The organism is Enterococcus sp. DIV1758, assembly GCF_051711985.1.
Lineage (GTDB): Bacteria > Bacillota > Bacilli > Lactobacillales > Enterococcaceae > Enterococcus > Enterococcus faecalis.
On the sequence record NZ_JBIOOA010000003.1, the window covers coordinates 1 to 53,632 of the forward strand.

At 34.5% G+C, this 53,632-nt stretch carries 59 protein-coding genes and 2 pseudogenes; 5 read left to right on the top strand and 56 right to left on the bottom strand.

The annotated features are described in order from the left end of the window. The 22 genes and pseudogenes from IGJ52_RS13975 to IGJ52_RS14080 form a co-directional block, all read right to left on the bottom strand. Positions 1 to 219 (bottom strand): annotated as a pseudogene (locus tag IGJ52_RS13975) (ArdC-like ssDNA-binding domain-containing protein); the annotation flags it as partial. Positions 220 to 269: 50 nt separating this feature from the next. Beyond that, entirely contained in the window at positions 270 to 2,099 is a 1,830-nt protein-coding gene (locus IGJ52_RS13980) for a VirD4-like conjugal transfer protein, CD1115 family (RefSeq protein WP_438792244.1), read from the bottom strand. Then, positions 2,099 to 2,584: a PcfB family protein gene (locus tag IGJ52_RS13985; protein ID WP_010784824.1), complete on the bottom strand. Its 486-nt coding sequence runs from the start codon at positions 2,582 to 2,584 to the stop codon at positions 2,099 to 2,101. The genes IGJ52_RS13980 and IGJ52_RS13985 overlap by 1 nt, the downstream gene beginning before the upstream one ends. Positions 2,585 to 2,742: 158 nt before the next feature. Then, complete coding sequence (locus tag IGJ52_RS13990; protein WP_438792245.1) at positions 2,743 to 3,351, bottom strand: PcfA protein; 609 nt, start codon at positions 3,349 to 3,351, stop codon at positions 2,743 to 2,745. Beyond that, a complete protein-coding gene (locus tag IGJ52_RS13995; protein WP_002370356.1) occupies positions 3,335 to 3,580 on the bottom strand; it encodes a hypothetical protein in 246 nt (81 codons plus the stop codon). The genes IGJ52_RS13990 and IGJ52_RS13995 overlap by 17 nt, the downstream gene beginning before the upstream one ends. Beyond that, positions 3,567 to 4,193 (bottom strand): hypothetical protein, encoded by a 627-nt coding sequence (locus IGJ52_RS14000; protein WP_010831027.1) that lies wholly within the window; start codon positions 4,191 to 4,193, stop codon positions 3,567 to 3,569. Before IGJ52_RS14000 ends, IGJ52_RS13995 begins: the two co-directional genes overlap by 14 nt. Positions 4,194 to 4,216: 23 nt before the next feature. Continuing rightward, the gene (locus IGJ52_RS14005; RefSeq protein WP_075582947.1) at positions 4,217 to 6,832 is read right to left on the bottom strand and encodes a phage tail tip lysozyme; all 2,616 of its coding nucleotides are present in this window, start codon (positions 6,830 to 6,832) and stop codon (positions 4,217 to 4,219) included. 11 nt (positions 6,833 to 6,843) lie between these two features. Then, positions 6,844 to 9,234, bottom strand: coding sequence for a VirB4-like conjugal transfer ATPase, CD1110 family (locus IGJ52_RS14010; RefSeq protein ID WP_002365863.1), 2,391 nt, complete (start codon positions 9,232 to 9,234; stop codon positions 6,844 to 6,846). After that, a complete protein-coding gene (locus tag IGJ52_RS14015) occupies positions 9,188 to 9,541 on the bottom strand; it encodes a PrgI family mobile element protein (RefSeq protein ID WP_002365862.1) in 354 nt (117 codons plus the stop codon). Before IGJ52_RS14015 ends, IGJ52_RS14010 begins: the two co-directional genes overlap by 47 nt. A 1-nt stretch (position 9,542) precedes the next feature. Next, positions 9,543 to 10,343, bottom strand: coding sequence for a type IV secretion system protein (locus IGJ52_RS14020; protein ID WP_002382799.1), 801 nt, complete (start codon positions 10,341 to 10,343; stop codon positions 9,543 to 9,545). 14 nt (positions 10,344 to 10,357) lie between these two features. After that, positions 10,358 to 10,654 carry a hypothetical protein gene (locus tag IGJ52_RS14025; RefSeq protein ID WP_002365860.1) on the bottom strand — a complete coding sequence of 99 codons (297 nt, stop codon included), beginning with the start codon at positions 10,652 to 10,654 and terminating at the stop codon, positions 10,358 to 10,360. A gap of 13 nt (positions 10,655 to 10,667) precedes the next feature. Beyond that, on the bottom strand, positions 10,668 to 10,895 hold the full coding sequence (locus IGJ52_RS14030; RefSeq protein WP_002365858.1) for a hypothetical protein: 228 nt from the start codon (positions 10,893 to 10,895) through the stop codon (positions 10,668 to 10,670). A 46-nt stretch (positions 10,896 to 10,941) separates the two neighbouring features. After that, positions 10,942 to 11,376: a hypothetical protein gene (locus IGJ52_RS14035; RefSeq protein ID WP_002365857.1), complete on the bottom strand. Its 435-nt coding sequence runs from the start codon at positions 11,374 to 11,376 to the stop codon at positions 10,942 to 10,944. Between the two features lie 19 nt (positions 11,377 to 11,395). Continuing rightward, positions 11,396 to 12,295: a hypothetical protein gene (locus IGJ52_RS14040; protein ID WP_025188321.1), complete on the bottom strand. Its 900-nt coding sequence runs from the start codon at positions 12,293 to 12,295 to the stop codon at positions 11,396 to 11,398. 41 nt (positions 12,296 to 12,336) lie between these two features. Further along, positions 12,337 to 13,194, bottom strand: a complete 858-nt coding sequence (prgC, locus tag IGJ52_RS14045) for a pheromone response LPXTG-anchored adhesin PrgC (RefSeq protein WP_002367673.1) — start codon at positions 13,192 to 13,194, stop codon at positions 12,337 to 12,339. A gap of 27 nt (positions 13,195 to 13,221) precedes the next feature. Further along, positions 13,222 to 13,578 carry a pheromone response system RNA-binding regulator PrgU gene (prgU, locus tag IGJ52_RS14050; protein ID WP_115252314.1) on the bottom strand — a complete coding sequence of 119 codons (357 nt, stop codon included), beginning with the start codon at positions 13,576 to 13,578 and terminating at the stop codon, positions 13,222 to 13,224. A gap of 61 nt (positions 13,579 to 13,639) precedes the next feature. Further along, positions 13,640 to 17,557: an LPXTG-anchored aggregation substance gene (locus IGJ52_RS14055; protein ID WP_438792246.1), complete on the bottom strand. Its 3,918-nt coding sequence runs from the start codon at positions 17,555 to 17,557 to the stop codon at positions 13,640 to 13,642. A gap of 182 nt (positions 17,558 to 17,739) precedes the next feature. Next, positions 17,740 to 17,973 carry a hypothetical protein gene (locus tag IGJ52_RS14060; RefSeq protein ID WP_228088417.1) on the bottom strand — a complete coding sequence of 78 codons (234 nt, stop codon included), beginning with the start codon at positions 17,971 to 17,973 and terminating at the stop codon, positions 17,740 to 17,742. 38 nt (positions 17,974 to 18,011) lie between these two features. Then, complete coding sequence (gene sea1, locus IGJ52_RS14065) at positions 18,012 to 20,690, bottom strand: surface exclusion protein SEA1/PrgA (protein ID WP_202254645.1); 2,679 nt, start codon at positions 20,688 to 20,690, stop codon at positions 18,012 to 18,014. A 10-nt stretch (positions 20,691 to 20,700) separates the two neighbouring features. Beyond that, positions 20,701 to 21,006, bottom strand: a complete 306-nt coding sequence (locus IGJ52_RS14070) for a hypothetical protein (RefSeq protein WP_115252313.1) — start codon at positions 21,004 to 21,006, stop codon at positions 20,701 to 20,703. Positions 21,007 to 21,307: 301 nt separating this feature from the next. Further along, entirely contained in the window at positions 21,308 to 21,529 is a 222-nt protein-coding gene (locus tag IGJ52_RS14075) for a hypothetical protein (RefSeq protein ID WP_016616022.1), read from the bottom strand. Between the two features lie 50 nt (positions 21,530 to 21,579). After that, positions 21,580 to 21,960, bottom strand: a complete 381-nt coding sequence (locus tag IGJ52_RS14080) for a PrgR (protein WP_002365885.1) — start codon at positions 21,958 to 21,960, stop codon at positions 21,580 to 21,582. Between the two features lie 754 nt (positions 21,961 to 22,714). On the opposite strand from IGJ52_RS14080, the gene IGJ52_RS14085 reads away from it, so the two are divergent. Beyond that, positions 22,715 to 23,635: a helix-turn-helix domain-containing protein gene (locus IGJ52_RS14085; RefSeq protein WP_002365886.1), complete on the top strand. Its 921-nt coding sequence runs from the start codon at positions 22,715 to 22,717 to the stop codon at positions 23,633 to 23,635. A 54-nt stretch (positions 23,636 to 23,689) separates the two neighbouring features. Here the strand turns inward: IGJ52_RS14085 and IGJ52_RS14090 are convergent, their stop codons facing one another. From IGJ52_RS14090 to IGJ52_RS14100, 3 genes are all read right to left on the bottom strand, one after another. Further along, positions 23,690 to 24,850: a TraB/GumN family protein gene (locus IGJ52_RS14090; RefSeq protein ID WP_002365888.1), complete on the bottom strand. Its 1,161-nt coding sequence runs from the start codon at positions 24,848 to 24,850 to the stop codon at positions 23,690 to 23,692. 1 nt (position 24,851) lies between these two features. Continuing rightward, positions 24,852 to 26,486 (bottom strand): peptide pheromone-binding protein TraC, encoded by a 1,635-nt coding sequence (traC, locus tag IGJ52_RS14095; protein ID WP_016616021.1) that lies wholly within the window; start codon positions 26,484 to 26,486, stop codon positions 24,852 to 24,854. Between the two features lie 151 nt (positions 26,487 to 26,637). Then, entirely contained in the window at positions 26,638 to 28,143 is a 1,506-nt protein-coding gene (locus IGJ52_RS14100) for a primase C-terminal domain-containing protein (RefSeq protein WP_115252312.1), read from the bottom strand. 736 nt (positions 28,144 to 28,879) lie between these two features. Here IGJ52_RS14100 and IGJ52_RS14105 point away from each other — a divergent pair. Both IGJ52_RS14105 and IGJ52_RS14110 read left to right on the top strand, forming a co-directional pair. Next, positions 28,880 to 29,701, top strand: coding sequence for a ParA family protein (locus tag IGJ52_RS14105; protein ID WP_002365892.1), 822 nt, complete (start codon positions 28,880 to 28,882; stop codon positions 29,699 to 29,701). A 3-nt stretch (positions 29,702 to 29,704) separates the two neighbouring features. Further along, on the top strand, positions 29,705 to 30,118 hold the full coding sequence (locus IGJ52_RS14110) for a hypothetical protein (RefSeq protein WP_002367734.1): 414 nt from the start codon (positions 29,705 to 29,707) through the stop codon (positions 30,116 to 30,118). A 75-nt stretch (positions 30,119 to 30,193) separates the two neighbouring features. Here IGJ52_RS14110 and IGJ52_RS14115 read toward each other — a convergent pair whose 3' ends face one another. The 4 genes from IGJ52_RS14115 to IGJ52_RS14130 form a co-directional block, all read right to left on the bottom strand. Further along, positions 30,194 to 30,424 (bottom strand): excinuclease ABC subunit C, encoded by a 231-nt coding sequence (locus IGJ52_RS14115; protein WP_115252311.1) that lies wholly within the window; start codon positions 30,422 to 30,424, stop codon positions 30,194 to 30,196. After that, complete coding sequence (locus IGJ52_RS14120) at positions 30,372 to 30,878, bottom strand: hypothetical protein (protein ID WP_002401773.1); 507 nt, start codon at positions 30,876 to 30,878, stop codon at positions 30,372 to 30,374. The genes IGJ52_RS14115 and IGJ52_RS14120 overlap by 53 nt, the downstream gene beginning before the upstream one ends. Before the next feature lie 3 nt (positions 30,879 to 30,881). Continuing rightward, complete coding sequence (locus IGJ52_RS14125) at positions 30,882 to 32,198, bottom strand: Y-family DNA polymerase (RefSeq protein ID WP_002401774.1); 1,317 nt, start codon at positions 32,196 to 32,198, stop codon at positions 30,882 to 30,884. A 115-nt stretch (positions 32,199 to 32,313) separates the two neighbouring features. After that, positions 32,314 to 32,565, bottom strand: coding sequence for a hypothetical protein (locus tag IGJ52_RS14130; protein ID WP_115252310.1), 252 nt, complete (start codon positions 32,563 to 32,565; stop codon positions 32,314 to 32,316). A 92-nt stretch (positions 32,566 to 32,657) separates the two neighbouring features. Here IGJ52_RS14130 and IGJ52_RS14135 point away from each other — a divergent pair, with 92 nt between their 5' ends. Further along, on the top strand, positions 32,658 to 32,786 hold the full coding sequence (locus IGJ52_RS14135) for a hypothetical protein (RefSeq protein WP_002409262.1): 129 nt from the start codon (positions 32,658 to 32,660) through the stop codon (positions 32,784 to 32,786). Between the two features lie 114 nt (positions 32,787 to 32,900). Here IGJ52_RS14135 and IGJ52_RS14140 read toward each other — a convergent pair whose 3' ends face one another. From IGJ52_RS14140 to IGJ52_RS14240, 21 genes and pseudogenes are all read right to left on the bottom strand, one after another. Continuing rightward, positions 32,901 to 33,251 carry an SH3 domain-containing protein gene (locus tag IGJ52_RS14140; protein WP_010715726.1) on the bottom strand — a complete coding sequence of 117 codons (351 nt, stop codon included), beginning with the start codon at positions 33,249 to 33,251 and terminating at the stop codon, positions 32,901 to 32,903. A gap of 67 nt (positions 33,252 to 33,318) precedes the next feature. Beyond that, the gene (locus tag IGJ52_RS14145) at positions 33,319 to 33,528 is read right to left on the bottom strand and encodes a DNA helicase UvrB (RefSeq protein ID WP_115252309.1); all 210 of its coding nucleotides are present in this window, start codon (positions 33,526 to 33,528) and stop codon (positions 33,319 to 33,321) included. A gap of 324 nt (positions 33,529 to 33,852) precedes the next feature. After that, positions 33,853 to 33,987 carry a hypothetical protein gene (locus IGJ52_RS14150; protein WP_256213937.1) on the bottom strand — a complete coding sequence of 45 codons (135 nt, stop codon included), beginning with the start codon at positions 33,985 to 33,987 and terminating at the stop codon, positions 33,853 to 33,855. Between the two features lie 407 nt (positions 33,988 to 34,394). Continuing rightward, complete coding sequence (locus tag IGJ52_RS14155) at positions 34,395 to 35,207, bottom strand: DUF5677 domain-containing protein (protein ID WP_115252307.1); 813 nt, start codon at positions 35,205 to 35,207, stop codon at positions 34,395 to 34,397. A gap of 865 nt (positions 35,208 to 36,072) precedes the next feature. After that, positions 36,073 to 36,171: pseudogene (locus IGJ52_RS14160) on the bottom strand (recombinase family protein); the annotation flags it as partial. Between the two features lie 8 nt (positions 36,172 to 36,179). Beyond that, positions 36,180 to 36,974 carry a DUF5677 domain-containing protein gene (locus tag IGJ52_RS14165; protein ID WP_115252306.1) on the bottom strand — a complete coding sequence of 265 codons (795 nt, stop codon included), beginning with the start codon at positions 36,972 to 36,974 and terminating at the stop codon, positions 36,180 to 36,182. A gap of 65 nt (positions 36,975 to 37,039) precedes the next feature. Further along, positions 37,040 to 37,642, bottom strand: coding sequence for a recombinase family protein (locus tag IGJ52_RS14170; RefSeq protein ID WP_002401708.1), 603 nt, complete (start codon positions 37,640 to 37,642; stop codon positions 37,040 to 37,042). Positions 37,643 to 37,790: 148 nt separating this feature from the next. Next, a complete protein-coding gene (locus IGJ52_RS14175; protein ID WP_016632773.1) occupies positions 37,791 to 38,366 on the bottom strand; it encodes a YcxB family protein in 576 nt (191 codons plus the stop codon). A 147-nt stretch (positions 38,367 to 38,513) separates the two neighbouring features. Further along, positions 38,514 to 40,715 (bottom strand): glycoside hydrolase domain-containing protein, encoded by a 2,202-nt coding sequence (locus IGJ52_RS14180; protein WP_016632774.1) that lies wholly within the window; start codon positions 40,713 to 40,715, stop codon positions 38,514 to 38,516. 41 nt (positions 40,716 to 40,756) lie between these two features. After that, a complete protein-coding gene (locus IGJ52_RS14185; protein ID WP_010825770.1) occupies positions 40,757 to 41,284 on the bottom strand; it encodes a hypothetical protein in 528 nt (175 codons plus the stop codon). A 2-nt stretch (positions 41,285 to 41,286) separates the two neighbouring features. Then, complete coding sequence (locus IGJ52_RS14190; RefSeq protein ID WP_002390339.1) at positions 41,287 to 41,754, bottom strand: phage holin family protein; 468 nt, start codon at positions 41,752 to 41,754, stop codon at positions 41,287 to 41,289. Continuing rightward, on the bottom strand, positions 41,741 to 42,376 hold the full coding sequence (gene bacL2, locus IGJ52_RS14195) for a BacL2 family protein (protein ID WP_002360860.1): 636 nt from the start codon (positions 42,374 to 42,376) through the stop codon (positions 41,741 to 41,743). The genes IGJ52_RS14190 and bacL2 overlap by 14 nt, the downstream gene beginning before the upstream one ends. Before the next feature lie 185 nt (positions 42,377 to 42,561). Further along, positions 42,562 to 44,349 carry a peptidoglycan amidohydrolase family protein gene (locus IGJ52_RS14200; protein WP_010716504.1) on the bottom strand — a complete coding sequence of 596 codons (1,788 nt, stop codon included), beginning with the start codon at positions 44,347 to 44,349 and terminating at the stop codon, positions 42,562 to 42,564. 137 nt (positions 44,350 to 44,486) lie between these two features. Beyond that, on the bottom strand, positions 44,487 to 45,191 hold the full coding sequence (locus IGJ52_RS14205) for a hypothetical protein (protein WP_010716503.1): 705 nt from the start codon (positions 45,189 to 45,191) through the stop codon (positions 44,487 to 44,489). A 206-nt stretch (positions 45,192 to 45,397) separates the two neighbouring features. Continuing rightward, positions 45,398 to 45,580, bottom strand: a complete 183-nt coding sequence (locus tag IGJ52_RS14210; RefSeq protein WP_002360857.1) for a hypothetical protein — start codon at positions 45,578 to 45,580, stop codon at positions 45,398 to 45,400. A gap of 37 nt (positions 45,581 to 45,617) precedes the next feature. Beyond that, on the bottom strand, positions 45,618 to 45,716 hold the full coding sequence (locus IGJ52_RS14215) for a DUF3850 domain-containing protein (RefSeq protein WP_010717415.1): 99 nt from the start codon (positions 45,714 to 45,716) through the stop codon (positions 45,618 to 45,620). Between the two features lie 20 nt (positions 45,717 to 45,736). Beyond that, positions 45,737 to 46,057, bottom strand: coding sequence for a hypothetical protein (locus tag IGJ52_RS14220; RefSeq protein WP_002365879.1), 321 nt, complete (start codon positions 46,055 to 46,057; stop codon positions 45,737 to 45,739). 5 nt (positions 46,058 to 46,062) lie between these two features. Continuing rightward, on the bottom strand, positions 46,063 to 46,653 hold the full coding sequence (locus IGJ52_RS14225; RefSeq protein ID WP_002365878.1) for a thermonuclease family protein: 591 nt from the start codon (positions 46,651 to 46,653) through the stop codon (positions 46,063 to 46,065). Positions 46,654 to 46,664: 11 nt separating this feature from the next. Further along, on the bottom strand, positions 46,665 to 46,817 hold the full coding sequence (locus IGJ52_RS14230; protein ID WP_002365877.1) for a hypothetical protein: 153 nt from the start codon (positions 46,815 to 46,817) through the stop codon (positions 46,665 to 46,667). Between the two features lie 13 nt (positions 46,818 to 46,830). Beyond that, positions 46,831 to 47,283: a single-stranded DNA-binding protein gene (gene ssb / locus IGJ52_RS14235; protein ID WP_010709223.1), complete on the bottom strand. Its 453-nt coding sequence runs from the start codon at positions 47,281 to 47,283 to the stop codon at positions 46,831 to 46,833. Positions 47,284 to 47,348: 65 nt separating this feature from the next. Further along, positions 47,349 to 47,843 carry a hypothetical protein gene (locus IGJ52_RS14240; protein WP_016632820.1) on the bottom strand — a complete coding sequence of 165 codons (495 nt, stop codon included), beginning with the start codon at positions 47,841 to 47,843 and terminating at the stop codon, positions 47,349 to 47,351. A 54-nt stretch (positions 47,844 to 47,897) separates the two neighbouring features. On the opposite strand from IGJ52_RS14240, the gene IGJ52_RS14245 reads away from it, so the two are divergent. Continuing rightward, entirely contained in the window at positions 47,898 to 48,128 is a 231-nt protein-coding gene (locus IGJ52_RS14245; protein WP_002360849.1) for a hypothetical protein, read from the top strand. A gap of 327 nt (positions 48,129 to 48,455) precedes the next feature. Here IGJ52_RS14245 and pepG1 read toward each other — a convergent pair whose 3' ends face one another. The 6 genes from pepG1 to IGJ52_RS14275 all read right to left on the bottom strand — a co-directional run. Continuing rightward, positions 48,456 to 48,599, bottom strand: a complete 144-nt coding sequence (gene pepG1 / locus IGJ52_RS14250; RefSeq protein ID WP_073438140.1) for a type I toxin-antitoxin system toxin PepG1 — start codon at positions 48,597 to 48,599, stop codon at positions 48,456 to 48,458. A gap of 116 nt (positions 48,600 to 48,715) precedes the next feature. Further along, positions 48,716 to 49,066, bottom strand: a complete 351-nt coding sequence (locus IGJ52_RS14255) for a hypothetical protein (protein WP_002365874.1) — start codon at positions 49,064 to 49,066, stop codon at positions 48,716 to 48,718. Positions 49,067 to 49,098: 32 nt separating this feature from the next. Then, a complete protein-coding gene (locus tag IGJ52_RS14260; protein WP_438792247.1) occupies positions 49,099 to 50,784 on the bottom strand; it encodes a relaxase/mobilization nuclease domain-containing protein in 1,686 nt (561 codons plus the stop codon). Continuing rightward, a complete protein-coding gene (gene mobC / locus IGJ52_RS14265; protein ID WP_002365872.1) occupies positions 50,785 to 51,141 on the bottom strand; it encodes a plasmid mobilization relaxosome protein MobC in 357 nt (118 codons plus the stop codon). Positions 51,142 to 51,386: 245 nt separating this feature from the next. Next, complete coding sequence (locus tag IGJ52_RS14270; protein ID WP_016633404.1) at positions 51,387 to 51,659, bottom strand: hypothetical protein; 273 nt, start codon at positions 51,657 to 51,659, stop codon at positions 51,387 to 51,389. 32 nt (positions 51,660 to 51,691) lie between these two features. Continuing rightward, positions 51,692 to 53,632 (bottom strand): ArdC-like ssDNA-binding domain-containing protein (locus tag IGJ52_RS14275; protein WP_438792248.1); only part of this gene is annotated, 1,941 nt, incomplete at its 5' end.

The following is a 53,632-nucleotide window of genomic DNA, read 5'->3' on the forward strand; positions in this document are numbered from 1 at the left end:
TATCACTTGAACAAGCTTGATACTCCCACCACCAACTTGGCGAGAGTTCCAATAAAAAGCATTCTTTTTAGGAGTTAAAACAAAACTATCGTGCTCTGACCAGGTATAACTTTGTCCCTGTCGTACAAGTGTTATTCCTAAACTTTCTGCGACATCCACAATACTTTTTTGTTCAATTTCTTCTAACACTTTTTGTCGTTGTGCATGTGTCATTGGCATTTTCTGTTCCTCCTTTTTCTATTTTCTAAAAGAAAAAAACGCACGTCTTTTTAAACGTGTGTTTCTTCTTTCAGTTCACTTGTAATTTCTCCATGGTCAATAATATCTGTTGCCGAGATTTTATCCAAAATAGCTTCTTCATCAGTCATATGTCGGCGCCACGTATACCACTTATCATCAGTCGGTCCTGTTGCTAGTTCATCTGCTCGGTCATGCTGAAAAGCATAGAATTTTTTATCTTTAAAAACATGCTCTTTTGATATAAAAACCAGACACTCGTCTCCTCCAATAAGCGCAACTTCACTCCTGTCAATCAAATCGCGCCCGTATTTATCGCGATTTTCGGATCCTCCACCTTGATTTCCTTTATTCATGCTATGTTTCCGAATAGATAACGTTTGTTTCCCTGCACGCGCAGACAGATACTTGGTGGTTTCTTCTTCGTCTCCACCAAGGTATAGTAAACACGCACAGCCATTTAAAATGTTTTGCCACCCTTTTGGATACAAGGTTTGGAGTTGATTTAAGGATTGTAAAACAATGGTAAACGACATTTCTCGCTTACGAAACGTGGTCAACATTTTCTCAAAGTGAGGAATTCGGCCAATATTGGCAAATTCGTCAATTAAGAAACGGACATGTAGGAGTTCTTTTCCTTCTTCTAGTACTCGTTTTCCTAAACGTACTTGGTCTGATTTATTTCGTAACACTTCTCCGACTGTCGCAAACATCAACGCTGCAATAAAATTAAACGACGTATTAGTTTCAGGTATCGCAATAAACACCGCTGTTTTTTCTTCATTCCAGGAGTCAATATCCATCGTGTCTGTACGAATCATATTGACCACTTCTTCATGGTCAAAAACAGAGTAACGTGCAGCAGCTATCCCTAGAACGCTGGCTCTCGTTTCACTCTCATACAAATTGTTAAACAAGGTCCATTGTCGGTAAGCGTAGTTGTCAGGAATGGCCTCGTTTAACTCCTCAAACCATTCTTCCGCTGGGCTAGGTACATTTTTATCTTTTCGTTTTAGGTGGCGTAACATGTCCGCAATCATTCCTAAATGTGGCGTATAATCATTTCTGCGACCGTCAAACCATAAATACGCAATAAGAGAGCGAACCAATAAGCCTTCGGCTTTTATCCAAAAATCGTCCCCGGTCGTTTTTTCCACTTCTTTTGTTGCTTCGGTGACAGCTTCTAAAACTCGGTCCACGTCTAATTCGGAGTGCATATACTCAAAAACATTAAACGTATCACTATTTGACAACGTGTTTAAGTCTAAGACCTTAATCTTGTACTTTCCTTTTTTCAATAAAAGTCCAATCTCTGGCAATATCCCACCGTCTGGGTCTGTTGTGATAAAGCTGGCATGTCGTTGCATAAGATTGGTTTTGATAAAAGCTAACGTTTTGGCTGCTCCAGAGTCACCTAGAATGGCGATATTCTTATTTTTTTGTAGCTTGATTGGTAAACGTTTATTAAAAAGAGAAATTTTTACATGCTTACTAACAATAATATTGTTTTCAGGAATTGGATCTTCATATTTTTTCATTTCAGCAGGTGTAGCAAAACGAGCCGAACCGTATTCTTCTCCATGACGGTAGATTCCACGATCATTATCTCGCACATACATTAATAGCCCTAAAAGAAAACCAAGTACTCCTACACTAAATCCTAATAGACTTGGTGTTATAAAAAAACGATAAAAAGTTTGTTCGATATACGTCAGAATGTCTTTTGTAAAGAGATAATTCGTTTTTGAAAAATAGTCTGTCCCTGGTAACAGCCAAAAGAAATTTCCTATTCCAAAGCCAATCACAAATAGAAAAACACCAAGGTAGAGATACGGTTTCAGTTCTTTTTTGTACGTCTGCATTACAGTTTCCTTCCTTTTGTGATTGTTTTTGTTTGATCGATTTTACCCATGTATTTTTTATTGGCTGCAGTGTAGGCTAACCGTTCATCAAAAGTCATGGTATTTGGCTTACGCAAAATCATTTGTGGGTTCTTCTTAATATCCGTTAATACGCGTTCTAAGGCTTTCTTTGCAAGTTCCGTATCTTTTACTCGAAAATAGAAGTTAGTCCCTTCTTTGGTTTCTTTAAACGCAAAAGGAAGCCCTTGGGCTTCCAACTGTTCTTTTAACTTATTTAAATTTACTTTTTCATGAAGTTGCGCCGAAGTCAGTGGATCCTCACGATTCATTAGCTTATACAAATTATTTTCCCCTTTTAAAGGAAGAAACTTGTCTTTTAACGCCAATACACCATCACTGGATAAATTAAGCAGCACTTTTAATACTTTATCTAAAGTACTAGTACCTAAAACATAATAGCGGTGTACAATTTCTCTTTGTTCCACCAAAAATCTCCTCCTTTACAAAAAAAGACCAGCAATTTTTGCTAGTCTTTTTTTATGGTTCTACTTTTTTTATATGCCATAAACAATTGTAAGGGAAAGTGATAATCCTTATTTCTTAGCTAAAAGAGGCTTTTTACTAGCTAAGAAAAAGCTCTTTTTTATAAATAAAGTCCCTCTAGTTTCTTTGAAAATGTACTTAATTTTTGTTCTAAGTCATTGATTTCTTCCTGCTTAGTCGCAATCTCCTCGGTCAATGTGGCTAACTCGTCTTTTTTAAACTGAATCTTTTGTTCCAGAATTTTCTTCTGTGTTTCTTTATCGGCCGTTTCATCTGGTTGCTCTTTTAATTCAGTTGTTTCCTTTTCTTCAGTAGTAATAGTGGTTTTGTTGTTTTTCTCTAACTCTACAATATCCTGTGTTTCTTTATTTTTTTCTTCTGGCTTTACCTGATTTTCTACAGCTGAAGGCAATAGTTCTACAAAAGGAATCACTTTTTTTGTATCAAACGGATCTAAAAGATCATGAAAATAAGGATTATCTTCTAAAATTGGTAAATCTATACGCTTGCCATAAAGGATTTGGTCCTCTTGTTTTCCTTCTTTTATTTTTTCGACATAAAGCCACCCTTCTTCTTCCTTCTTAATAAGATCGTTGTTTACGCCAATCACATAACGAACAAGTGTAGCGGTAGAGTCGATCACCTCGCCTTTAATATTTTTTGAATGAAGAAGTTCATAGCGATAGGTTGTTTTATTCCCTATAAACACTTGCTTCACCACCTGCTTCTTTTTCACTCAACAACGTAGTCAATTCACTAAAAGATAAATTATTTTCTGTTAATAGAGCACTGACAATTTCCGCTTCTATTTGTTTCAATTCATTCTCTTTTTTAGCAATCGACTGTTTCAATGTATCGAGACGTTCATTGGCTTTATTAAGCTCTTTCTCCACTCGATCTTTCTTTTTTTCTAATTCACTCACTTTACTTTTCCCCACTGTTTGCACTCTCCTTTGCTGATTCTTCTGTCGTTACTACATGTGTATTATATGAATTTGGCTCCTCTTGTAATTCATTGGTAAGTGTTACTGGTGCCATTTTATCCACTAAAAAATTAGCGCCTTGTTTTACAAAGGTTAATTTCAGCGCTTCTTGATTGCTCTGATTTTTCAACGCTCCTTCATCATTATTTCGTTTGGTTCGTTGTGTATTCTTATACGTGACGTCCACAATGACTTCGTTGTTTTCAGTATCAATATAGATTTTATACGTATCAAGTACTTGATTGACTACATAGCCTTTATACGCTTGATTAACAGGCTGTTTTTCTACATTCACTAATTCGTTATACATGGCGCTTGTCACCAAAGGTTCATAGCGATTTCTATTTTCACCAAGATCTTTTTTTGTATAATACGCAATCAAAAATTTTTTTACCGTACTTGTTGTTAATTCCTCTTTTTTCTCAACTTTTACTTGTTTTTCATTGGTGTTTACTTGTTTTCTTTGCCCAACACTAAGCCCAATCAAAAAAATAAGCACAATAAGCAGTAAGCTGCCACCAACAAAGGCAATTTTCTTGTATCTACTTAATTTTTCCATATTATACATTGTTCTTATTGGTTCCTTTCTTTTTAGTTTAGGCGCATAAAGTATTCGCCTGCTTCTTTTTTTAAGACACGCCAATTCATAGAATACTCACCACTGACATTCATTTCAGAAATGACAAAACTACCATCAGAGTTTACATGCTCCACATAAGCCACGTGTCCATATTGCGTACTAGAACCAGCTACACCATTTGTAAAAATAACAGCATCCCCTTTTTTAGGAGTTGATTCAAGTGTCGCTCCTGGTGTTTGACTGTAGTTATGCACCCATTGATTGGCGTTTCCCATAGTAGGGTGAATGCTTTTTCCTAACTGTGCAAAACGATTAAATACATACCAAGTACAATTCCCTGGCGCATACGCATTGCCTGGCCAGCCTTGTCCTGCTTTTGTTTCTCTGTCTGTGGGTAATGGTTGCATTTTTTCTTTATACTGCGCAAAGACCTCACTCCCAGAACCACCGATTGGTGTACCCGATCGAGAAAAGAATGTAAACCAATTTTGTGCAGCTTGAATTCGTTCTCCTAACTTGTCTCCGGGATTTCCTTCCCAAACAGTTAGAAAATAAGTAGTAAGTTCTGGAATAGTTGCAGCCACCTTACTTCTTACTACATTGTCTGCTGCTGTTCGTGAACCTGGTGCATCGCCGTCAAAAATAAAGTCCAGCTGCAATTGCAGATCGTACCATTTTTTATTTTTACCTTTGGCATAGTCTAATAACAACGTATGCCTACGACCACCATCAGCTGTATCCGTCCACTGGCCTAAACCTAGTCCTCGATGGAGAATATTTGGAAAACGTCCCCCATAAATTTGCGGACCTCCCATAGAAAGCCAACTCGGTTCGTCCCACGAATTCCCATGCGCACCTACAGGCGGGTTCAAATAATCCCCTTCTGCACGTTTTGGATTAATGCCACTTTCTACCGAAAAATTCCCTAAAATCGCGCTAATTCCTTCTTTGGTGTATCCCTTTTTTGATAAATAATCATAAACAGCTTGCGCTCTTTTTTCGACACTTGCTCCAGGAGAAAAATCTGCACTTCCTAAAAGAGTCGTTTGCGTGTAGGTTACACGTGGAAAATAAAAGGCTGGATTTACAAAAAACCAGTCTTTCGTTTCTTTTTTATATTTTTCATACTGGAATGTAACTGTTGAATTCTTTGTATTCCCAAGAAATGTTCCTTCTTCAACATCCATACCTTTTGTTAGTCGAAGGGTATTCACACCACGAATCGTTAACCTAGCTACTTTCTCTTTTTCGATAACCAGTGTTTCTGTATCAGGCACCGAAACGATTTGGCCGTTCATTGGTGAATGAAACGGCTGATTAGCTTCAATCAATACATCAATGCCTTGATACAAGGTGAGCTTCTCTTTTGATTTGTCATAGCCATAGCGCTTATTGACAATTAAAGCGTCAGTTTTTACTGGAAAAGAAAGGAGATCATCCAATGTTTGGTAGCCTAACTCTTTTTTTATCTCTTGATAATGCTTTGCTTGTTCCTCTTCGATAAAATAACTTGATTTCTTATCTGTTTCTAAACTTTGCATTGTTTTCAACTGATAATCAGGTTTCTTTCCGTTTAATGCCGTCCATAAGTCAGATAGAATCGTTTCAAAATTCTTTGTACCAGTCGAATCCATATCTAATAATTTAAAATCATCGTACCGATAATTCATGTAGAAAAGAACATCATCGATATTGCTATAAAACTGGTTGTTATCGTCTGTATGTTGCGCATCTAATTTAGTAAAATACGTCCATGAAGCGGTTAAATCTTCCTCTTCTTGAACAATCGCTGGTTTTTGTGTACTACTTGCAACGCCACTCAATAAAAAAACAAGAAAAAGAACCAATAAAACAACCCAAGAAATTGGATTTTTTAGAATCAATGCAGCGACTTTCCCTAATGTCTTCTGACCATTAAAAAAAGAACGAATCAAGCCAATACCTTGTTCGGCTTTCTTCGCTTCTTTTGCTGCTTTAAAGCGCATAGCGCGATTCCGTAGTTGTTTCATAAGTTGTTTTTTTAACGTAAAGTCTTTTGGTGTACGCTGAAACCCACGTCCTCTTGAAAAGTTAAATAAGCGATTCCCCAATCCGTACGTATCTTTTGCAGTTTTCACCGAAAGATTCTTAACCGTTTTTCCTGTTTTCAAAGCTGTACGCATGTTAAATTTAGCTTGTTGTGTTTTTTCATAAAGGGTCATTGCTTCATTCAGTGTATCTTCCTGCGTTAACGTGGTTCGTACTTTTTGCGTCGCTTCTCTTTTCAACCCTTCCTTGGTTTCCCTTTTTACTTGGTTAACGACACGCGTTTCATCTACTTTTTTCGTTCGTTTGTAAGCAATTTTCTGTGCTTTTTTGCGTTTCTTTTGCTCTACAAATTTCTTTTTATCCAGTAAATGGTTAATACTTAATGGTTCCTTCCCTGTTTTCAAGGTGAGTTTATGTTTTTTTAGTGATTGCTTGTAATTTTTCTTAGAAAGTTTAAACTCCTTTTTAGTCGTCTTTAATGCTTTTTTTTGCAACTTCGTCGCTTCTCTTGATTTTAAGGTCAAATTTTTTCTAAGACGCTCTTCTACTTGAGTTTCAACATGTACTTTTTCTTTCCAAGTACGCTTATTTTCTACCATGTCCTCACATCCTAAGCGTCGGTATTCATAATTTCAAATAGATGTGTTTCTTTTGGAATAGGATTTTCAAACGGAACAACTACCCCACCTGCAGAAATTAGCCCCGTTCCTTGTGGGGCTCGATCATTGATATACTTCTTCAATGCAGGTGTCAGACTTAAAATTTCTACTAATCGTTGTGAATCAATTGGTTTTTGCCGTAATAAAATCAAAAATTCACTATTGGCAATCATTTTTTGCCCCGCTTTACTGTCTAATAACGTCGTAGGGTTTTGCGTGATACCTGTTGTCACGGCGCCATACTTACGAATACGCGCCCATAAATTTAAGAACCATTCTGCTTCTTCTTCCGTTGTGAAATTGACTTGTAATTCATCAAAATACAAACGTGACGTTACTTTTCCTTGTCCGGATACTACTTGTTTCCACAACTGATCTAAAATCACTTTCATGGCAAACTTTTTCAAGCGATCATCTAATTTTTTTGTATTAAAGACAATAAAGGGTGCCGTTAAGTCGATATTCGTTTGGTGCGCAAAGATATCTTGTGAACCCACACAATAGGTTTCCACTTTATTCGCTAATTCTTTGGCACCTTCATCCGTTTGTTCTTTTAAGATTCTAAACCAATCGACTAATGTTGGCTCTGTCTCTTTGTTTTCAAAGCGTTCATACGTCAACAACGTCACACGATCAACAAGTCCCGCATCCACGTCCGTATAGCTTTTTAGTAGCGATTCAAACATAGTGGATAACAAATTAGATTTTTCTTTAACTAAATCAAGTTCCTGGTCCTCTTCATCCAATAACTGCTTGTCTACCATTCCTAAAATATTCAAGTGGTTTTTTGTACCAGTTGAGATATCGAGTATTTCTGCATCCAATTCTTTCCCAATCGGTAAGTATTCACTTTCTGGATCAACAATTAAAAAGCGATCCTTCGGAAATTTTAAACGCGTTGAAAGAATTTCCCATTTGGTCGCCATTCCTTTACCAGAACCAGACGTTCCGAAAATAAGCCCACTTGGTGTAATTAAATCTTTTTTTCGGTCAATAGTAATCATGTTCTTCGTCAACTGATTCCGGCCATAAAACTGACCTGTTGGGCTTTGTAATTCCACATTGGTAAAAGGTACTTGTGTAGCAATATTTGTTGTTGTTAGATCACGCATATAACTCATTTCAACGTCTAAGTAAGGTTTTCCAATCGGTAAGATAGTATTGAGTGCTTCTTCTTTGTAATTGTCTACCGTATCAAACACAACTTGCCAGGTTGCTCCTACGTTTTTCACCGATTCAACAGCTTCTAAAAGTTCCTTTTCTGTTTCTGCAATTAGGAAAACTGAAAATAGGCCATTAAATAACTTTTGGCCATTATTTTTTATTTCATCCATTAACGCATTCGTTGTTTCTTGGATTTCCTTTGCTTCTCCTGAAATCGCATCCTCTGAAACACCACTTCTGAAGTTTTGCTTCTGTTGCTTTTGAATGGCAACATCATTTAATGTCTTGGTTCCCTGTATTGCCTTTCTGGCTTCCATCATGTCATAGGGTCTGGCATGAATGCTAATCGCTAACTCTCTTCCTGTAGCGCATAATTCTTTGATTAACTTATCTTCTAGGTATTTTGGGTATTGTTGAATGGTTAAAACAGCTGCGTAGTTTTCTCCTAACCGAAAATAAGCTTTATTGTTTGGAAACTTGATTTTACTTGGAACAATAAACGCTTTAGACGTTAGCCCTGATACGGCAATATCTTGGTAGCTTGTGCCAAAATATTGTCCGTGGCGCAAAAAATAGCTGAACAAAGACAATCGCTCTAAGCCAGTCATTGGGGTTACCTCTAATTTAATTTGGTTAGCTTCAAAACGATTGGCAAAGTTCTGCATGATTCCTTCTAACTCTTTGTTAGCTTGTTTCATGGACGAACTTTTTGTGGTGAAAATAGCATATTTTTCAATCTTAAAGTTTCGCTCGTCTTGTTCATACTGCTTCGTAATAATTTCATTGATTTCTTGACGGTAGTTATCTAAGTGATCTCCCTGATACGCCAATAAAACGTCTTCCATCAACGACTCTTCTTCTCTTTTATTAACAACCAGCAGCTGATACCGAGAGTTTTTGTCTAGTGTATTTAACCCTTCTGCATACCCCATTACCGTGTTTAATTGATCTTCTTCTACAGCAATTTCGTAGTCCACTTCTCCAAGTTTATAGCATTTAGAAAACTCATCCTCTACAATGTGCATGAGCCCTTCTTCAAACTGACTCGTATAAAAAATACTCTCCTGTACGGTAGGATTTGCTTGTTGCTGTACACGTTTTTTTACTTTTTTATCTACTTTTTCAACGTTACTAGATAACGTCTGTTTCTTTGATTGTTTCTTTTTGAACAAATTCATTCTTTTGATACCTCCTTATTTTCCCAGCCTGAAAGGTTCGTTCCTCATAATAAAAGCGTAAGTAAAAAGCTCTTTTTACTTCTTTCCACTTATTCATCATTAATAAAACGGGATACCACCCTAACGCAAACGAGGTGACTAACGCACAAACCATAAATAAAAGATCAGGCAAAAAAAATACTTCTAACAGAAGAAGTATCCCTATAAAAACAAAGCAAACATATGCTTTAAATTCTCTGACTGTAATTCCCCAGATTTTTTTCTCTACTTTTGATAGATCTTTATAAAATTCTGAACTAATCGCCATTTTACATCGCTCCTACTAATCGTTTGGCAAATCCTTGTGAACCAACTAGAAGAATAATCACTGCCACATATTTTAAAATTAACGCACAATACGTCATGATATTAAGTACAAATGCACTAGCATTCGCCCATATACCTCCATCAAATGAAGCAAACGAAAGGTAATCATTCGCCGTTAAAATTGGAATAAGCCCCATTAATAGAACCAGTAAAGCACCTTGTAAAGCATACGCCATAATTTGTTTCATGTAGCCCATGGCAATCGAACGTAATTCATCATGAACAAAAAACGCCACAAACAATGGCGCAAGGGCTTTAATCATATACAATTGTACCCCTCGTAAGAAAATAAGGATTTTCGTTATCACACTCGATAACCATAGTGCTAGGTAAGCAAATACCTCAAATAGACCTACAATCGGTTTTGCCCACCAGGAGACTTTCCCCACTTGTGGGATCGCTTCACTGGTTCCTGTTGCTGTTACAATGGAATTAATCCATTTGGCTGCTTGAATTGTAAACCAGACAATGCCATCAATAATGTAGCCAGAGCCCATAATACAGACATACGCGATCACATATTTCAATGCAATGTTAGTTAATAACTCGATTGTCAAACCACCGTCTTCTGATTGAAATTTCTTTTGGGTATTCGATAATTCAATCATAAAAAGAATGCCTAAAATAGCGATTCCTAAAGGGACTAGGACTTTCGCTATTTTAGACATGGCTTCATTCGTTGCTGGATTGTATTCAGCTAGACTTTTAAATAGCTGATCGGTCGTTCCTTTTGGAATGTTCATTGCTTCCCCTCCGCTCAGTTAGCTATTTCTTGCGAGTTTTCAAACGTTAGAGGATCTATCCCTAGCTTTTCTAATTTTTTGTGATAAAATCTATGGATTTCTGCTTCCTTAACAGTGAAATCCAATAAGTTAGTCTCGCAAACCTCAAACACGCCTGTATAACTTATTTCATCATCATTGACAATGAGCTCTCCATTCTCATCAAATGAAAAGCATCCTCGACTCTGAATAATTGCCTGTGGCGCATTTTCTTCTTCTACAACTTCCCATTCAGTTTGACCGTTGACTATCATTTCTACTAATAGCTTCATTTTTTTCCTCCTTTTAAAAACGAATAGCTCCTACCTGTGTAATAACATAGGCGACTACCCCACCAATTGCTAAAATAACAGCCCCACCAACAACTACTTTTTCTATTCCTTTATCAAGCGTACGTGGATCATCATTCGACATACCTGAACGAATTTCTTTCACGCCAAACATAATACTAACTGCTGAAACAAGTCCAATGATTCCTCCAATTAGTGTAATAATTTTTGTGACTATATCCATAGTTTTGTCTCTCCTTCAGTTTTTATATTCTAAGAAATGGCTTATTTTACCAATCTTCTTCAGTATTGCTTTCTGAAAACTCCATTTCTTCGCTTTCTTCAAATTCATCCTGAGTTAAAAAATTTGTTACCGCATGTTTAACTTTCCCTTTATACTCTTGTTCTTCAACCTGAATATAGACATCTTTACCTTTCAGAAATTCAAAAGTTTCTCGATTATAGCCAAAATCAACGTCTGGAATCTCTACACCGTTGTCTTGGATACTGGCTAAAATATAGCGTAAATTATCTTCAGTATAATCATTCCCGAAGGTAAGAAAATAAACCCCTTTTTCGTTACTTTTTCCCAAAAGAGAGAGTAAAAACATATCATTCCCTTTTTGAGACCGTTTCTTTTGAACTTTTTCAATTACTGCCGCGTGCGTGCCTAACTCAAACTCCTTGATTTGTGACTCTCTTTTTAATGGACGTTCATATTTCATAGAATTGCCTCCTTAATTATTATTCATTAATAGTAAATTCTTTTTCTTCTGGAAGTTCTGTTACTTGATAATTATTGTTTTTCTTTTCCATAGCCACTTTCATTTGACGAATTTCAGTTTCTTCTTTAGCCACTTTCAAGGTAACGACGTACGTAAGGAGCCATTGGTTTCCTTCTTTTTTTGATTCCCAAAGAAATAGCGTTCTTATTTGTTCTTTAGACCCCTTAATCTCTTTGAGTACTCCTTCAGAAACATACTTTTTAACTTGCTTTTGCGTGGCTTTGTCACTCTCTTCACCAGAGTACAGACTAGATAAGAAAAACCGAGCAACAACATCAACTTGTGGTTGTTCATGTACTTGTTCTTGTAAATGTATTAATCGTTCCTCTAACTTAGAATCATTTTGGCTCGTTGGTTTACTTTGAGAACCAAATGACGCACCTGTAAAAACACCTACTGCTAAAAATATAAGTAAAGCCACTGAGAAATAGCTATAGCGAGAAATTGTTGTAAAAACAGTTGATTTTTGTTGCTTTTCTGCTTTCTTTTTTAAAGAACCTGTTGAACGGCCTACTCTCTTCGGCTTATTACTCACATTTCTTTTGAACAGGTGAAGAAACGCTTCTAAATCTTCTTGTCTTACTTCTTCATTGGTTTCTACAGTCTGTACCATGTTTTGGAGGACAGTTTCCTCAACTACCGGCAAAGTCATTGTTTCTCTTACAAAAGCTTTCTCGTCTGTCACGTTGTAATAAATCTCATACGTAATTAGAATTCGATCCGTCGATTTTTTTAAAGCCGCATTGATTTTTGTTAACTGTTCAATACCTTGTACCAGGTCAATTTTTCTATTAAACCCTAATTCATTTAGTAATACATGACTTTGCTTTGTAGTAAATAAAATAAACAAGCAAAGCACCTCCTTTCCTCACAGAAATTTATCGAAATTACTCTTTCTGATTAAGCTTTTTTCTTATTCTTTTTAAAGAAAAAGAAGCCTGAAATTAATACAAAAAAGCTTCCCAATACAGAGAAAAGGAGTGTGAATTTCTCTCCTGTATGTGGCAATACTTTCATTTTTCCATCACTTGCTTTTACCTCAACGTTTCCGCTAGGTAAAACCTTATACGAGCTGCTAATTGGTTTTAATCCTTCTGGTGTTTTGGTTAACGGAACACCTTTATCTACTGCTACAATTTCTTCCCCAGCTTCTGTTGTAATTGGAGTAGTTTCACTTGGTACATGTGTTACCTCCGCTAAGTTGCTTGTTTCAATAGGAATACTTGGTTGTGTTCCTGCCGATTGATTCGTTTTATCAATTTCTCCACTAGGTGTAACGACTACGTCTATTGGTTTAGTGGGCTGTTCAGGAGTTTTTGGTGTTTCTGGTTCTGCTGGTTTTTCTGGAATCACTGGTTGAGTTGGTTCTTTCGGTTGTTCTGGAGTAACAGGTTTTTCTGGTTCGCTTGGTGTTGTAGGCTCGGTTGGTTGACTAGGTTCTGTTGGCTCGCTTGGTTCAGTCGGTTCAACCGGCGTTCCAGGATCAATTGGCGTTGTTGGTTCTGTTGGCTTTTCTGGCTCACTCGGTGTTGTAGGCTCGGTTGGCTTGCTAGGTTCTGTTGGATCAGTTGGTATTACTGGCGGTTCTGCAGGATCCACCGGCTCAGTAGGATTCGTAGGTTCACTAGAATCAGTTGGTTCGGTAATTGGTGGAGTTGCTGGATCTGTTGGTCCTAAATCGTCAGCGAATGCTGTTATACTTCCGCCACCGAATACTAGTACTGCACTAAACAAGCTTGATAAAATAATTTTTTTCATTGTAATTTCCTCCAAATAATTTTTTATTTATGATTTTAAAGTTTCGCCGAAGATCTCTTCAAAAACCCCTCTATTAATGGGCGTTTTGATAAAAAAGACAGGCACATTGATTCTGCCTAAATTTGGTTTCACATAGATACTTTTTTCTGGATATACTTCTAATGCCAGAGATTTTCCGTTTTTAATGATATTCAACGTGGTGATCTCCTGAATGCTTTCTTCGGTAATTTGTTTGTTGTACCACATTTCCATTGCTCGTGTATTCTTTAATCGAACTTTAACTAACTTACCTGTGTTTCCTCTCCACTGTAAGGTCAAATCTTTTTCTTGGATGGCAATTTCTTTCATCCCCTTTGCCTCTCTTTCTGCGACTACTGCTTCCAATTTTTCCCCTCCATAACTAAAAAAAGAAGGACAATCAGTTCGTCCTTCTTTTCGTCTTCAATTATTTTGTTTCTTTTTTACGTTTAAATCCTAAGCCTGCTAAACCAAGCATTGTAACTAAGCTACCAGCTACTGTTAATAAGACATTTTGTTTTTCGCCTGTTTTCGGCAATTCTGGCACTACACTTGCCTTTTCTACCACTAATGGCTCTACTGGTGCTTGCGGTGTTTTTGGTGCTGGTGGTACAATCACTGTTTTTTCTGGTGGCGTTTGTGGTTTTTCTGGCGTATGTGTCACTACCGTATTAGTTTTAATCTTCTCATTGTTGAAAGATTCTTCGATTGTGTTGTAAACGTCTCCTGCCGCAATTCGTTCTACACCAATGAACGCTTTCCATGAGTGTGCAACGTGTTTGTTTTCTTTTAGATTCATCGCATCTAAAAAGGCTTGACTGGCCGTGATTTTCACTACCCCTTGTTCAAAGGTCATCGTGAATAGTTTCGAAATGTCATCCCCTTTATTCACTTTGGTTCCGTCTGCTAAAACAAAATTAGAATTGGCAAACACAGACCATTGGCCACTAAATTTGTCATGTTTGACGTCTAGTTTGTCACTAAGCGACCATTCTTCCACAAGTCCCGCATATTCTGCAGGAATGTCACTACTTGTGAATTCATAGAAGAATTTCTCCCCTAATTTGATTGTAGCGCCATTTTGACTTTGTTTGTCACCGACTTTAATAACCACGTCTTTTTTAGGGTTCACTTTTGGAATATGGTTGACAACGGTATTGGTTTTAATTCGTTGACCAAATGTATTTTGCTCCGCTGAATTATAAACATTCCCAGAAACATTGGCTTTGACTTTTGTAGGGAGCGTTACACGCAATTCTTGCCCACCATACGCTAGAATAAAGGCTTGTGGGTCTTTGGCAGAGATTGTCACCGTGCCTTTGGCATCGTCCCAAGAGATCGTGAACTGGTTCGTAATATCTACCCCTTTAGAATCTTTGACACGAAGTAAGTCTTTGATTGGTGTCACTTTCGTTTCATCGTAATCATCGAAGAAAGAAACGCCTGTCGCAAGATTGACTGTGTCAAAAGCAAAGTCTTTATCGTACCCTTTTAAGTCCCAGGTCATTTCATAAGAAAGAACATCACCACGAGCAACTTTTCCATGGTTAATATCTTCCCCTTTTTTGTTATGAACGGCTTTAGTTGGTTTTGGATCATCAGGCGTATGTGTCACCACCGTATTAGAACGAACAAGCTCTTTGTTGTAGTTTTCTGTTTGCGTGTTTTCTACATCACCTGTTTTGATCCGTTCGACTTCCAGATACACAGACCAAGCTTGTTTGCCTACTTTATTGCTTCCTTCATTTAAGGCGGCCAATAATGCTTGATTCATCGTAAAAGTAAGATCTTGTCCATCTTTATTTGTCAATTCAATATATTTTGTAATATCTGAACCTGCTTTAAGGGTTTCTTTACCAATTTTAATATCATAGTTCGTAATAGCGTGCCATTTTCCTGTGAAACGATCATGGGTCGTGTCCAAGACATCATTCATGCCCCATTCTTCTGTGACTCCGCCATAGTTGGCTGGACGTTCGGAAGACTTCACTTCATAATAAATTTTTGTTTGTAACGGAATATCTTTATCATGTAGAGAAACACTGCCAACTGTACCGTTTTTATCTGCTTTTACATCTTTGGAAGGATTACTACCTGGCACATGGTTAATCACTGTATTTGTTACCGTTTCACCATCGTTTGTTAATTGAACAGCTGTATTTTCAAAATCACCTTCTACATTTTTCACTACAAACGGCAAGACAAGTAAATATTTATACCCCATTGCTAAAACAACGGAACCGTCTGCGTTGGTTTTCATCATTGCTGTGACGGTGTTTTGATCTAAATTAAGATCATAAGAAGCAGTCACGTCTTTAGCTTTTCCTGAATTAAACGCTGCAGCAACAGCTTTTAAGTCTTTCTCGTTTAGACTTGCGTCTGATTGATAAACCTTCACTTTAGATAAATCAATCGTCACTTTTTCTGCATCAAAGGTATCTCGAATCCCTTGTTTTGTTACTGTTTTTGGATCTACTTTAGCAAGTTCTGTCGTATCCCCTGTCACAATGTATTGTAAAGAGTCGCCACGTTTCACATTTAAATCATTGATATTTTTCTGACCATCAGTGACTTCTTTGTTCGGAACAAGAACAGGAACGACATTGGCTTTGTATCCATTAAATTCAATCGTTGCTTTAACTGGTTCTTTAGGACTATTAAATTGTCTCTTCGGTGTTACAGATTTTGCATTTAAGTTGGTACTAAAGGCAAACCATTGCGCACTAGATACAGGCACGTTACTTTTTCCTTTTGTTGTCATACCAAAAGAAAAGGAAATACGCCCATTGGCTAAACCAACACCTGAACCAAAGTACGCATTCTTGTGACCTACAGCATCCCAATCACTATTTTTCAATCCAGAAGGTCCTGTGCCATAGTCAATATCTTCCGGTGAGTAAAATTTTCCATCCGCTTGTTTTTTCACATACGAACCATTAATGTATTTGAACGCATTGTTCGCGCCAAAATCAGAAACAAATTCCGCATGCCCACCTTTATTCGTTAAACTTGAATTTAAAGAAGACAGCGCATACGCAAATGGACTATCTTTATCTGGTAGTACTTCTTTACCTGACGCATCAAAGAACTTAATCGTTAAGCGTGTTTTAACATCCTTACCATTGACTCTGTTTGTACCAATAAAAGCCGTGATAATCGGATCGTTTGAAAATACTGCATTTAACGTTCCACTTTGGCTTGGTGATGATTGTAGCTCATAAACAAATTCTGCTTTTGTAATTTTGCGCCCTAAGTAACTAGCGTTTAGCCCTGTATAGGTCACTGTCACTGGTTTGTTTTTTTCTAAAAGAACCGCATAACCCCCATTAGCTCCAAGGTTTACCTCTTTGACAAAGGAATTCTGGAAGTTGCCAGTAGCTTTTCCGCCCATATCTTTCCGTAATTTCGTAAAGATATCTTTTGAATCCCCTGCATTTACTTTATTAAAATCAGTTGCTTTGATAAATTTTCCGCCTTTAATCGACGAAATTTTAGTGTCTTTCGTCACGACAGATTGATCAAACACTAGGTTTTTACTAATCGCTTCATTGACATAGCTGTTTTCGTTCTTATGCTTGTTGTATTCAGCGACTTCTTTTTCATAACGCTCTTTTTCCGCTTTGTTTTTTGCCGCAATTTCTGCATTTTCTTTGGCAATTTTTTCATTTTTGGCTTTTAATTCAGCTGCTTGTTGGGCAATCTTTTTCGCTTGTTCTTTTTGTAGTTGGTCTACTTCTTTTTCTTTTGCAGCTAAATCTTTAGAAGAAACGTTGCCTAAGTCTTCTGCTGGTTTTTCAACAACGGTAATGTTCGGATCTTTTTTCGCTTCATCAACTGCTTTGTCAACGTCTGGTGTTTCAAATTCTTTAGGAATGGACGTTGATTTGTTGGCTTCATTTTCAGCTGGTGCAACTTCTGTTGGCTGTCCTAGAGGCTCATTGTTTGTTTCAGGGCTGACTACTGGTTGTTCTTGTGCTGATTTTTCTGCTTCTGCTGTTGGTTGTTGCGCGTTTGTGGTATCATTTGGGGTAGCTGAACTTTGTTCAGTACCTTTATTTTCTGGCGCTACTTCTTCTACTTTGGTCGGTTGAGAAGTAGTGTCTTTTTGTACTGGTGCTTCTTCAGATACTTCTGTCTTAGGTATTGTACTACCTACCTGTGGATCGGGATTATCAGGTTGCCCCATGGTTGTTTCTGGTTGCGTATCTAATTCCGCGGCTTGTACATTATCAGTAGCTAATCCTACAACTCCTAACACGCCTAGAAAAAGAATAGGGGCTACCACCCAATGCTTCTTTGCCTTATACATTTTAAAACGTTTTTTTACTTCAGTCTGTTGATTCATGTATCATTCTCCTCGATTTTTTTTATTTTTTTGTTTGTAAAATAGCTCATGAAACACAAGGGGCTCGTTGCTTTTTCATTGTCATTTCCCTCCTTACTAAAAAAAGAGAACCGAAAGCATCTTCGATTCTCTTAGTTATTTTATATTCTTTTAAAACACGATATATATCTTTGTTTTCCAAATCAAGATACCCAGATTTTCTTGATTCTTTTTGTGCCTTCTTCAACATAGCTATCAATAAATTGAATATCATCTACTTCAAAGTGTTTCATAAAATCTGAACGTCTTAATCCAAATTCTTGAATTAACTCTGCCCCTGTACCATTCCCATAGTGCTCTATATCAAGAGATAAGGCATCTCTCATAGCTGAAAAATAACCCTCGTCAAAATTTTTCTGATCTTTTTTTGTTCTCATAAAAAACATTCTTTTTGTTTTGCTATATCAAACAATTATTAACTATTTTTTTTACGTTTTTTGTTCTTGAAACTGATCGTACCTACTGCCATCAATAATCCAATAATAGTCAACCAAATACTTTGTTGTTCTCCTGTATGTGGTAAGGATTCTGGTGCTTTTGCTACTTGTTTCGTCTTACGAGGTTCTAAATGTGTTAATGCTTGTGCTTTTGGTTGTTCTTTTTGTTTAGAAAAAGATAACTGTTGGAGACCAGGTGTTTTGTCTGCTGAAGTAGCACTTGCTACTAACGTTTGGTTTTGTTTTGCTTCTCGTTCAAGGCGTTGTTGTTCTTTTGCTACTTGCTCTTGCAACGCTTCTTGTCGGCGCTGTTCGGCTTGTTGTGACTCTAAGTCTCTTAATATGCCTTGGTACTGCTGTAGCTCTAACTTCGCATTAGACAGGTCTTCTTGTGCTTGTGTATAAGCAAGTGTAGCACCAGCTTGTTGTTCTTTAAGTTTCTCCAATGATTTCAAAGAATTTTCATAGGCTTCTTGTGCTTGGACCACTGCCGCTTCTGCTTTGTTTAACTCGTTCACTGCTTTTTCGTATGTTGGTTGAGCATTTTCTAAACGAGCCAATGAACGTGTACTTGTTTTAAGCGCAACTTGTTTTTGATTTAAGTTTTCTTTTGCTAAATCCAATACTTCCTTCAAGCTATTCAATGTGTTTTCTTCTGCTTTTTGGGCTTCTTGTTTTTCTTTCAGCACTTTAGCAGACGTTTGTTCTATCGCTTGTGCGTCTGCAACTTTTGTTTTCGCTTTTTCTAAAACAGCAGCTCGATTTTGAATTAACTCATTGATTGTTACCAATTGATCTTTTGTTTGTTGAAGGCTTTTTTCTGCCGTTGCAGTTTGTCGTACTTTTTCTTCATAGTTTGTCGTACTCTTAGTCGCAACTGCTTGAAGATTGGCCAATGTCGCTTTATGAACAGATAGTTCTTTTTCTGCTGTTGCTTGTGTTGTTTTGGCTGTATTTAAGGCTTGCTGACTTGCACTTCTTGCTTGTTGTGCATCTGATTCTGCTTGTTTAGCGGTAGCTAATTTTTCTTGATTGGTTGCTACTTCTTTTTGAAGGGTTTCTTTACTCTTAAAGACTGGTACACTTCCTTCTTCATAAGTATTTTGATCTGCCAATCTTGATTGATTGTACCCAATAATATGAATTTTACCGGAAGAAAAACCGTGATTTTCTTCTGAAAGAGCAATTGCAGTATTTGTTTTATCTGCTTGTAATAATGATTCAGTATGTCCATAACCCATTCTTCCATCATTAAACAGCATATCGACTAAAGCTTCTCTTGCTGCTCGCTCAAAATCTAGTACTGATATTTTCCCGTCTTTTGGTTGGAAGTATCCACCACTTAAATTTTCATAAAAGTTTTGCCCTGGATACTCTTTAAAACCATTCTCTTTTGCTGCTTTATTAATTGCATTTTCATCATGTCCAATTTCATTAGGATTAGTATACTTCGCATTATCCCAAGCAAATTTAATATTTTGACTAGACACTTTTAATTTTTGCAATCCAAGTTTTTCGCGAACGTCATTTAATAAACCAACAAAATAATCACTCATTTGTTTCTTTTGTTTTTCTGTAGGATTTTTAATGTCGATCATTTCCGTTGCTTTTGCCGCATCTGCTTGATTTTCAGGAAAAACTTTATTTAATGCTAATGCTTCTTTTTCCATTGCCTGCTTTTCTTGTTCAGATAATTTTTTGTAATAATCAGGTGTGAAATTGGCAGGCAAGTTAATCCCTTTATGTCCTTTTAGCTCTTCTTTTGAGCTATCTAAAGTATTCTGCGCTTGCTTTGTTGCTGCTTGCTTGTCTTTCAAAGCATTCTCTTTCGCAGTTAAGTCTGCCTGTTTCGCAGCTGTATCTGCTTTTGCGTCTGCTACTTTCTCTTGACTAGTTGTCACAACAGTTTGTTGGTCTGCGACTGCTTGATCGTCCTTCGTTTTTTGATCTTTAGCTTTGGCTTCTTCTTTCTGTTTGTTAGCCAGTTCAGCTTCTTTTGCTGCTTGTTCTTTTTCTGCTTTTGCTTTTTCCGCTTCCGCATTTTTCGCTAATTCTTCAAGCTTGGCTTGTTCTTGTTTCGCAGCTGTTACTGCTTGTTGATCTTTTTCATTTTGCACTTTAGCAGCATTCGTTTCTTTTGCTTTTTCATCAACAACAGCTTGTTGTTGGTTAACGTCTGTTTGAGCTTGATCCACGACTTTTTGTTGGTCATCAACTGCTTGTGTATCCGTAGCCACTTGGTCTTTGGCTTTTTCAATGGCTGAAGGTGTTGCTTCATCCACGACTTTTTTAGCTTCGTCTACAACTGCTTGTTGGTCAGTCACTGCTTGTTGACTTTGATCCAATGCGTCTTTGTTTTGATCGACCACTGCTTGTTGGTCTTTAACAGATTGATCAATGGTATCTTTTTCTTTTTTCGCAGTGTCAGCGACTTGTTGTTTTTGATCGACAATTGCTTGTTTCTCTGTTACTTGTTGCTGTTTTTCAGTAATGGCTTGCTCCGTTGTTTGTGTAGCTTTCACTGTTGATTGTTCTGTAGAACTGTTTTCAGGTGTTTTTGGTTGCGCTTGTTCTGCTGCCTGTACTTCATTTCCCCCAATACCTGCTACCCCTGTTGCGACTAAAATACTTAACCCTGCACTTGCGAACTTTTTCATTTTGCTTTCCTCATTTCTTATTATTTTTATTGTAAATGGGATACCCATTGTCTTTACGCCATTGTTGTAACGCTGTAGTTGTTATATGGAATTCTTCTGCTATTTCTTTAAACTGTAAACCCATTCTTTGATAGGCTTCAAATCTTTCCTTGCTAATATGAGAAGAAAATTGTCTAGTACTTGCTGTTTCTATCTTTTTTGCAAGTTCTTGTATTCGTTTAAAACGCTCGGTATCTTCATTCTTATACCAGTCTGCGTCTTCATTCATCAATGCCAACATCTCTTTACGCCAAATACTTTGCTCTTTTTTTGTCATACCCCTCTCACCTCAAATTAATAGTAACAAAGCCTTAATTATTAAAAAAATACTATCCTTGGAACCTCTAGAAAAACACTCCTATGTCTTCATGTTCACTTTCCTCCTATTGGTTTTATGGTAAATATCCTCGTTTTACTTGATCCTTTTGTTTGCTAGCTTTTTAGCAATTTTTCTACAGATTTTACTGATCGCAGGGTTTGTAGCGGTAGCAACCCCAAACTCTAAAAAAGTATCTGGCTCCCTTTAAAACAAAAGATCATCGCACGAAATCTTTTTAGTTACTGTGTCACACCCATAATCACGTACCGCCTTTATTCTGACCGTACTCTTTAGGTAGTTTATCCTTACCTAGCCCTTTAAAGACACGCTGATTGACTAGATAAGTCCTGTAGTATTCATTTTTTAAGGATCTCCCAAATTCTGCAAAAAAGTTGACGTGTAGCCAGTTTGCACCTTCGTGTCCGTGTGCTTTTCTGCATCCTTTTTCGATAGCTAACCTAGCTATTGGTAAATTGCACATGTTAGTTAAAACTAACAAACAAAAAGACCAAGTATAAAAAACCAAATTTACTACTTATAGCTTCTCATTTTCTTGCACCATTCCCTAAATTCATTTTCTTCAAAAACCTTATAGTTGAACGGTGCATTAAGTAACATCTTTTGTCGTTTAACCATTTTTTTGAACGCTCTACATTCAAGTTTTAACGGAAGTTCCGAGCAGCCACGATAACCGACCACTTTTCCATCAAAATAAATCAGTTTTACTTGTCGAAAGAAACGTTCCATGTCTTGCTCCGTTTCAAAACTCACAGGATTGATCAACAGATTTCTTCCTGAAAAATCATATACAATACGTTCTGTTGTGCCGTTGTACAATTTAAATCTTTGTCGATTAAACAAGGTCAGTTGACATGTAATACGGTGCAAATCTGTTGCTTTCAGTTCAATCATTGATTCACCTACTTTCTAAACCAAGTAGAAAAAGAGCCATGCAACACGTTGTTTGCACGGCTCTTACGAGTAGTTCCAGTACAAACAATGCGTGAAAACATTGAATTATTCCACAAGCGGGCCATTTTTAGAAAATGAGAATGCTTGCTACTTGGTTTTTTTATTTTTTAAATAAATTAATAGAAAACAAAAAAAGCGGAGAATACATACATTCACTGTATACATTCTCCGCATGCTGTCTTATTCTACAATCAATAATTAATAGGAATAAATCTTTATGAAAAACTAAAAATCCTGAAATATATGGAAATTATTCATAAAAATTGTTATACTATAGATTGTTGTAACATAATTACAGCGAGCGAGCCGATTACAGTTCATGTCGTACCATGAATTGTTTAACTACCCTCTAGGATTACCAGTCCTATGGTAGTCGGTTCTTATTTTGTTAACTCTAAAAATTTTTGAGACGTTTACGATATTAATGTAACTGTTAATACACTAATTATACTAAGGATAGATAATATTTTTTTGTTTTTCATAAAGATATTCCCTCCTTACATAGATAATAGCATAATCTTGATTCTTTATCAATCGTTTTTAGTGAAAATTCTAATTTTTATAAATATAAGGTATTTTTTAAATCAATTTTATCCATCTTTTTTATGCTATTTTTAGCCACTTTTCTTGTTTTTGATAACAAAACATATTTAACTGGGTTCTAAATTATGCTATTTATAGGGGGTTTTAGAGATTGTTTAATCCAAAAAAAATCAAAGAAATTAGAGAAGAGCTTGGTTATTCCCAAACAGATTTTTATGAAAACATAATGTCCAAAGCTAGCTATCAAAGATTTGAAAAAAACGAGAAAGAGTTATCACTACAACAACTACAAAAAATTTGTGATAAAATTGCAATGCGACCTGAAGAAATTTTATATTGGTCCGACGTAACTCAATTAGATTCATTGCCTTTCTGGAAACAAAAACTAGATATTCCCAATTATTTATCCTCACCTGAAGACTTTTTGGAGAAGTTCACGGAAATTGAAAACGACAAAGATAAAAGTTTTGGTCATTATTGTTTGTATATTACCATGATTTCATTAGGTATTCAGGAGAACTATCTCGATAAAGATTATTTTTCAAAAAAAGACTTACGACAGCTTAAAAACAAGTACAAAAAACGTAAAATCTTTTATTCTTTCGATTACGAAATGGTTAGTAATATGGTTTTTTTCGTAAATATACAAGATATATCGTTTTTAATAGATAGATTATTTCCTGTTACTGAATCACACGGAGTTACTTTTGATTTTTGTGTACAACAGTGCCTTAGTAATATAATTTCTAAGTGCCTACATCAAGAAGAGTATTCTCTTGCTCTAGACTATATAACTACTTTCAAATCACTAAGGAAAATACCTAGGTTTCATATTGGTCTGTCTATAAACTTAGAAATTGTTTACTTAGAACAACTAACCAATTTTCTTCAAACGAGAGATATTACTATCTTTTTAGAAGCTGTCCAAACTGCAAACATGTTTAAAAAACTAGGCTATATTTCCACTTATGAAAATCTTGATAATGAACTAAGATCTATTTCTCAAAGAGAAAACTTTGTTTATCCAGATAAAAATGTTTTTGCTACACAGCCTTATTCTAACGATCTATAAACTAAAAAATCATAAGGACTACAGTCTTATTCAAACCGTAGTCCTTATGATTTTTTAAAATAAACTGTTTAAAATACCTATTCCCCCAATAATATTACCTATAGCTCCTCCTAAATTTGATAAAAGAAAAACAAGCCCTATCTTTATAAGTCTATTACTGTAAATAGTCTTAATTGATAGAAAATCATCTTGAACTGTTAAAAAATCTCTAACAGTAGGTTTTTTAACAGTTGCTTCTGCTAATGCTGAAAAAACACCTACTGACAAAACCGGAGACAGTGCACCTACTGGAGCCATTATTAGAGACGTCAAAATAGTTAAAGGACTAGGCAATGCAAAGCAAGTAAATATCGCTGCTAAACCACCATTCCAGACCCACCATTTTAAAAGCTGATGAAACCCAACTTGCACACCCGAAAAAAAAGATACGGCTAGTAGTAAAATTATCGTTAACGGAAATATAAGCTCAATTAATTTACTACTCAACTTTTTAGAAGGAATACTTGTTAATTCTGAAATATCATAATTTTTTTCTTCTTTTAATTTTTCTTTAATACCGCTTATGTGCGCTTTACCAACAACAACAACATTCACCTCATATTTTGAGTTTTGTAAATTAGTTACCATGACTTTATCTCTTTCCGTTATCATATCGTTGTATATAGTTGGAAATTTCTTTGAAAGTTGTATAAACACATTATCAAAGCTATCTGACTCTAAAAAATCTTCCAATCTTTCAGTCTCAACATCTTCAAATTCTGAAAAAAAAGTCATTATTAATTTGGGCTTTTGTGTAAAACTTAAATGTCTCCACATTCTTTTGAAAGTCACTTGTATGTCCCTATCAATTAATTGAATATCAGCCCCCACGTCTTCAGCACTCTCTAAGGCTTGAATTAGTTCTCCTGCCTGTATAGTACCTTTTTCCTTAGCTAATTTTCTTTGTAATGCACCGTAAACAATATTAGAGAACAACACTACTAATTTGTTTTGTTTGATTATCTTAATAATGTCTGTTTTTGCCCATTCTTCAGGACTGGTATATTTTTGGTATCTCTTTTGATCTAACTCTACACAAACGCAACCTGGCCTAACTTCATCAATAACGTTTTTTACAAGTTTCGCACTTTCTTCTGAAATATGATTTGTACCGACAAGATAATATGTTCTACCTTGAATAATTAATTTTTCTACTCCATCCATAGCAATCCCCATTCTATTGAATCTTCATTTTTTTATAATCATATTTTGCTCCAACCGAATGGATGGATACGTTTTTAATTGCTTCTTTTTGTAATTTAGCATTCCCTACCTGAAGGATTGGTACTACACCCATATCATCAATTAATATTTTTTCTGCTTTTTTCAATTCTTGCCAACGTTTAGAAGAAGTAACATGAAGTAATTCATCATAATTTTTATTCGAATATCCGCCGTGATTCAACGGACTATTTGTTTCAAAATTTGCTAAAAAGCTAATAGGATCTGCATAATCAGCTTGCCATCCACTTAGGCTCAAAGTAAAATTCTTTTTTGTTAATCGCTCTATAAAGGTATTAGCAGGAATTGGCGTCACAGTAACCTTCAATCCTTCTAAGCTATCTTGTAACTGTCCTTGCAGAAATTCTCCTGCCTTTTTTTCAAACTCTCCATCACTTACAAGTAAATCTAAAGAAATATTTTGGGATAAATCAATTTCTTTTTTAGCCTTATCCCAATACTCTTCTGCTTGTTTTTTGTTAAATTCAACTAATTTTTCATTAGCAAAATCTTTTTTATTTACCGGATTAAAGGCCATTTCTTTTGGTACTACGCCAACAGAAGCAACGGACCCATTATCTAGTAATTTTTTAACTAGACTTTCCCGATCGATTGCATAGCTAATCGCTTTTCGAACATTTTTGTTTTGTAAAAGTATATTGTCCCCAGTTTGGTTCATTTCTAAAAACATTGTATTGGCCATTAATGTTGTTGAATATTCTTTATCTTTCTTGTATTGTTTTGCATACTCCCCAGCTAAAGGTGCATCATCTAATTGTCCATCATTATACAAATTTATTCCTGTATTAATTTCTTTGACGACTTGGAAGTTAATTTTATCCATAGAGACATCTTTTTGATCCCAGTACTCTTTATTTTTAGAAATCGTCCACTTATCGGAAGTGCCTACCCCCTCTAAATTTGTTAAGTTAAATGCCCCATTTGTTACGATTGCTTTTTTAGAAGTACCATAGTCTTTGCCATACTCTTTAATTGCTTTCTGCTGTACTGGATAGTAAGCCGTTAAGGATAACAGATCAGTAAAATAAGGTGTTGGTTCAACTAATTCAATTTCTAATGTTTTCTCACCAATACTTTTGACTGCTAAAGTATCTTTTGCTTGTTTTCCTGAAGCAATTTCTTTGGCATTTTTTATAGCAGAAAACAGTTCCACATTTGGAGAAGCTGTTTTAGGATCTACAACTCTTTGCCACGCAACCACAAAATCACTGGCAGTTATATGTGTACCATCAACCCACTTAGCACCATCTCTAATCACAATAGTATATGTTTTGCCATTATTCGTCACTTTTGGTTGCCCAGCTGCAATTGCTGGTTGCGGTTGATTTTTTTCATCTAATCGATATAAACCTTCCATCAAGTTTGATAATAAAGTTATACTTGTTTGATCAACAGCAGTTGCTGGATCTAAACTTTGAACAGGTGTCCCTGCAGTCAAAGTCGCTACCTGCTCTACTTTTTTTTCGGTTATATCTTGTGAATCTTTTGTAGCAGTATTTGTACTACAACTAGCTAAAACCAAAGGTAATAATCCAACACCTAAAAAACAAAACTTTTTGTACTTCTTCATTTTTATCACCCTCCCTTGTTAAAAGTTACTAACCAAATAATAAAGCTTGTATAAAATAATTTTAACAAATAACTAAAAAAAATAATACAAAAATTATATAGCTGTTAAGTATAAAAGAAATATAATGTATTGGCAGTTGACATGTTTAAATTTATCCAGTGTTCCATAGTTTTAATTGCTTGTATTCTCTGGCTCTTCGACTGTTTTTATCAGTTTGTTCAAACAGTCTTGCTAACATATCAGCTTCTTTAAAGAATGTCTTAATACCCTGTTTATAAGCGTATTTGACTTGCTGTTTCACTTGAATAACTGTACGAATTAATGCTTTCCGAGTAGCAACTACTAGTCCCCCACCTCTACCGGCTTTTATTTGTACAAATAATTTACCTTCGGCTATTAATTCTTTTAACGCACGATCAAGTGATCTTTTAGGAATCGATTGGCCGTTGAAAGTAATAGCCGCTTGCAAATCTGTTTTCTTCATACTAACTTCAGGTCGATTTCTATAACACTGGGTTTCAAGGTAATCTAAGATATCTTTTTTCCATTCAGAAAGGTGAGAATTTTTTCTTTTATGACGTTCCTTCTTAAATTTGTACCAAGTATTTCTTTGCTGTGTAAACATTTTTTCCTCAGACAACGATTCTAATCCCCAATTTGACACTAGTTCTTGCACATAAGTTTTGCTTGCGCCTTTATATTTACCTGAGTAAGCACTCTTAACAATTCTCTTTACTTCTGAAACTGATAGAGGATAATTTAAAGAACTATTGAATACATCCATATCATCAAAACAGCGTTCTTGTTCAATTTTTGACGCATAGTAAGCCAAAGATAAAGTAAAAATTACATTGTTTCGTCCTAGCTTTCCTTTAGTTCCGACGACTTGCGGATTATCAATTAAAACTTTAACCCACTGCTCTTTGATCTGATTCGTCTTTACAGCAACAACATTAAGATTTGGTTTTTTGTATGCTCTTTTTGGCTCAAACTTCATAGACCATTGAATTAGTTTTTGAATATCATATGTCAGTTCTGGGTAGTAATAGACTACATTGTCTGTTCTAGGAATACGTGCAATACCAAAATGGTTGCACCCCAAATCGACCGAAGGCAATATTTCAGCAAATGCTTTTCTTAAATTCTCGGATACTCTTTTGGCCACTTCGATTGACTGATAATTATTTTTTGACGAAATATACCAGGCATTTTCAAGAATAAAGTATGCTTGAAAACCTCCTGGTGTTTCCAAGATAAGGGTTGGCATTAATTCCAGATCAATTGCTGCATCGAGAATCATTTGAGAATCTAATTTTTCACCTGTTAAGCGATCAAAATCGATTATAAACGTGTTGATTTGTTGCAAGTTTCTTTCGTTGTGGCCTTTAACAATAGTTCTATTATCATCAGCATATGCACCATAACTATACACATTAGGGGTCCAATGCGTAAATTTATCTTCATTTTCAGATAAGGCTTCTTGAGAAGTAAGAACGATTCCACGAGATTCCGTCATTAACTCCTTTGATCTAAACCCAAAAATAGCACCTTTTTTCCCTTCAGCTTTATAGCCGATTGGTTTAATTTTGCTGTTTAAATACTTGTATTCACGAATGCCACTTTTTAAAATAACTGAAATAACGTCAGAAACTTTCATCTTCTCACCGCCTTACTTGAATTTTTATATACAAAAAGAGAGTAGCAGTACGCCAGTACCACCACTCTCTTGAAACATCGTTTTTTCTCTTTATTATCAGTTAAATTACACACTGAAATATGCTTGAAAACGTTGATATATCGCTCATCCTATGGTATAATTGCCAAGAAAAGAGAGGGCTAACTCTCTAATTCTACAAATATACTGATAAACTAGTAGTGGTAGTTTATCATCCAGGGACGCAAAAGAATTGAAAATGGGTGTACATTTTTGATTCTGTAACTTATTTGATTTGGCGATCAAGTAAGTTACCGTCTCTATTTTTTTATCTTAATATTTATAAATTCAATACTCTTAAAAAATACCGTACATAATTAAATTTGTAAATCATTATTTTTTATTTTCTTTAGCAATAGTATACCAGTATACTCTAAAATATGATTGTAAGTATACTGGTATACTATTGCTTTTATCATGACAGTATACTGGTATACTTAAACTTTTATTCAAAGGTATACCAGTATACTTTAGAAATCTTGCTTATTAAAAGGTTTGCTAAAGAAAAGTATACCAGTATACTAGTATACTTTTCTTCCAGTATACTTAGCTTTAGTATCTTGGTATACCAGTATACTTTTACTCCAGTATACTTTTGAAATAATTTTTATTGACAATTAAAAATAGCGGTGGTATACTTTTTTTAAGTTATCAAAAGTATACTAAGGAGGAGTTGTCAATGGGAAAAGTATATGTTATTGGAAATTTTAAAGGTGGGGTTGGTAAAACTAAAACAGTAACCATGCTTGCATATGAAAGTGCACTACACTTAGGACGAAAAACGTTAGTAATTGATCTAGACCCTCAAGGAAACGCTACTAGAGTATTAGCTAAGACGGGAGATTTAGACGAAATCACTTATACTGTTACTGAAGCTTTTCAAGAAGGTAGTCTTGAACCAGCAATCACCAATATCTCAGAAAACCTTGATCTCATTCCAGCTAACACTGCTTTTAGAAATCTCACCAAAATTTTAATGACAAAATTTCCGTCTAACGAATTTGACCAAATAAATTACTTAAATACATTATTAAAACCCCTTAAAGAGAAATATGACGCAATTTATATTGACGTTCCACCAACTATTTCAGATTTTAGTGATAATGCAATGCTTGCAGCAGATTACTGTATTATTGTTCTTCAAACACAAGAGTTATCTTTAGACGGTGCTCAAACATATATCGCTTATATGCAATACTTAGCTGACACATACGATAATGATTTACAGGTCTTAGGTATAATTCCTTGTATGTTGCGTCCTGGGGGTAGGGTAGACAATAAAGTATTAGAACAAGCAAAAGAATTATATGGAGGAAATGTATTAAACACTGTTGTAAAATATCAAGAACGTTTAAAAGTCTACGATGTTGAGGGAATTAAAATTAGTCATAATTACACAGGTAAAGCAGACGGTTGGGACGTTAAAGCGCATAAGGTATTTATTGACGTATTAAATGAATTAGATCAACATCAACTAGTACTAGAAGAATTGGAGGGATAAAATATGAGTAATAGTTTCGAACCTATTATCAAAACTAAGAAGAAAAAATCTTCTTTAGAAGAAAAACATGTTAGTGTTAAAGGAAATGATAATTTTTCAAGAGATACTACAAATAATTTTGCTACAAAACCTACATCAGTATCTAAAAAAACAAGCACAGATAATAGTGATGTTAAGCCTTCTACAGTAGATCGACGATATAAAGCTACTATGACTCAAAAAATATCTCCTTCAGTCAATCTTAAAATAAACACTTTAAAACCCTTTCTTGGTGATTTAGAAAACATGCCCAAAGCCACAGTAAATGATATTTTGAACCTCTTGCTAGATAATTATGTAAACACAAAATTTTCTACTCGCCAACAAGAAGCATTCAATTCTATGTATAACACACAAATTGAACTTTTAAAGAAGTAGTAAGTTTAACTTAGGTATACCAGTATACTGGTATACCAAAAAAAGAGAGTATTTAATATACTCTCTTTTTTTATATTATAATTTATGATTCCGCATTATAGAATTCTTCTTAATCGTGTATATTCGTTTACATAACGAGCATTTATACTTGTCTAAATCACTCGACACTCTACTTGCAAGACAGCCACACGAGCACTGCACATAGGCAATACTAGTTGTAGTAGTATCTTCTTTGATTAGTTTTCCTTGGTAATCATATATTTTCATAAAAATCTCCATCACTGTAATAGTCGTTAATGAAATCATCAATTGTTTTACTTTCTTCTTCGGTTAATTCTGAAAATTCTACATCTATAAAAGGATCTTCTACAGTTTCTACTGCAGACCATTTCAAAAAGTTATGAATTTTAATGTGCCTTATGTCGTAGAAATCGATTTGAAAATTACTAATTAAAACAACATCAAACTCAGCCATTCCACGGAAAACACCAAACACATGCGGTTTTACACGATCATATTCATCCAATGAGTTCAACTGGATTTCAAGCACTTTATTTTGTTTAATTGAGCGTTCTAATAAGTATTCTATTTTAACTTGAGATTGTTGTGGAAGCCTTTCAATCTCTCGTGCATTGAATTCATTAGTTTCTTTGATTGCTGCTTGCAACTCTCCTAAAGGGAAAGCAGTTGGCCACTTCAAATCAAAAGGGCGGTCTACATAATCGTTATAAGGTGTAAATTCCTTTTTAGTTTTCTTCATTTGTTAACCTCCAAGACCGACGTTGCCACCTGCATGACCACCAACTAAGCCCGAACGATTCACAGCTGTTGCGCCTTCAAGAAGTGAGGACGCATGAATCAATGCTTTAAAACCAAATTTCTGACGGATTTTATCAATTAGAAAGTCTAACTGATTATTTATTATTTGTTCTTCAGGAGGGGAGAAGAGATCTATTTGAAGTGTAGTATCCCAAACAAGTTTACCAAAAGATACACCTAAATTCCGAATGTCAATTCCTGGAATGAAGTTTTCTCGAAAAAGCTTCAAAACATGTTCAGTTAACACTTTTGTGTTGTTGCTACGAGCGATTTTAAGCTGTTTTCGCCAACCAGACCTGCCCAGTCCATCAACTTGTCCTTTAGAATAACCAACAAAAATTGAAACACATTCAGTTTGACAGTTTGAATTTCTCAACCTGGTTGCTACCTGGTCTGAAAGTTCCTTCAGCACTAATTCAATTTGATCCTTTCGAGCATAGTCTCTAGGTAATACTTGACTATTACCGAATGATTTTTCTTTGGCCACCTGGCTTTTTTCTCCTAAAAAACTACGATCAATGCCCCAAGCATGTGCGAACAGTTGTAATCCCATGACTCCAAAGCGGTGTTTTAATAGATAAGGATCTGCTTGTGCTAAATCATAAATCGACTCAATTCCTGACATCTTTAAACGAGCAGCCATACGCTTGCCAATCCCGCAAAATTCAGTGATAGGGGAGATAGACCAAACTTTTTCTTGTACATCTTCATATCTCCATTCTGCAACAAAACCTGGTGTATTTTTTGCTTCGTTATCTAGAGCCAGCTTGGCTAACAATGGGTTATCTCCAATGCCAATCGTGACGTACAGCCCCATATGGTTATAAATGACACGTTGAATAATTTTGGCCAATCGATAAGCAGTATCACAATTAAAATACTTCAGAGAAGCAGTTATATCAATGAAGCTTTCATCCACACTAAAAACAGAATGGTCTTCATCTGCCACAAACCGTTTGAGTAGATTATTAATTTCACTATTTCTCTTCATATATAAATTCATTCTTGGTGGAACAATAAGCAGTTCTGGGTGATCAGGCACTTCATCTTTACGAGTCACATTAGAAATTCCCAGGACTTTTTTTGCCATTGGCGAAGCAGCAAGCACTAATCCGCCTGCATTATCCGCACCACTCATTACTATAAGCATTGTTTTGAGGGGATCTAAGCCACGTTCTACACATTCTACGCTCGCGTAAAAGGATTTTACATCGATACATAAAACATCTCGCCGAGGTTCTTTGGAATAATCAAATTTCATGCAAAAAACCGTCCTTTCGAGTTACATTATACGAACTAACGTTCTGTTTTGCAACAACAAAATTTCAGTTTTCCGAATTATTTTAAATTTAAAGTAGCTCAGAAATCTACAGTCATTATTTTTTTAGTTTGTTTTTAAGGCGCAAGTAGATATCAACCAGCCAGTAAATAATTGTAATTAATACTATTACTTTTAGAAAGTTCACCATGAATACTAGATTGAATGCGTATTTTAACCACAAAAGCCATAATATAATCGCGATAACTACTTTTCCAAAGGTATTCAATTTTCTAACCAATAACCAATGTAAAAAATCTTCTCCTTTGTTTTTAGTAGCTCTATATTCTTCTAGAATATTTTTTTTCATGTTTAAACCTCCTTTTTTCTCATCTTATATTAACATATATATAATTACATGTTAATATAAATATAATGAAAAAGAAAGGAGGTAGTTTTCTTATGAAAAAATTAGCACTAGGTTCATTGCTTTTAGTTGCTCTAGGTGTTATCGGGACATCTTTTGCTTTAACTACTGAAGTAAAACAAGAGGCTGGATATGGACATCCTCTTATTGATCACAAAATTTAGGCAAAAAAAAGACATACCTTTTATTACTGCTAAAAGGTATGTCTTTTTGGTCTCTAATGTTTTATCATTTTTTTAAGTACATATTACTTTTTCAGTCTTTTTGACAGCCCCTAATCAGGCACCTTTTAAATACCGGCTATCAACGTAACCAGTTATACGTTTTCCTCGATTATCAATTCCACTAACTTGCATCCAATAGATTCCACCTACTTTTTTTGAAAAGAAAGACCCATTTAAAATCGTACCTTTAGGAAATACACCTACAATTTTAGATTTAGTACTCATGCTTGAGCGACAATTCAAGGCAGCAGTTGTTTTCACTCTATATTCACCATGACGTGTAGAAAGAGTAACTGCATTTTCTTTTATATCTTCAAAAGAAGTAGCACTTACCGGTGTAGAATTAGATATAGTTGCTGTGACTAAAATTCCAAGAAACAAAAAAGTAAATACTCTTTTTTTCATGAAATCCCCTCCCATTATTAATTTTTAGTCAGTAGTTGTTTTAGGCTTTGTGGCAGCATCACTACATTTATTTCTTTTTACTTTTTTTGGTTTGTATTTCTGTTATTCTTTTATCCTGTTTCATATTTCCAGCGAAAAAAGCCATCCCTACTACCCCTGAAGATAAAACAAATTCTAAAGCTGACCAATGAAAAGAAACCGTCAATATTAAGACAAGAAAAAAAGCAATTCCTAAAATAGCGTCTTTTGTTCCAAAATTCAAGTAACCAAAATTCATTAAGCACCTCTCCTCCCTTTATTCCCCTTGGACTTACAATAGGATATTTTAAACCAGCTATAAGAAATTCAATTTTCTGACAATTATAATTCCTTTAAAATAGGCACTACTGTCCTTGTTTTCTGCCTATGCCGATACTCCTTTTTGCAAAGACTACATCTAAAAATTTGCCTATCCGTATTATTTTTGCGTATTGCTAAATGTCCACAATCACATTGTACATAGTAGACTGGACAACATTTTTCTTTATCTAAATTTATTTCTTTACCAAAAAAATCATATACCCTTCGTTTCATTTAAACTCCCCGCTATTATAGTATTTCTTTAATCATTAAAAGCAAAAGTAAGAAAAGACAAACCTAAAACGCCAAACATAATTTGTTTTTCTGTAAAAGCCAATACTAAGAAAGAACAAGCGATTACTATCCATGACCATTCTTTTACTTGAAATTTTTTCATCTTTTCACCTTCCCATAAAACCATCACAAATCTATTGATTGTATTAGTATTTTAATGTTTCTGCTTATTTATTATACCATGCACCACACACTAAACTCTACTAATACCCATATACTCCTACTCCTTAGAATCACTCTCTTAATCATCTGCTTCACTGTAATTTTTATATTTAATTGACACAGTTTTTTCTGATTATTTGTCATATTCATTAGTCAACAATAGCCACAAATTTTGGAGATAGATTGAGGTATCTAAAAATCTATCCAAAAAAATTTGGTTTCTTTTGTCACTCAGCACTGAAAATTTATGCTATTTATCTAGAAAAATGACAACATATGCACAATAAAAACCACACATAATATTTTGTTATGTGTGGTTTAGCACTATTTATTACATTTTTTAACAATTTAAGTTTCTTTATTACTCATATTCTGAATAATCAGTAATTGCTCCCTTACTTCTCCTGAATCTAACTTGTAGTATGCTAACAAATCTTCCAGAGTGTTTCTTACTATAATTTGCGTAGTTTTTTCAATCATATTTAAACTTATGCCACTATTTCTTCCTGATTTCGCAGCTACATAATTAAAAACACCAGTGCCATGTACATCCATAGAAGTCATTTTGTAAAAAATTATATGCATCTGACGATCCATATCTAAGCTATCCATTAGATTCCTAATACTAGTCTTTTTACTCTCATCTAGATCATAAAAATTCTTTTCATACCATCTTTTAGGTGGGAACTTAAATAAAGAAAAGTATTTTCTTTCATAATGTTTCCATAACTCCCGCAATGAGGTTGCACCTGGTAATTCTGTAGAAATTTCTTCTGGAGTGTACAATGATGGATCCTCTGGGTTTTCTTTTTCAAGTTCAATCATACAATTCAAATTGTTTAATCTACTAATACAATGAAAGGCACACACTCTCTTTTTAGTATCTTTTTGAAGTATGTATTTTAAGTACAAATGTTGTTCAAGTATTGACCTAGACAAAACTCCTACTGAGTCATATCTTTCTAACATACATAAATTTAAGAGAGTTGTAGCTCTCTCAATAATATTCATCCCTAGAATAAGCAGTGGAACATCTACTTCCTCAGACATATTACAATTTTCCGAAGATACTTTGTTAAATGTATAATTAAACACTTCTTTTGAAGCCTCTGTAAAGACTACGATTTCGTATTTTTTTTGCTCTACATCTTTGTTGGTCATTTAAAGTTCCTCCATTATAAGTTAAGCTAGATAAGAGTATCAATATCAAACACAAGTTTACTTTTAACAATAATTATAGAACTTCTTGTTTATTTTGTCTTGTTTCTTACTATTCTCTTGAGTCTTAGTACTTGATTGATAACTAATTTAGTCAAAAAAAAAGCCGTGAAAACAATTCCACGGCTTTTAAATAATTTTTTTCTAATTATGTTCAATTTAACTTGCATTTAATCACAATTTGTGTTATACTAGTAGTAGGTGATTCTTGTGCCAAATGAGGATTTAAAAATGACAACAAATTTTTCAAAAAAAACCTTTTTACTTATACTAGTAGCATCTATCATACTATTGTTTTCTAAAAACAACATACCTGATGAAGTAATAACCATGTTTATACCTTTTAGTTTAACAGTTTTCAAACCAAATTCAATAGATTAACTAAGTTTAACTTGAATATTTAACTTAAAAATCACTATCTAACATTAAAATTATACACATACCATACCAGTCACCTAAAAAAATAGAGAAAGGGCACTTAAGAACTTTGTGTTCCAGCACAAAGTTGGTACTGTATGTGCATATATTACTATGAAAAATTAAACTTGTCAACAAAATAAATTATCTTTGGAAAAAATGTAGAATTGAATTAAAAAAAACTGATATACAATAATTAATGAATGTTTGCTTGTATTATTTTACTACCGCACTATCTTGCACAAATATTTCATGTACCCCTTAAGAAAAGCAAAACTATTTATTCGTATTTTGGGGTTTGGCCATATCTATGATATGAACAAAGGTTATTAATTCTATATTTCTCTTCCACCCAATAAATACCTCCAATAAAATATTATTAGCATTAAATTTATTCTTTGTTTATCCTAGAATCTTTCATAATTCCATGTTTCATTCTATATCTTATAAACGACCTTCGATTAATACCTGTTTGCTTCTCGACTTCTTTATATTTGATTAGCTATTTTGAATTATATTTTTAATTTTTTGAACATCTAAATTTAATACTTCATTTAATTGATAGTACGTAATTACTTTATTGGTAATGTCAAATATTTTCGCATTTAACATAGGAAGTATTATACTCTTGTCGTCAAATGGTCTAATAGCGAGCATTTGAGGAGAAACGCTTAGTTGTCCTAAAACGCTTAGGCCATGAGAGGACGCTGAATAACGAGAATAAAAATTATCATATTCTAATTCTTTACCCATATACTCAAAGAGCCTTCTAATATCTTGATGTTTTCCATCCTCATTAAACCAGTTTCTCCTTTTTTTTAAATCCATTGTGTTTGTAAAACAATTATTTATTTTCTCTCTTATATATAAATCATACGAATCTAAGTCCTGATAGGAAGAGTTGTTTTTCTTTTGTAATGTATCATTTATTTTATTTACATATTCTTCTTTTTCAGAAGCATTTAAATGATTAAATGTGTTTTTTAAATTTTTTACAGTAACATATCTTTGCCAATAAAAACACGCTCTTCCTCTTTTTTTAGTATTTTTTTCCAGAATAAAGCTTAAATACATATAAACTTCTAAGAACGAACGAAAAATCATGCCAATATTATCAGTTACTCCAACTTTATATAAATAATTTATTGTTTCAACTTTATCTACTAAATCCACGTATAGTGATTTTATTACCAAATCGTGAACATCTACTTCGTTGCCATCCTTTGGAACTGCATTAAATACTTGCAAAGAAATACTTTTATAAATTGGGATAACTTCTTCTTTTAAACTCATATATTTGCCTCCTTTTCATTTATAGAGTATACACTCTTCATTTTACCATATTCACTATTTTCGGGTCATTCTGTCTTTCGAAATTCACGTGTAATACCATATTTCGTACGATATCTTCTAAATGTCCTTCTGTTAATCCCTGTTTGCTGCTCGACTTCTTTATCTGTTGATCCAGCTAAAAATAATTTGAATGCTAACTGAAGACGCGGATCATCTTCCCTGTACTTTGGTTTACCTCCCTTGTATTTTCCCTTTGCTTTAGCAAGTGTAATTCCCTGTTGCTGCGTTTCACGAATGTATCGACGTTCTTCTTCCGCCTGGTACTTGTACAGTTCAATAATTAGATTATTGAGTAGACGACGTAAATTATCATCAGTTATACCTGTCAACGCAGGTAAATTTAAAACTTCCAGTGTCGCTTTTTTTAGTTGAATCAAGTTCATCGTTTCAGTTAATTCTTTATTATTTCGACCAAGACGTTTTAATTCTGTCACAACGACAATATCACCTTCACGAATAAATTTCATCATTTCTTGAAATCCATCACGATTAGTATCTTTCCCACTTGCCTTATCAGTAAAAATTTTATCACACTGGGATAATAACTCTAACTGTCTATCTAAATTTTGATCTAAACTGCTCACTCGTGCATATCCTATTTTTGCCATAGAAAAAACTCCTTTAAAATTTTAAAAATATAGATCATTTTAAAATCCTGTTGCCCAACTCTATTGACCTCTTAGAAATTCAAGTATATCATGAACATACAAAAAGTCCAACAGGGTATACCCTGTTGGCTCTTTTGATAACTTTATTTTATTTCGTAACATGTTTCTCTATAAAATCACTTTGAACTTTTGTAGAAATCATTCTCTTAGGTAAAATAAAAATTTTTTTTTTGTCGATTTTCATTAAATAAAATTCTTCAGTCTCAAAAACACCTTCTATATCATTCCATAAGTGTGATTTTTTATCTTCTTCATTATTTGCTTGCCAGTAAACAATGCCAGAATCATTAATTTTCACTTTTCTTGGCTCTAAAGTTTTCGGATCTGTATTTTTGTTAATAATCTTAGTACTTGGATAATTGTATGCACTGTATAGGAAAAAAATTCCTAATACCAGATATATAATGATTATTAGTATATATCCAAAACCTTGCGTAAATAATTTATTAAGTAGTTCTCTAACTACATAGTCAGGAAGTGATTGTTTGAAAGAAAGGTATTGTTTAAATATCGATGTAAACATATACGCAGAAGAGATCAATAAAACTAGTCCAGCAAAATAAGTTATTCTTATTTTACGCTTTCCGGTTTTTGTAAATTTTCTAGTATACAGCTTAATTGCTTTATAATATTCATTTTCTTCTAATTTATAGTCAAAAACCATGCATAACCTCCATTGAATTTTAATTTTTAAAATACCTATAGATTATTGATATCTATTACTATATCATAATTAACAAAAATAATATCGAGTTAACTGTCTTATTAACAGATAACTCGATACATAAGTTAAAAATATGAATCTTATAAACTATTTTTCGGAAAACATAGTTGAAAGGAAAACAAATAATGCAGCGCCCAAAGTAGCTGCTTCTCCGATCCCAGTTCCATAAGCTGCAACTAATGCTATAATACCAGCAGCAGTTGCTAAGGCCATGCCTGGGCCGTAATCCCACTCTGGGAGGGAGTAATTATTCGTTGCTACATCATTATAAACATCAACATACTTTTGTTGTGGAATTTGAGGTCGCGTAGGTAACAATGGTTTAGGATATACTTCGATTTTTAATTCCATTTCTCCTTTATTTTCCTCATCACCAACATTTGTTTTGATGACAATTTGAGTTCCTACAAGTCCATTTCTAGCACAAAACCCCGTTTCAATAAACCCTTCTTTTACTGCAGGAGCTAAATCATTAAGAATATTATCCATACTTTGCTTAGAATTATTTACAAAGTATTTTCCATATGTGTTAATAGATTTATCAAGAGGATCAATATAGATTTGTTTATCTATCTTACCTTTTGATACCTTAATAGACAATCCAGACTTATTCATCTGCCTTGTCCAGCTAGCACTTACCGTTGTGTATACATCTAAGGTAGGCGTACTCATGATTTGCATAGGTGTATCAAGTTTAATACCTACATCTTTGATTGTAAAATTTTTCCCTAAAGCATTCAGTAATTTAATTGTTTCTAACTGGATTAAATTACCGATTGTTGTAGAAAATGCCTTGGTCCCATGGTCTCTTCCAGATACGGCCACTTTATCAATAGGAAACCCTAATTCACTATGTTCATAGAATTGATCAAATGCCCACTCTTTTGGCATTGGAAAACCTAGATTTCCACTAAATCCTGTAGACATATCAGATACAAAACAATGTTCAACAAATCCAGCATCAATTGCTTGTTGACAGACGTTTCGTGTACCATAAATTCCAGTTTTGTACATGCCATTTGCATCTAAAGATTCTTTTACTTTCTTGATATACGGTAAGACCGTTCCTGGAATGTTACCATCTAAAATATCTACATCAACGGCAAAGTAAATAGTCGATCCATAAGGAAACCCTAGTTTAAATGCTGCGTTATGCGCTAAAGATCCATCTCTTAACCCATTTCCTTCGTTAAAGTAGCTTTCTTCCCATCCACCATCTTGATAAATAGGAAAAATACTTAACCCCACACTAGTAATGGCTTGAATTTCTTCAAGAGTCAGATTTTTATCTTTTTTATTTGCTCCCACTCCTACGCTACCTGTTAAATAACGTCCAACAATAGAATACCCATTGTCTTTAATTAGTTGTGCTTGTTGTTTCGTTAATTGAGTAGCCATGTCACAAGCACTGGCTGCACGATCAGTATTTCCTGCACTTGATAGAAGACCTTTGATTACAGTCATATCCGCGGAAGTGTTATAAGGGGGTAGATTCATAAATAATCGGAAGTTTTCTACTTCAGCTGCAATATAAGAGGTAAATGAACCACTAAATACTGCAGATTGATTAAATCCATTTACATACAACGCCCATTGTAGAATTTTTACGAAATTACCAGTAGATCCAACTGTTAATGTTGGTGTCTTAGCCGTTGTTCCTGGTCCATAAAATCCGTTTGCTGTGTTTTCATCCATACCCATCTCTGCTTGAAGTGCATAAATTAAAGCACTATTCGTGTCTCTTTGATACACACCATCACATGGCAACAAGCCAAAATAACGATTATACTTAGCATTTAAAGATTGTTGCATTGACCGAATATTTTTGTCCCCTCCTGGTACCAAAGCGAAAGCACTCATATCAAGTAAGGCTTTCATTAACATTGCATTCATGTACCCACTAGGTGCTAGTCCTGCCATTTCTTGAAATTTTTTAATCGCTAATGTTGTGAGACCTGTCATTAACCCATCAACTGCTTCAGTTCCAGAAACGTAAGGATTAATCCCTTTACACCAAAATCCACCTTGCATTATTTTCACGATATTTCCAATTCCTGCCCCAAAACGTTCATTTAACTGTTTTTCTACTTTTTCTTTAAAATAACGTTCCGTGGTAGGACCAAAATTATCTGATAATTCTTGGATTCCCATTTCTTTTTGCAATGCTCGACGTAATCCATAGATAGTTGGCCAGCCCGTTTTCCCATTTTCTGGTACTTTATTGAACCCAGAAACATTTCCATACGTCTTATTTAACCACTTTTGTGTACCTAAAACCATTTCATCCATTTGTTAATACCTCACTTTCCAGATTTGTTGTACTTAAAAATTTATTTTGTTAAAGCTTTTTCAATGCTTACTCGTAAATCAGAGCTAGTAACACTTTTTACGAACGTATCTGAAGCCCAAGTAATTGACATCATCCCTGAAGCAAAATCTGCCCGAATTAATCCACGATCAGTTTCCGGATATTTTTCAATACTTGATAAAACTTGAACAACTTCCTTAGATAAAACAACGTTGTCTTGCCCTAAAATTGAATTTGTACGAATAAAAACACCATAATTTTTGATATGGAAAGTAATAAAACGAGAACCAGCTCCACCTTCTTGATAGCCAGTAATATTATTCCCTAAATCAACTGGAATCCCACTTTTTTCTGGGATTACTTGAATGTTATCTTTTGCTTCTTCGTGCGTATCAAATTCTAATTCTGAATATTGTGTTTTTGGCTTACTAGCCTTTGATTCAATCTGTTCCTGATTAAAGGAATTATTGCTAGCGTATGTCTCAATTCCTGTTTGTACTGCAATTGTTGTTAACAAAATTGTTCCTAAAATAAATAGACTTTTTTTCATAATTATTTCTCCTCTTTCTTTTCTTTTTCATTTGAATTATTTGTTTTATTGTTATCCATCGTACTTTTACTGTATCTGTTTATGAAATTCTGAAACAATGAAACATCGATTCCTATTTTTTGATAATTTTCTAATATTGATTGAATTTCCATTAATAAATATCCAAAGTAGAGTACATAGAGTAATCCTGTACCTGTATTTCCTGGAATAGTCATTGCTAACGGGATAAAGAATATGAGTAACATTAGTGCAGCTATTTTCTTTAAAATTCCATTGATTCCTATTCTTGATTGAAAGTCTATTTTTGGATTCATTTTTGCGGCAAAAACTCCTGATAAGAAATCAATAATCATTGCGCAGCAAATCATTGCTAGAATAAACATATGGTTACTTTCTAGTCCCATATGAATAATCAGTTCTTGTATCTTATCCATAGAACTCTCCTTATCTGTATGTTTATAAAGATTCACACAGCATTTCATTTAGAAACTTTTTAAAATGTTGTTTCGTTCTTTGTGCTCTCTTTCTACTCTTTTCATCATAGTTGGAACCCCATTGGCATAGCTTTGAAGCTTCACATGACGTATATCCTTGTAACAACAAAAGGATAAATTTGCTTTGTTTAGGAAATTTTTTTATATAGTTTTTTAGCATCTCTTTATAGCAAATTGCTTCTTCTATATCTATTCCTGCATCTTTTTGTTGACACGTATTACTATCTAACTCGTTCCAACGTGCAGAGTCATAAGAAATACCATTCTTGTCAGCGCTATCACATGTATTGCTTTTGTATAATCGCCACACACTTTTTTCAGCAAGATTCATTCTAAAAAGAACAATATTTTTAAAAGTATGTTCTACTTTTTCTTGTCCTGCATATGTTTCAAGTGCTTCCCATACGGCCAAATCAAAAGAACTTATAAAATCTTCATACGGGATACAAAGCTTATAGAGTTCACTTCTATGCTTTGCATTTTTTGCAGATACACCTATATATCTTTCCATATACTCCATTACATTTATCAAGTCTTCTTCCTTATTTGTAAACCTATAGATATCTGATAACCGAGTTACTTCTGCCCAAAACTCCACATAATCACTACCTTCTATTTTTATAAATGTATGTAATGAAAATATCCATTTTGTGACATAAAATAATTACGTTAGTAATGGATTTCATATAGGTGTGTATTTAGTTTTCAATGATCTTAATGCTTTATCTTAAGAAATATTGCTTTAAACACTAATAACTAGTGTTTAAAGCAATATAATTTGTACTAATTAAAGAATCCTTTGCCCCACACAGTGTCTGTACGACCATCATCTGGTCCCACTGCCACGTAACGGCGCAATCCTGAACCTGCAATATAACTAATCCATGCATAGCCATTTGCGAAAATATAACTGTCATAGCCAATTGACTGACCTGCTTCGTAATAATCTAATGCAGCACTATTTGGATCGGTGTCAGCACTGACCGGAAGCTTGCGATTTGGAACAAAATTACCTGCTTTAGGTACCAACCCAATAGAATTAGGGTGTGCCTGTGAACCAGGATCTCCACCATTATCAAAAAATCCTGTTCCCCATACAGTGTCTGTTCGACCATCATCTGGTCCTACTGCCACGTAACGGCGCAATCCTGAACCTGCAATATAACTAATCCATGCATAACCATTGGCAAAAACATAACTATCGTAGATAATGGCCTGACCAGCTTCATAATAAGCTAATGCTGGGCTATTTGGATCTGTATCACCACTTACCGGTAATCTCATGCTAGGATAAAATACACCACTCAATGCACTTCCCGTATTTGAACCCGATCCTGAAGGGGTATTATTTAAAAATCCTGTTCCCCATACAGTGTCTGTTCGGCCATCATCTGGTCCTACTGCCACATAACGGCGCAATCCTGAACCTGCAACGTAACTAATCCATGCATAGCCGTTAGCAAAAACATAACTATCATAAACAATAGCCTGACCAGCTTCGTAGTAATCTAAAGCCGGACTATTAGGATCCGTATCACCACTTACCGGTAATCTCATACTTGGATAAAATACACCCGCTGAAGGATTCACTGAATCTCCTTTTGAACCAGAAGAATCTCCAGGATATGGTTTTGAAGCACCTCCAAAACGGTAAATTGTAACTGGTGGACGACCTGAAGCGACCCATACTTGATCATGATTATCAACAGAAATTCCATTAATTGAACATTTATTTCCATCCCAGCCACAAGTACAATGAATAATATTATCTTTATCATCTATAAAAATTCCCGTGTGGCCAAGTTCACCACCAGAGTTACCTCTGATTCCCCAAATAAAAATATCACCTCGTTGTACATGATATTTTCCTCCTACTAAAGGAACTTGCGACCATCCAACGCGTTCTAACTGACCAAATAAGGAGTCAGTATTTCCAGGAAAAGTTGAAGGATCAATAAACCCTGCCTCTTTTAATGCAAAATACACAGCACTTGAACAATCATAAGAATTTGGTCCTAATCGGTAATCCATACTATAAGTTATATGTTGAGCTTTTTTTTGTTCCATCCAACGAATCATTACATCAAAACCAATACGTGCGTGATTTGTTGTTTCCTCATTACCAGAGGCACCTTCAAGATAAAGGGCTGTTTCAGCGTTTCTTCGTTCAACAAGTTTTGGTAATTTAATGCTTCCAATATCATAGACATACAATTTCATTTCTCTTGCAGCCGAATTAAATTCTTTGTTATTCGTAAAATGCATGATATCTGAACTTGGTAAAAAGCCTAATCCTTTAGAATGAGAGAAAGAAACTAATGCATCAAATTGATTCTGAGTAGCTTTAATTGCTAAAAGTTTAGATATTAATGCTGCATGTTCATTTAGATCATCACGTAATATCTGAGTAGCCTGGCTCTCTGTAATGACCATTCCTGGTTTAATCGGATGTTTTTCATTTGTAAAGTGACCATAGCCAATAGATAAAATTCCATTTCTTCCTGCTACAGCTTTTAATGAAAAGTTTGAGTACTTTTTACAAAGATCGATTGCTTTTTGACTGTAATTCATAAACTTCACCTCATATTTTTTGTCGCGACTTTTTTCGTATACGCCAATATATGTGGTTGAATAATCTTTTTTGTGACAAAAAAAAAGTAGAAAATTATTAATTTTCTACTTTTAGTAAATTATTTGATAATGATATGTTAGTTATTTTGCAAATTCTCCATCATAACATCTAATTGATCTTCTGAAACATTTCCAACGTGGTTTTCGGTTGCTAGAGATATAGACCCTTCTTTATTTTTAAATAAATACATTTTCTCTTGGTTATCACATATAATTTCTGTATTCACTTTTACAGTTCTTATTCCTGAACCAATCTTATTATTGGAAAATACTCTGATTTCTTTTGTTGGTACTGTATTTACAACAAATGAAGATTCTCTAGTTTCTATTTTTTCAGGTTCTTTACGAGAGCGTGAGTGAAAAGTAAGCACTCCTTTAGTGTCATTAGCATTATCTAACCTCAAATCTACAGCAAATGAGCCACTCATATAGGGTTGGTCAAACGTTTTTAGTTCTGCTATTTGTTGTAATGATACAGCATATGGCGCATCCACAGATTGATTTCCTGATTGCACAGTATTTGGTAATTCATTCGTACTTTCATTTTTTGAAGTTGTAACTGTTTGTTCTTCACTAGCTTTCTTTGACGATTCACTTATCGAGCTTTTATCCTCTTTTTTATTTACAGTGCTACTATTCGTTTCAGTTGTATTCGTTTTACTTGAATTTGTTTTATATAACGAACTAGTACTTTCTTTTATTGGCGGATTTTCTTTATTTTTTTCTGTGTTAGAACAACCCGAAAAAACTAAAACAAGTACACATAACATTATAAATTTCATTTTATTCTCCATTCTTACCTTAGTTTATTTCCCCCAAAATATTAAGTTGTATCTATTACAACTCTAAATATCATTTCAATAAAATATTATCACTTAGTTATACATTTGCCAAACATTTCTATGCTTTCGGACAGTTAAAAAGAAAACGATATCAAAAAGTTACGTCACTTTTTTTACGAAAAATAAAAAGGTGACGTATTTAGTAATCACCTTTTATAAAGTTTTGGAATTAACAAACCTGCTTGTTCTTGTTCTAGTAACATTTCGAGACCAATAGCAAGAATTTTCGATTCGCTTTTTCTATATTTTGTTTTGAGATACTTTAACCCTTCTTGTTGTTTTAAATTTAAATTAGATTGTGCACGCTTATTACCTTTTCTTATAGCCATTCTGATCCATCCTTTTTGTTAAATAGTATTCCCTCCATTAATAATGTATTAGTTGATTAACTCTTTTAATACCTGAAACGACAGCTGTAAAATATTCTGGCAAGATCTTTAATTCATGTGTTTTACGCTCATTCATCTTCTTCACTCACTTTCCATTTAAAAATATAAATTTATATGTTCAAAGACATCTCGTTTTTTGCTCGTTGTGTAGTTATCAAACCTGATAAACAATTCTTTCTTTACATTATTTTTAAAGAACTTAATGGCGTATCCATACTTAAACCTGACTATTTTGATTGCATCTCTGCATATTTTTTTCAGTTCATCTTTGGAAAGTTCAATGCTAAAACTTATCACTATATCAGAAACACCATTCACCATTGCTGTTTTAGTAGACCAATCGTCATTACAATAGTGTCCATAAAATTGATATCGTTTATCATTGTCTGAATCAAACAAACTTATTTGCTCGTTCATCTTCTTTATTTATACCCTCTTTCAGTTACGTATCCTGGTATGCTCCAGATTCCGAGTGACTCATTTTTAGCCTTTTCTTGTGCTTCCTCTAATTCTAGTAGATACTTAGTGTTAGGCTCTTTGACATAAGCCACTCGTGCTAAACCTTCACTCACAAGCGTTTTTTGTAGTAATGTTCCATCTACAAAAATATACCCCAACACTCGTCCGTAACGATCTGTTTTATCGCCACTATCGTATTCAAAAGTAATCTCTGAAGCAGTAGACAAAAGTTCTTTTGTACGTTTACTAGCTTCCAAACCAAAAGTCTGAACTTTTGTTTTCGGATTTACAGTTTCCGGTGTATCTACTAATAAAAAGCGAACCTTTTGTTCTTTTCCGTCAATCCTCAAAACCGTTGTGTCACCGTCTACGTGTCGAACAAAATCAGCTGGTATACGTTGATTGTTTGAAATAGTTTTAAAAAAACCTTCATTAACATCTTGTGATAGGTCTTGTACAAAATCTTGTGCTTTTTGTTCAAGACTTGCGCATCCTGATAATAGTAAAGTGGCTACTGCTAGCAGCAGCCACTTTTTTCCAATAAATAGTTTCATTTCCTAACTCCTTAACTTTTTTTCCGTTTTAAAGAATACTCAATTTTCTTTTTTTCTAACCTATCAAACGTTAATCCTTCAACAGCTCGTTCCCATTTTGTTTGTTGTGCTGTACGTTTCTTTGTACTGTCTGCATATATTTTTTGTAAATTTCCATTACCCATGAGTCACTCCTCCTTAAAAAGGTAAATCATCATCTGAAATATCAATAGAACTACCTTCTAAATCTGGAAAGGGTTGTTGCGCATTGCTTGCCTGCTGTCCAACTGGTGTAGGATTAGAAGCGTTAACACCACGTTGTTGACTAACTTCTTTTGACTCTAACAATTGGAAGCTTTCTACAACCACTTCTGTCACATAAATACGTTGTCCTTGTTGATTCTCATAGTTACGTGTTTGAAGTCTACCCACAAGACCAATCAATGTTCCTTTTCGTGTATAGTTTGCTAAAGTTTCTGCAGGTTTACGCCAAATCACACACTGAATATAGTCTGCTTCACGTTCACCATTTTGATTTGTAAAATTCCGGTTAACTGCTAGTGTAAAAGCCGCAACAGCTACACCACTTGACGTATAACGCAAATCACAGTCTTTTGTAAGTCTTCCTACTAAAGTCACATTATTAATCATTTAAAAAACCTCTTTCTATTATTTTTTTAGAAGTGATAGCAACTGGTACTATCACTTCTAAATATTTACTGTTTTACTAAACCACCAAACATATTTTTAAACTTGATTTCACCAAACTCTGAAAGGAACGGATCCGTTTCGTTTAATCCGTAAGTGTATTGGTAATTCTCTACAATACTTTGATGGTCCATTTCCCAGTCCTCTTCATACGGAGATATATAAAACAAGTACAACATTGTTATATCCCCCATATACTTTTGTTCAATCGCATAGTATACAAGTATATTGTTTTCTTTCTCGATAATTTCGATTGCTTTTTTCCGTTCTTCGTTGATCCAATAGTTGGCGCCTAGATATGATTTTCCCGAAAAACTAATTTTTCCTTCCTCAACAAATTGTGCAATTGTTGGTTCATGAATGCCTAAAATCTTCATTCTTTTTCTTGCTTCCATTTTCATTTTTTCTAAATTCAATTGAATCCCTCGTTTCTGTTTATCTTTATAATTATTATACCATACATTGTATACAATGCATAGTATAATAATGAGGGATATTGACAAATTTTGGTTTTTTATATACTATATTTTGTATAGTATATATAGGAGGGTAATTCAATGAAAGATCTTTCTCGTGAAGAAGTTTTAACTTATTTAGAAAACAATGTGGTAGATAAACAAGGTGCTGCAAAAATTACAGGCCAATCATTAAATGCCTTCACACAATCCGTAAAATTGAATGCAATTAAGCCTTACTTTGAAATTAAACATGTAAACGGTGAACGACCTACTGTACGCTTGTATCACGTAGACGATTTAAAGGAATACGCAAAAAATAAACGAAGATAAAAGAGAACCCCCTTCTTTTATTCTCGTTTATTTTTTTATATAAAATTCTTAGTTTATTTTATGACTATTCACTGAAAAATCGTCTTTCCATTTTTTCATACCTAATTACTTTGTTTAGTGTTTATTTCTATCTCGCTCCCACCGCCACCGCCGTTAAGGCGCGTTGAAAAAAAAGAAAGGCTTTCGCCTTTCTTCTTGTAGAGAATGTGTTATAATAAACATGTAAAGAGGACGTACTAGTCATACGCCCTCATGATAGCACCGCTAAAGACGGTGGCAAGTTTTAACAGATTTTAGAAATAATCGTCAGCCTGCTAAAGTAGACGGTTATTTCTTTTTGTCATTTTTAAGCAAATCCACAATCAACTTAATCAATGCGATGGTAAACATACCAAAGCTTAATATCAGCTGAATTGTTTCTAATGCAGACAAAAGGCTTCCCCTTTCTTTGGATTTTGGAAGTACGCACATACGCACCACCTCACTTTCGGATTGGATAGCCACCGTCATTAAACTTTACTATCGCCTCTATTATAACATAAAACATAGTACATTTTTTATTCAATACTTCTTAAACGTAAGATAAGCTATTCATCCCAAAGTTTACTTGGCACCCTGCTCAACCAATTAGAAAAATCCAGAAACCAACTGCCTATATCTTCGTTCCACGCAGCTAGATAATGGAAAAATAGAACGATCAATCCAAATAAAAGCCAAGCAATCCAACTTGCCCATTCCATTCTAAGTTCTTCAGTTGTTAAAATCACAATCGGGTAAATTAAAAAAATAAAAGCTAAAATTCGAGCAACGATTAGTATTAAAGTGGTAGTAAAACCACTAGTAAGAATCGTTAACAGCCCAATGTAACGGAAAAGAAGACGTAGAATAAAACAGGGTAAAAATAACACTACAGACAATCCTCGTTTCAAAATAAGCATAAAACTCTCCTTTCATTCCTTAACAGTTGTTTTTATAATTTTGGTTTGACATTATTTTGGTTTGCGGTTTCTTTTTTTTGTACAGCTTGAATTTCATGAAGTTGATTGATTTCATTTCGCGTTCGTTCCAATTTATTCTCTAACAGAGATTGACTGGTTTTAATTGCTTCTATTTCCCCTCGAACATCTTCATAAGAAAATTCCGCAAGTGTTGCGTCTGGTAACAATGTTTTCAATTTTTGCTGAATCAACTCTAGTTCTCCATTCAGTTCGTTTTCTAATAAGAGGTTGCTTAACTGGTGCAACTCCAACATCTTCTCGTCAAGAGTTTCTAAAGTTTCTTCTGCCTCAAGAAAAGCAGCTTCTAATTTCTCTTCTAATAATTCTAGTTGTCTTGTGTCCTCAACTTCATTAGCTGCTAAAAAATTAATAGCGTTGACTAATTCATCGATGGTTCGCATCACAGGTTCCTTTTTCAGTGGTGTTTGGCCATTATACAAGCGTAATTGTTTAATCAAAGTTTCACCAGTCATATACCGATTCCGGTCTGCATTTTTTTCATTCATCAGATAAAAAAAATCTTTACGTTTTACATAAATATTATACTGACCATTTTCAAGTGGATCTACTTTGTACGCCCCAATAAAGACTTTTCCTCTCTCTCCAAAGCCAAAATCAACATTTACATAATACCCTCTTGTTGTTTTATGAGAAATCTGCCACTCATCAATAGTTAATTGATAGTCAAATTCATTTTTAGTCTTCTCACTTTTTTCTACATATTTTTCAACAACCTCTTTCAAAGTTAAAACACTTTTATTTTCTTTCAATCGTTCAACAATCTTTTCATAATTATATCTAGTGGGGTCATTTTTTGACAAGCTTCGACTACGAGTATTTTTTATTTGTGGTTCGTCAAGTAATCGATAGGTCGTCCACTTTTTAGAAAAGTCTACCGATAAATTCAAAGCTTCTGCTTTTTCTAAGAAATCATTAATTGAAGAACTTTGTTCTAATAAAAAGTCTAAACGAGATTTTATTTTTTCCTTGTATAACGATTCAGTTTCCCACATGGTATATTTTTTATGCGAATTTTTTGGTGATTTTTCGATTATTTTTGCACCTTCCTTCGCTGCAATCTTATCCGAAATTTGTTCGAAGACTCTTTTGGTTCCTTTTTGCCAACGAAAGGCTTTACCTGTTTTTAAGTTGGTTGAACTAAAAATAATATGATTGTGTAAATGTTCCTTGTCGACATGTGTTGCGATCACAAATTCATACTCTCCACCCGTCAATTCCATCACCGTGTTGTATCCTATTTCATGTATTTTTTCTGGCGTTAAATCATCTTCTGGAGAAAATGATTGGATTAAATGGTGTGCTAAAACGGCGTTGCCTTTTTCTAATTCTGTTAACGTTGGTGGAAGCAATCGTTCTGATTTTGGATCGAATGTGTACCCGATTTTTCGTTGAATTGCTGCTTGTAATTTTGTTAATTTAAATTCTTCATAAGGATTTGTTGGATCCACAATGCCATGCCCAGAAACTAATTTTTTCATGTACGTCTTATCGTCATTTACAATATATTGAAATAAATGTTCCAAGTGTTCAGACGGATTATCATTCGTGACTTCAGTTTTTTCTGCATTCTCAATATACGAGCAGGCATTGTTTAATTTATCAAATGTATGAATAACAAAATGTTTTGTATACACCATTTACGATTGTTCCTTTCTCTTTATTAATTTGTTTAATTCGCTCTGAACCAGCGCATTTAAACTATGAACTTTATCGGTCAAATCTTTAATATCTTCAGACGAAATTTCGTGAAACTGATTGGCCAGACGAGCCATTTGATTAATATTAATGCCAATTTTATGAATTTCGGTAGTTAGTCTGTTGAGTTCGGAATAGTCAACGTGGCGAATCTCTCCTTGAATCAAAAGGTGCAATGCAAAATTTTGAAAGTTCGGAAAGAAACTTTCTTCAATTTTTCGTTTGATTAAGTTATTTTCTTCTTCTGATAGTCTAACTATTCTTTGAATAGGACGTTTTAGCTTTTGTTTATTCTCCATAATTATTTCTTCTTTCTTTTACATAATAAGTAGTCTCCTTAGTTTGACAATTGGTTACACCCAAGGGTAGGCTTTCTTTTTGCGAGCAGAGCAACATGCTAGCATGTTGCGATATTTTGAATGACTCCTACCAAAAATACTGGTAGGAGTCGTTCAAATTTTTGGGGTTCCCCCAATCCCCATCGCTACACTTTGACATTTATTGACGTTTCGACTTACCAATTTTGACCTTTATTTTTTCTTTCTTATTGATAAGGAGCTAATAACTCATCCAGAAAGACCAAATACGCGTCATTTCCTTTCAACTTTCGTAAATAAGTGGCTGCTTCTTCGTAAGGAAATAAATCAATTTCTAATTCTTTTTCTTTAAAATCATGAATCAACGTATCCAGTTCTTTTAGCACCGTTCCTTTTGATTTTTCTTTCTTTTTCTGGTGGACTCTTGGTTGTTCACTAAGCAGGTCTGCCAAGAAAAATTGTGTCAGAATAAATTTACTTTCGTCCGTTAATTGGTCCATTTTGTTTTCTCCTTTTCTCTTATTATTTGTTTTTAAAATCGAGTAGAATTTGCTATTTGAGCAGAAATTTTTGGTTCATTTTGTTGCCTTTTTTGCTCGTTAGCTTGGGACTTTCCCACTTCAGTTTCTTTTTTCTTCGCATTCAATAAACGTTCTTCAAATTTATTTTGGGGAAGTTGAATGCCTTTTTCTATGGATAAAGCATGGTCGGCTTTTTCAATTAGCGTGCGCGCCTCTTTCGTGATCGTTTCTAACGATTGCGTAAATTCTTCTAACTTTTCTCCTTGCTTCGTCCAAGAAGAAAGATAACCAAAAGAATACGAGGACGTATCCAGCCCTAAGTGACGGGAGACAATATAGGCAACTGATTCCGCTTCAAATTCTTGTCGAGAATAAACGTCATCTCCAAATATCGCTTGCGAATCTGGGTGAAGCATGGCATGCGTCATTTCATGAAGTAAGACTTTTAAAGTCATCACTTCTCCTAAATGTTGTTGGAGGACAATTTCTTTTTTCGTTGGATCATAATACCCATTCGCACCACTTGCAATAGACGTGACAGTTACTGGAACTGGGCAAATCTCAACTAACGCATTGTAAGTTCTGGTGAATGTTTTACCGTCGCTAAGATTCTCTTCCAGATTATAAACAAGCTGTGGCAACTCTGCGCCGGTCGTTTGTTCTACATCAAAGACAGGCGTTAAAAAATAGCGCGTCTCTTTGACAATTTCTCCATTTTCATCCGTAACTTTTTTCCCGTTCTTATCGACTTTATCTTTAAAATAAGGGGCATACACATACAGTGCTTTGCTGCCTTTTTTTACTTGACGATCTAACTTTTTCCACGCATTGTAACCAGCTACACGACGTATGTTTGGATTTTGTGCCAACAACAAACGAATATTTTTTGACGAATATTTATGAAATTTTGAAGCAAAATCTAAATAGTTTTTAAACGTATCACTTGTTAAATACTCTTTGATCCCGTCGTTCAAATGCTGCGATAATTTTTTATAATCTTTCTTTTTAATTATCTCTTCCAAGGTGATTTCTGGTTGGCTTTTTTGCTTCATTTGTGTTTTTTCAGACATTTCTTTATTCCTTTCTCTGGATCGTTTTTTTGCTTCTTGACGCTTTAATTTTGCTTCTTTTTTCTTTGTTTCATTCTTTGTTTGCTTTAAAATATCGTTCCAATCTGTTTTACTTTTTCCTTCAATTAGTTTAGGTTGGTCAAGAGTAATTGGACACCAGTTATTTGAAAATTGTTGAATAAATTTCTTCCCTGCTTCGTCATTATCTACAGCCAAAACAAGTTGGACTTTTTCCGTTGTTAGTTTCGACTTTTCTAATTGTTCAAGAACGGTTGACTTTTCTTCCTCTTTGACATAAGAGCCAATTTCATTGGCAATAAGCGTAGATACTGCGCCCTTTTTAAGTCCATTCGCACAAAATAATACCGCATCTCCAATCGTCTCTTTTTTTAATTCGTAATAACTCATGAGATCTATAGGAGCTTCAAAAACAATGATTTTGATTGGCTTTTCTGACGTAGCTTCTGCAATTTTTGGTGGATACCCTACACGAACAGTCAACCCATAATAGCCATTTCCCCAGACACGCTTTAACCGTCCTCGTTCGCCATGTAGCTTCTTATTTTCCCAAATACCTTGTAAGGCAACGCCTTTAATTTTTTCTTCAAGACCAACGTGCTTGAAGACTATTACTGGTTCACTTTGTCCGGTCTCTTTATCTGTATACGTGGATTGTGCCATGAGGTTTTGTTCAAAAAAGAAATCAATCGTTTCTCTTGATAACTTACGTTCCTGAAGCAAGTAATCAATGGTGGCATTTTGTTGTGTATGTTCTTTCATATAATAATGAAAGTTCGTCGGAGTAGGTTCTTTCAACGTTTCAACAGCCCCTGCTTCTACGGTCTGTAAATACTGCAATGCTTCAGCGTGTGTACACTCTTT

Bases quoted from the DNA above. Each gene is read 5' to 3' on its own strand.
- IGJ52_RS13980 (WP_438792244.1), bottom strand. From the start codon at position 2,099: ATGCAGACGTACAAAAAAGAACTGAAACCGTATCTCTACCTTGGTGTT.
- IGJ52_RS14000 (WP_010831027.1), bottom strand. From the start codon at position 4,193: ATGTATAATATGGAAAAATTAAGTAGATACAAGAAAATTGCCTTTGTT.
- IGJ52_RS14005 (WP_075582947.1), bottom strand. From the start codon at position 6,832: ATGGTAGAAAATAAGCGTACTTGGAAAGAAAAAGTACATGTTGAAACT.
- IGJ52_RS14010 (WP_002365863.1), bottom strand. From the start codon at position 9,234: ATGAATTTGTTCAAAAAGAAACAATCAAAGAAACAGACGTTATCTAGT.
- IGJ52_RS14015 (WP_002365862.1), bottom strand. From the start codon at position 9,541: ATGGCGATTAGTTCAGAATTTTATAAAGATCTATCAAAAGTAGAGAAA.
- IGJ52_RS14020 (WP_002382799.1), bottom strand. From the start codon at position 10,343: ATGAACATTCCAAAAGGAACGACCGATCAGCTATTTAAAAGTCTAGCT.
- IGJ52_RS14025 (WP_002365860.1), bottom strand. From the start codon at position 10,654: ATGAAGCTATTAGTAGAAATGATAGTCAACGGTCAAACTGAATGGGAA.
- IGJ52_RS14030 (WP_002365858.1), bottom strand. From the start codon at position 10,895: ATGGATATAGTCACAAAAATTATTACACTAATTGGAGGAATCATTGGA.
- IGJ52_RS14035 (WP_002365857.1), bottom strand. From the start codon at position 11,376: ATGAAATATGAACGTCCATTAAAAAGAGAGTCACAAATCAAGGAGTTT.
- prgC (WP_002367673.1), bottom strand. From the start codon at position 13,194: ATGAAAAAAATTATTTTATCAAGCTTGTTTAGTGCAGTACTAGTATTC.
- IGJ52_RS14055 (WP_438792246.1), bottom strand. From the start codon at position 17,557: ATGAATCAACAGACTGAAGTAAAAAAACGTTTTAAAATGTATAAGGCA.
- IGJ52_RS14060 (WP_228088417.1), bottom strand. From the start codon at position 17,973: ATGAGAACAAAAAAAGATCAGAAAAATTTTGACGAGGGTTATTTTTCA.
- sea1 (WP_202254645.1), bottom strand. From the start codon at position 20,690: ATGAAAAAGTTCGCAAGTGCAGGGTTAAGTATTTTAGTCGCAACAGGG.
- IGJ52_RS14070 (WP_115252313.1), bottom strand. From the start codon at position 21,006: ATGACAAAAAAAGAGCAAAGTATTTGGCGTAAAGAGATGTTGGCATTG.
- IGJ52_RS14075 (WP_016616022.1), bottom strand. From the start codon at position 21,529: ATGTGCAATTTACCAATAGCTAGGTTAGCTATCGAAAAAGGATGCAGA.
- IGJ52_RS14080 (WP_002365885.1), bottom strand. From the start codon at position 21,960: ATGATTGAACTGAAAGCAACAGATTTGCACCGTATTACATGTCAACTG.
- IGJ52_RS14090 (WP_002365888.1), bottom strand. From the start codon at position 24,850: ATGGGGATTGCTATGGATGGAGTAGAAAAATTAATTATTCAAGGTAGA.
- traC (WP_016616021.1), bottom strand. From the start codon at position 26,486: ATGAAGAAGTACAAAAAGTTTTGTTTTTTAGGTGTTGGATTATTACCT.
- IGJ52_RS14100 (WP_115252312.1), bottom strand. From the start codon at position 28,143: ATGAAAGTTTCTGACGTTATTTCAGTTATTTTAAAAAGTGGCATTCGT.
- IGJ52_RS14105 (WP_002365892.1), top strand. From the start codon at position 28,880: ATGGGAAAAGTATATGTTATTGGAAATTTTAAAGGTGGGGTTGGTAAA.
- IGJ52_RS14110 (WP_002367734.1), top strand. From the start codon at position 29,705: ATGAGTAATAGTTTCGAACCTATTATCAAAACTAAGAAGAAAAAATCT.
- IGJ52_RS14115 (WP_115252311.1), bottom strand. From the start codon at position 30,424: ATGATTTCATTAACGACTATTACAGTGATGGAGATTTTTATGAAAATA.
- IGJ52_RS14120 (WP_002401773.1), bottom strand. From the start codon at position 30,878: ATGAAGAAAACTAAAAAGGAATTTACACCTTATAACGATTATGTAGAC.
- IGJ52_RS14125 (WP_002401774.1), bottom strand. From the start codon at position 32,198: ATGAAATTTGATTATTCCAAAGAACCTCGGCGAGATGTTTTATGTATC.
- IGJ52_RS14130 (WP_115252310.1), bottom strand. From the start codon at position 32,565: ATGAAAAAAAATATTCTAGAAGAATATAGAGCTACTAAAAACAAAGGA.
- IGJ52_RS14135 (WP_002409262.1), top strand. From the start codon at position 32,658: ATGAAAAAATTAGCACTAGGTTCATTGCTTTTAGTTGCTCTAGGTGTT.
- IGJ52_RS14140 (WP_010715726.1), bottom strand. From the start codon at position 33,251: ATGAAAAAAAGAGTATTTACTTTTTTGTTTCTTGGAATTTTAGTCACA.
- IGJ52_RS14145 (WP_115252309.1), bottom strand. From the start codon at position 33,528: ATGAATTTTGGTTACTTGAATTTTGGAACAAAAGACGCTATTTTAGGA.
- IGJ52_RS14150 (WP_256213937.1), bottom strand. From the start codon at position 33,987: ATGAAAAAATTTCAAGTAAAAGAATGGTCATGGATAGTAATCGCTTGT.
- IGJ52_RS14155 (WP_115252307.1), bottom strand. From the start codon at position 35,207: ATGACCAACAAAGATGTAGAGCAAAAAAAATACGAAATCGTAGTCTTT.
- IGJ52_RS14165 (WP_115252306.1), bottom strand. From the start codon at position 36,974: ATGAGTTTAAAAGAAGAAGTTATCCCAATTTATAAAAGTATTTCTTTG.
- IGJ52_RS14170 (WP_002401708.1), bottom strand. From the start codon at position 37,642: ATGGCAAAAATAGGATATGCACGAGTGAGCAGTTTAGATCAAAATTTA.
- IGJ52_RS14175 (WP_016632773.1), bottom strand. From the start codon at position 38,366: ATGGTTTTTGACTATAAATTAGAAGAAAATGAATATTATAAAGCAATT.
- IGJ52_RS14180 (WP_016632774.1), bottom strand. From the start codon at position 40,715: ATGGATGAAATGGTTTTAGGTACACAAAAGTGGTTAAATAAGACGTAT.
- IGJ52_RS14185 (WP_010825770.1), bottom strand. From the start codon at position 41,284: ATGAAAAAAAGTCTATTTATTTTAGGAACAATTTTGTTAACAACAATT.
- IGJ52_RS14200 (WP_010716504.1), bottom strand. From the start codon at position 44,349: ATGAATTACAGTCAAAAAGCAATCGATCTTTGTAAAAAGTACTCAAAC.
- IGJ52_RS14205 (WP_010716503.1), bottom strand. From the start codon at position 45,191: ATGAAATTTATAATGTTATGTGTACTTGTTTTAGTTTTTTCGGGTTGT.
- IGJ52_RS14210 (WP_002360857.1), bottom strand. From the start codon at position 45,580: ATGGCTATAAGAAAAGGTAATAAGCGTGCACAATCTAATTTAAATTTA.
- IGJ52_RS14215 (WP_010717415.1), bottom strand. From the start codon at position 45,716: ATGAATGAGCGTAAAACACATGAATTAAAGATCTTGCCAGAATATTTT.
- IGJ52_RS14220 (WP_002365879.1), bottom strand. From the start codon at position 46,057: ATGAACGAGCAAATAAGTTTGTTTGATTCAGACAATGATAAACGATAT.
- IGJ52_RS14225 (WP_002365878.1), bottom strand. From the start codon at position 46,653: ATGAAACTATTTATTGGAAAAAAGTGGCTGCTGCTAGCAGTAGCCACT.
- IGJ52_RS14230 (WP_002365877.1), bottom strand. From the start codon at position 46,817: ATGGGTAATGGAAATTTACAAAAAATATATGCAGACAGTACAAAGAAA.
- ssb (WP_010709223.1), bottom strand. From the start codon at position 47,283: ATGATTAATAATGTGACTTTAGTAGGAAGACTTACAAAAGACTGTGAT.
- IGJ52_RS14245 (WP_002360849.1), top strand. From the start codon at position 47,898: ATGAAAGATCTTTCTCGTGAAGAAGTTTTAACTTATTTAGAAAACAAT.
- pepG1 (WP_073438140.1), bottom strand. From the start codon at position 48,599: ATGTGCGTACTTCCAAAATCCAAAGAAAGGGGAAGCCTTTTGTCTGCA.
- IGJ52_RS14255 (WP_002365874.1), bottom strand. From the start codon at position 49,066: ATGCTTATTTTGAAACGAGGATTGTCTGTAGTGTTATTTTTACCCTGT.
- IGJ52_RS14260 (WP_438792247.1), bottom strand. From the start codon at position 50,784: ATGGTGTATACAAAACATTTTGTTATTCATACATTTGATAAATTAAAC.
- mobC (WP_002365872.1), bottom strand. From the start codon at position 51,141: ATGGAGAATAAACAAAAGCTAAAACGTCCTATTCAAAGAATAGTTAGA.
- IGJ52_RS14270 (WP_016633404.1), bottom strand. From the start codon at position 51,659: ATGGACCAATTAACGGACGAAAGTAAATTTATTCTGACACAATTTTTC.